This is a genomic window from Bacillus litorisediminis (assembly GCF_022808645.1).
GTDB lineage: Bacteria > Bacillota > Bacilli > Bacillales > JC228 > Bacillus_BF > Bacillus_BF litorisediminis.
Genome location: NZ_JAKZKT010000005.1, coordinates 115,344 through 166,681 on the forward strand (window position 1 = coordinate 115,344; position 51,338 = coordinate 166,681).

General features: G+C 38.8%; 50 protein-coding genes and 1 pseudogene (1 of these 51 only partly in view). 12 read left to right on the top strand and 39 right to left on the bottom strand.

All coding sequences use genetic code 11. The annotated features are described in order from the left end of the window. The 5 genes from qoxA to MLE14_RS04210 all read left to right on the top strand — a co-directional run. A protein-coding gene (gene qoxA / locus MLE14_RS04190) for a cytochrome aa3 quinol oxidase subunit II (protein ID WP_243297073.1) crosses the window boundary here: on the top strand, positions 1 to 914 show its 3' portion. The gene continues 16 nt to the left of window position 1, outside the view; only the last 914 of its 930 coding nucleotides appear in the window; the start codon falls outside the window, past its left edge; the stop codon is at positions 912 to 914. 65 nt (positions 915 to 979) lie between these two features. Then, positions 980 to 2,929: a cytochrome aa3 quinol oxidase subunit I gene (gene qoxB, locus MLE14_RS04195; RefSeq protein WP_243297074.1), complete on the top strand. Its 1,950-nt coding sequence runs from the start codon at positions 980 to 982 to the stop codon at positions 2,927 to 2,929. Next, entirely contained in the window at positions 2,926 to 3,522 is a 597-nt protein-coding gene (gene qoxC / locus MLE14_RS04200; RefSeq protein ID WP_243297075.1) for a cytochrome aa3 quinol oxidase subunit III, read from the top strand. Before qoxB ends, qoxC begins: the two co-directional genes overlap by 4 nt. Before the next feature lie 2 nt (positions 3,523 to 3,524). Then, on the top strand, positions 3,525 to 3,809 hold the full coding sequence (gene qoxD, locus MLE14_RS04205) for a cytochrome aa3 quinol oxidase subunit IV (RefSeq protein WP_243297076.1): 285 nt from the start codon (positions 3,525 to 3,527) through the stop codon (positions 3,807 to 3,809). Positions 3,810 to 4,053: 244 nt separating this feature from the next. Beyond that, on the top strand, positions 4,054 to 4,413 hold the full coding sequence (locus MLE14_RS04210; RefSeq protein ID WP_243297077.1) for a hypothetical protein: 360 nt from the start codon (positions 4,054 to 4,056) through the stop codon (positions 4,411 to 4,413). An 837-nt stretch (positions 4,414 to 5,250) separates the two neighbouring features. On the opposite strand, the gene MLE14_RS04215 is transcribed toward MLE14_RS04210, so the two are convergent. The 14 genes and pseudogenes from MLE14_RS04215 to msrA form a co-directional block, all read right to left on the bottom strand. Continuing rightward, entirely contained in the window at positions 5,251 to 6,381 is a 1,131-nt protein-coding gene (locus MLE14_RS04215) for a Ger(x)C family spore germination protein (RefSeq protein WP_243297078.1), read from the bottom strand. A 4-nt stretch (positions 6,382 to 6,385) separates the two neighbouring features. Next, positions 6,386 to 7,480, bottom strand: a complete 1,095-nt coding sequence (locus MLE14_RS04220; protein WP_243297079.1) for a GerAB/ArcD/ProY family transporter — start codon at positions 7,478 to 7,480, stop codon at positions 6,386 to 6,388. Between the two features lie 8 nt (positions 7,481 to 7,488). Continuing rightward, complete coding sequence (locus MLE14_RS04225) at positions 7,489 to 8,970, bottom strand: spore germination protein (RefSeq protein WP_243297080.1); 1,482 nt, start codon at positions 8,968 to 8,970, stop codon at positions 7,489 to 7,491. 295 nt (positions 8,971 to 9,265) lie between these two features. After that, entirely contained in the window at positions 9,266 to 11,206 is a 1,941-nt protein-coding gene (locus MLE14_RS04230; RefSeq protein WP_243297081.1) for an insertion element protein, read from the bottom strand. Positions 11,207 to 11,216: 10 nt separating this feature from the next. Next, the gene (locus MLE14_RS04235) at positions 11,217 to 11,465 is read right to left on the bottom strand and encodes a hypothetical protein (protein WP_243297082.1); all 249 of its coding nucleotides are present in this window, start codon (positions 11,463 to 11,465) and stop codon (positions 11,217 to 11,219) included. Between the two features lie 273 nt (positions 11,466 to 11,738). Continuing rightward, a complete protein-coding gene (locus MLE14_RS04240) occupies positions 11,739 to 11,978 on the bottom strand; it encodes a hypothetical protein (protein ID WP_243297083.1) in 240 nt (79 codons plus the stop codon). Between the two features lie 241 nt (positions 11,979 to 12,219). After that, entirely contained in the window at positions 12,220 to 13,473 is a 1,254-nt protein-coding gene (locus MLE14_RS04245) for an MFS transporter (protein ID WP_243297126.1), read from the bottom strand. Between the two features lie 141 nt (positions 13,474 to 13,614). Further along, positions 13,615 to 14,277 (bottom strand): Dph6-related ATP pyrophosphatase, encoded by a 663-nt coding sequence (locus tag MLE14_RS04250; RefSeq protein ID WP_243297084.1) that lies wholly within the window; start codon positions 14,275 to 14,277, stop codon positions 13,615 to 13,617. A 243-nt stretch (positions 14,278 to 14,520) separates the two neighbouring features. Continuing rightward, the gene (locus MLE14_RS04255) at positions 14,521 to 14,814 is read right to left on the bottom strand and encodes a hypothetical protein (protein ID WP_243297085.1); all 294 of its coding nucleotides are present in this window, start codon (positions 14,812 to 14,814) and stop codon (positions 14,521 to 14,523) included. A gap of 24 nt (positions 14,815 to 14,838) precedes the next feature. Then, positions 14,839 to 16,005, bottom strand: a complete 1,167-nt coding sequence (locus tag MLE14_RS04260) for a TraB/GumN family protein (protein WP_243297086.1) — start codon at positions 16,003 to 16,005, stop codon at positions 14,839 to 14,841. Between the two features lie 146 nt (positions 16,006 to 16,151). Further along, complete coding sequence (locus MLE14_RS04265; RefSeq protein ID WP_243297087.1) at positions 16,152 to 17,546, bottom strand: L-cystine transporter; 1,395 nt, start codon at positions 17,544 to 17,546, stop codon at positions 16,152 to 16,154. Between the two features lie 247 nt (positions 17,547 to 17,793). Next, on the bottom strand, positions 17,794 to 19,158 hold the full coding sequence (locus MLE14_RS04270; protein ID WP_243297127.1) for an RsmF rRNA methyltransferase first C-terminal domain-containing protein: 1,365 nt from the start codon (positions 19,156 to 19,158) through the stop codon (positions 17,794 to 17,796). Positions 19,159 to 19,291: 133 nt separating this feature from the next. Beyond that, a complete protein-coding gene (msrB, locus tag MLE14_RS22685) occupies positions 19,292 to 19,711 on the bottom strand; it encodes a peptide-methionine (R)-S-oxide reductase MsrB (protein WP_390628195.1) in 420 nt (139 codons plus the stop codon). 18 nt (positions 19,712 to 19,729) lie between these two features. Continuing rightward, positions 19,730 to 20,251, bottom strand: a pseudogene (msrA, locus tag MLE14_RS22690) (peptide-methionine (S)-S-oxide reductase MsrA); the annotation flags it as partial. Between the two features lie 214 nt (positions 20,252 to 20,465). Between msrA and MLE14_RS04280 the strand changes: the two are divergent. Continuing rightward, a complete protein-coding gene (locus MLE14_RS04280; RefSeq protein WP_243297089.1) occupies positions 20,466 to 21,635 on the top strand; it encodes an MFS transporter in 1,170 nt (389 codons plus the stop codon). A 111-nt stretch (positions 21,636 to 21,746) separates the two neighbouring features. On the opposite strand, the gene MLE14_RS04285 is transcribed toward MLE14_RS04280, so the two are convergent. The 5 genes from MLE14_RS04285 to dacB form a co-directional block, all read right to left on the bottom strand. Next, a complete protein-coding gene (locus MLE14_RS04285) occupies positions 21,747 to 22,406 on the bottom strand; it encodes a nitroreductase family protein (protein WP_243297090.1) in 660 nt (219 codons plus the stop codon). 206 nt (positions 22,407 to 22,612) lie between these two features. Beyond that, a complete protein-coding gene (locus MLE14_RS04290) occupies positions 22,613 to 23,056 on the bottom strand; it encodes an RrF2 family transcriptional regulator (protein WP_243297091.1) in 444 nt (147 codons plus the stop codon). A gap of 103 nt (positions 23,057 to 23,159) precedes the next feature. Further along, positions 23,160 to 24,149, bottom strand: a complete 990-nt coding sequence (locus tag MLE14_RS04295; protein WP_243297092.1) for an ornithine cyclodeaminase family protein — start codon at positions 24,147 to 24,149, stop codon at positions 23,160 to 23,162. 62 nt (positions 24,150 to 24,211) lie between these two features. Then, a complete protein-coding gene (locus MLE14_RS04300) occupies positions 24,212 to 25,501 on the bottom strand; it encodes an MFS transporter (protein WP_243297093.1) in 1,290 nt (429 codons plus the stop codon). A 190-nt stretch (positions 25,502 to 25,691) separates the two neighbouring features. Continuing rightward, positions 25,692 to 27,221 carry a D-alanyl-D-alanine carboxypeptidase/D-alanyl-D-alanine endopeptidase gene (gene dacB / locus MLE14_RS04305; protein WP_243297094.1) on the bottom strand — a complete coding sequence of 510 codons (1,530 nt, stop codon included), beginning with the start codon at positions 27,219 to 27,221 and terminating at the stop codon, positions 25,692 to 25,694. Positions 27,222 to 27,435: 214 nt separating this feature from the next. On the opposite strand from dacB, the gene MLE14_RS04310 reads away from it, so the two are divergent. Then, positions 27,436 to 27,858, top strand: a complete 423-nt coding sequence (locus tag MLE14_RS04310; RefSeq protein WP_243297095.1) for a DUF1801 domain-containing protein — start codon at positions 27,436 to 27,438, stop codon at positions 27,856 to 27,858. Between the two features lie 94 nt (positions 27,859 to 27,952). Here the strand turns inward: MLE14_RS04310 and MLE14_RS04315 are convergent, their stop codons facing one another. From MLE14_RS04315 to MLE14_RS04390, 16 genes are all read right to left on the bottom strand, one after another. Continuing rightward, on the bottom strand, positions 27,953 to 28,864 hold the full coding sequence (locus tag MLE14_RS04315; RefSeq protein ID WP_243297096.1) for a DMT family transporter: 912 nt from the start codon (positions 28,862 to 28,864) through the stop codon (positions 27,953 to 27,955). Between the two features lie 86 nt (positions 28,865 to 28,950). Beyond that, positions 28,951 to 29,796 carry an ABC transporter permease subunit gene (locus MLE14_RS04320; RefSeq protein ID WP_243297097.1) on the bottom strand — a complete coding sequence of 282 codons (846 nt, stop codon included), beginning with the start codon at positions 29,794 to 29,796 and terminating at the stop codon, positions 28,951 to 28,953. Next, positions 29,796 to 30,581: a phosphonate ABC transporter, permease protein PhnE gene (phnE, locus tag MLE14_RS04325; RefSeq protein WP_243297098.1), complete on the bottom strand. Its 786-nt coding sequence runs from the start codon at positions 30,579 to 30,581 to the stop codon at positions 29,796 to 29,798. Before phnE ends, MLE14_RS04320 begins: the two co-directional genes overlap by 1 nt. 13 nt (positions 30,582 to 30,594) lie before the next feature. Beyond that, on the bottom strand, positions 30,595 to 31,359 hold the full coding sequence (gene phnC, locus MLE14_RS04330) for a phosphonate ABC transporter ATP-binding protein (RefSeq protein ID WP_243297099.1): 765 nt from the start codon (positions 31,357 to 31,359) through the stop codon (positions 30,595 to 30,597). Between the two features lie 101 nt (positions 31,360 to 31,460). Then, positions 31,461 to 32,489, bottom strand: a complete 1,029-nt coding sequence (locus MLE14_RS04335) for a PhnD/SsuA/transferrin family substrate-binding protein (RefSeq protein WP_243297100.1) — start codon at positions 32,487 to 32,489, stop codon at positions 31,461 to 31,463. Between the two features lie 188 nt (positions 32,490 to 32,677). Next, positions 32,678 to 33,484 (bottom strand): PHP domain-containing protein, encoded by an 807-nt coding sequence (locus tag MLE14_RS04340; protein WP_243297101.1) that lies wholly within the window; start codon positions 33,482 to 33,484, stop codon positions 32,678 to 32,680. Then, positions 33,481 to 34,197, bottom strand: a complete 717-nt coding sequence (locus tag MLE14_RS04345) for a phosphonate C-P lyase system protein PhnL (RefSeq protein ID WP_243297102.1) — start codon at positions 34,195 to 34,197, stop codon at positions 33,481 to 33,483. The genes MLE14_RS04340 and MLE14_RS04345 overlap by 4 nt, the downstream gene beginning before the upstream one ends. After that, positions 34,194 to 35,396, bottom strand: coding sequence for a phosphonate metabolism protein PhnM (gene phnM / locus MLE14_RS04350; protein ID WP_243297103.1), 1,203 nt, complete (start codon positions 35,394 to 35,396; stop codon positions 34,194 to 34,196). Before phnM ends, MLE14_RS04345 begins: the two co-directional genes overlap by 4 nt. Before the next feature lie 14 nt (positions 35,397 to 35,410). Further along, positions 35,411 to 36,250 carry an ATP-binding cassette domain-containing protein gene (locus MLE14_RS04355; protein WP_243297104.1) on the bottom strand — a complete coding sequence of 280 codons (840 nt, stop codon included), beginning with the start codon at positions 36,248 to 36,250 and terminating at the stop codon, positions 35,411 to 35,413. Next, the gene (locus MLE14_RS04360; protein WP_243297105.1) at positions 36,243 to 37,109 is read right to left on the bottom strand and encodes an alpha-D-ribose 1-methylphosphonate 5-phosphate C-P-lyase PhnJ; all 867 of its coding nucleotides are present in this window, start codon (positions 37,107 to 37,109) and stop codon (positions 36,243 to 36,245) included. The genes MLE14_RS04355 and MLE14_RS04360 overlap by 8 nt, the downstream gene beginning before the upstream one ends. Continuing rightward, the gene (locus MLE14_RS04365) at positions 37,099 to 38,214 is read right to left on the bottom strand and encodes a carbon-phosphorus lyase complex subunit PhnI (protein WP_243297106.1); all 1,116 of its coding nucleotides are present in this window, start codon (positions 38,212 to 38,214) and stop codon (positions 37,099 to 37,101) included. The genes MLE14_RS04360 and MLE14_RS04365 overlap by 11 nt, the downstream gene beginning before the upstream one ends. Next, complete coding sequence (gene phnH, locus MLE14_RS04370) at positions 38,214 to 38,810, bottom strand: phosphonate C-P lyase system protein PhnH (RefSeq protein ID WP_243297107.1); 597 nt, start codon at positions 38,808 to 38,810, stop codon at positions 38,214 to 38,216. Before phnH ends, MLE14_RS04365 begins: the two co-directional genes overlap by 1 nt. A 23-nt stretch (positions 38,811 to 38,833) precedes the next feature. Further along, the gene (phnG, locus tag MLE14_RS04375; protein WP_243297108.1) at positions 38,834 to 39,256 is read right to left on the bottom strand and encodes a phosphonate C-P lyase system protein PhnG; all 423 of its coding nucleotides are present in this window, start codon (positions 39,254 to 39,256) and stop codon (positions 38,834 to 38,836) included. A gap of 181 nt (positions 39,257 to 39,437) precedes the next feature. Beyond that, positions 39,438 to 40,184, bottom strand: a complete 747-nt coding sequence (locus MLE14_RS04380) for a GntR family transcriptional regulator (RefSeq protein ID WP_243297109.1) — start codon at positions 40,182 to 40,184, stop codon at positions 39,438 to 39,440. Between the two features lie 97 nt (positions 40,185 to 40,281). Continuing rightward, positions 40,282 to 41,199, bottom strand: a complete 918-nt coding sequence (locus MLE14_RS04385) for an SDR family oxidoreductase (RefSeq protein ID WP_243297110.1) — start codon at positions 41,197 to 41,199, stop codon at positions 40,282 to 40,284. Positions 41,200 to 41,614: 415 nt separating this feature from the next. Further along, positions 41,615 to 42,244: a LysE/ArgO family amino acid transporter gene (locus MLE14_RS04390; RefSeq protein ID WP_243297111.1), complete on the bottom strand. Its 630-nt coding sequence runs from the start codon at positions 42,242 to 42,244 to the stop codon at positions 41,615 to 41,617. A gap of 124 nt (positions 42,245 to 42,368) precedes the next feature. Between MLE14_RS04390 and pdxR the strand changes: the two genes are divergently transcribed. The 3 genes from pdxR to MLE14_RS22570 all read left to right on the top strand — a co-directional run bounded on the left by pdxR (position 42,369) and on the right by MLE14_RS22570 (position 45,488). Then, positions 42,369 to 43,817 (top strand): MocR-like pyridoxine biosynthesis transcription factor PdxR, encoded by a 1,449-nt coding sequence (gene pdxR, locus MLE14_RS04395; RefSeq protein WP_243297112.1) that lies wholly within the window; start codon positions 42,369 to 42,371, stop codon positions 43,815 to 43,817. Positions 43,818 to 44,021: 204 nt separating this feature from the next. Beyond that, positions 44,022 to 45,257, top strand: a complete 1,236-nt coding sequence (locus MLE14_RS04400; protein ID WP_313897728.1) for an MFS transporter — start codon at positions 44,022 to 44,024, stop codon at positions 45,255 to 45,257. A 15-nt stretch (positions 45,258 to 45,272) separates the two neighbouring features. After that, the gene (locus MLE14_RS22570) at positions 45,273 to 45,488 is read left to right on the top strand and encodes a hypothetical protein (RefSeq protein ID WP_313897729.1); all 216 of its coding nucleotides are present in this window, start codon (positions 45,273 to 45,275) and stop codon (positions 45,486 to 45,488) included. Positions 45,489 to 45,514: 26 nt separating this feature from the next. Here the strand turns inward: MLE14_RS22570 and MLE14_RS04405 are convergent, their stop codons facing one another. After that, on the bottom strand, positions 45,515 to 46,477 hold the full coding sequence (locus tag MLE14_RS04405; RefSeq protein ID WP_243297113.1) for a helix-turn-helix transcriptional regulator: 963 nt from the start codon (positions 46,475 to 46,477) through the stop codon (positions 45,515 to 45,517). A 99-nt stretch (positions 46,478 to 46,576) separates the two neighbouring features. Here MLE14_RS04405 and MLE14_RS04410 point away from each other — a divergent pair, with 99 nt between their 5' ends. Continuing rightward, positions 46,577 to 47,488: an SDR family oxidoreductase gene (locus MLE14_RS04410; protein ID WP_243297114.1), complete on the top strand. Its 912-nt coding sequence runs from the start codon at positions 46,577 to 46,579 to the stop codon at positions 47,486 to 47,488. 143 nt (positions 47,489 to 47,631) lie between these two features. On the opposite strand, the gene MLE14_RS04415 is transcribed toward MLE14_RS04410, so the two are convergent. From MLE14_RS04415 to MLE14_RS04425, 3 genes are all read right to left on the bottom strand, one after another. Beyond that, complete coding sequence (locus MLE14_RS04415; RefSeq protein ID WP_243297115.1) at positions 47,632 to 48,345, bottom strand: GNAT family N-acetyltransferase; 714 nt, start codon at positions 48,343 to 48,345, stop codon at positions 47,632 to 47,634. A gap of 92 nt (positions 48,346 to 48,437) precedes the next feature. Then, positions 48,438 to 49,043 carry a hypothetical protein gene (locus MLE14_RS04420; RefSeq protein ID WP_243297116.1) on the bottom strand — a complete coding sequence of 202 codons (606 nt, stop codon included), beginning with the start codon at positions 49,041 to 49,043 and terminating at the stop codon, positions 48,438 to 48,440. 12 nt (positions 49,044 to 49,055) lie between these two features. Then, a complete protein-coding gene (locus tag MLE14_RS04425; protein WP_243297117.1) occupies positions 49,056 to 50,228 on the bottom strand; it encodes a ParM/StbA family protein in 1,173 nt (390 codons plus the stop codon). 759 nt (positions 50,229 to 50,987) lie between these two features. Here MLE14_RS04425 and MLE14_RS04430 point away from each other — a divergent pair. Continuing rightward, positions 50,988 to 51,134 carry a hypothetical protein gene (locus tag MLE14_RS04430; RefSeq protein ID WP_243297118.1) on the top strand — a complete coding sequence of 49 codons (147 nt, stop codon included), beginning with the start codon at positions 50,988 to 50,990 and terminating at the stop codon, positions 51,132 to 51,134. Positions 51,135 to 51,338 lie beyond the last annotated feature (204 nt).

The following is a 51,338-nucleotide window of genomic DNA, read 5'->3' on the forward strand; positions in this document are numbered from 1 at the left end:
CTTTAATAAGTCTGGTTGTTGCTTATATGGCGATACTGTCAGGATGTGAGCCTTTAACTGTTTTAGACCCAAAAGGACCACAGGCCGAAGTACAGGCAAATGACATTAAATTATCCATTTTTATTATGTCATTTATTGTGATTGTCGTATTTGCCATGCTTGCCTATATGCTGATTAAATATCGTGCTTCGAAACAAAGAGAAGATTATGAGCCTCCACATATTGAGGGAAATCCGATTGTCGAAATCATTATTGTTGGTATACCGGTTTTAATTGTTGCATTTCTTTCGTTTGTTTCTGTCCAAAGTAACTATAAGGTGGAAGCCACACCAGTTGGGTACGAAGATCAAGAACCTTTAGTTGTTTATGCTTCTACTTCAAACTGGAAATGGCATTTTAGTTACCCGGAAGAAAATATCGAAACCGTAAACTATCTCTATATACCTACAGACCGACCGCTTGAATTTAAACTTTATTCTTATGGGCCGATAACTAGCTTCTGGATTCCGCAGCTGGGCGGCCAAAAATATGCGATGGCTGACATGGTCACTACGTTACACTTGGCGGCTGAAGACCCAGGTGAATATATGGGCAGAAACGCCAACTTTAATGGGAAAGGATTTGCCCAAAACACATTTAACGTAACAGCCATGTCTCAGGAAGAATTCGATGAGTGGGTTGAAGAAGTACACGAAACAGCTGAACCTCTGACTGAAGAAAAATTTAATGAGTTACTTGAACCTGGCCATCTTGGCCAAATGACGTTTACAGGAACACATTTAGAATTTTCTCCAGCTCCAGAAGGGGAGCATGGCGGACATAATCATGGATCAGGAAATTCCGATGAAGATTCAGAGGAACATGATCAGCACCATGATGAGTCTTCCGAAGAAAATGCTGATCATCACCATTAATAGTTTGATAGTTTAATAAAACAACTGTGTTCATACACAGTTACTTATTGAAAGGAGCCATACAAATGGATTTCTTTGATCGATTTGCAATTCCACATCCAAGTCCCGCCATTTATGCATCTATGGTTGCCATTGGCTTGACTGTCATTGCGATCATAGCTGGCTTAACCTATTTTAAAAAATGGGGCTATCTCTGGCGCGAATGGTTAACGACAGTTGACCATAAACGGATTGGGATTATGTATTTAATATCTGCTTTACTGATGCTTTTCCGCGGTGGCGTCGATGCCATCATGATGCGTGCTCAGCTGGCTGTACCTGAGAACACGCTGTTAGATGCACAGCATTATAATGAAATTTTTACCACACACGGGGTTGTCATGATCATGTTCATGGCAATGCCATTCATTATGGCCTTAATGAACTTTGTTGTTCCTCTGCAAATAGGGGCTCGTGACGTCGCATTTCCGCGTCTTAACGCAATCAGCTTCTGGCTATTTTTTGCCGGTGCAATGCTATTTAATATTTCATTTGTTATCGGTGGCTCCCCGGACGCTGGCTGGACGTCTTATTTCCCGCTGGCCGGCACAGAGTTTAGCCAGTCTGTTGGGACCAATTATTACATGATTTCATTGCAAATCGCCGGTCTCGGTACCTTAATGACTGGTATTAACTTTATGACCACCATTCTAAAAATGAGAGCACCTGGCATGACTTTAATGAAAATGCCAATGTTTACGTGGGCTTCTCTCATCACGAACGTCATTATTGTATTTGCCTTCCCGGTTCTGACTGTGGCACTGGCGATGGGAACGATGGATCGTCTGTTTGCGACAAACTTCTTTACAACCGAAAATGGCGGTATGGATATGCTTTGGGCCAACCTGTTCTGGGTATGGGGACATCCTGAAGTGTATATTCTAATCCTGCCTGCATTTGGTATTTACAGTGAGGTTATCTCTACCTTTGCAAGACGTAATCTATATGGTTATAAATCTATGGTTTGGTCGATGGTTATTATCTCCCTGCTTTCCTTCCTAGTATGGGTACACCATTTCTTTACGATGGGGCAAGGAGCCATGGTTAACAGTATTTTCTCAATCACAACAATGGCGATTGCGGTTCCGACAGGGATTAAGATCTTTAACTGGCTGCTGACCTTATGGAAAGGGAAAATTGTCATAACAACACCAATGCTGTATGCACTCCTATTTATTCCTCTCTTCACAATCGGGGGAGTAACAGGGGTTATGCTTGGAATGTCCGCTGCTGATTATCAGTACCATAATACGATGTTCCTGGTCGCTCACTTCCACATGGTCATTATACCTGGTGTCGTATTTGCGATGCTTGCCGGTCTCACATACTACTGGCCAAAAATGTTTGGTTTTATGCTAAATGAAAAATTGGGAAAAGCAGCTGCCTGGACAATTGCTATTAGTACTCTCGTTGCGTTTATGCCAATGTTTATTTCCGGACTTGACGGGCAAGCCCGCCGGATGTACACCTATTCAGAAGCTAGCGGGTTTGGCATCTGGAATATGATTTCATTTGTTGGAGCACTTGGTCTTGCCGCAGGTTTCATCTTGATTGTTTACAATATCTATTACAGCATTCGTTATGCACCAAGAGATATTGGTTCAGATCCATGGGATGCCCGGACACTTGAATGGGCTACACATAGTCCAGTGCCTGAATACAACTTTGCGATTACACCTGAAGTGAATTCAAGTGAAGCATTCTGGGATGCTAAGAAAAACGGACACACACTATTTAAAGGGGAATATAAAGAGATTCATATGCCGAACAAAACCGGCGCGCCGTTTATCATGGGAGCTATTTTCTTCGGATGGGGATTCTTCTTTGTATTCGGCTTATGGATCCCGTTAATTCTTTCAACTATCGCAATCTTTGTTTGCATGGCGATGCGTTCATTTGAACAAGATCACGGCTATCATATCTCTGTCGATGAGATTAAAAAGACAGAAGAAAAATTGGGAGGTGCAAAGAAATGAAAATAGATCACACGCAACCTCTTGAATATGGTACAGAACAAAATAATCTAAATATTTTAGGCTTCTGGATTTTCCTTGGCGCTGAAATTATGCTTTTTGGAACACTCTTTGCGTCTTTCTTTACACTGGAGAACCGAATCGGCAATGGACCAGCTGGAGCTGAAATTTTTGAAATTACACCAGTCCTTATCGAAACCCTTTTGCTTTTAACAAGCAGTTTTACAATTGGCTTGGGGATTCACGCGATGCGACTTGGAAATAAGAAAGCCATGCTTTCATTCTTTGCTGTAACTCTGCTCCTGGGGCTGGGCTTCCTCAGTGTTGAGATATTTGAGTTTATACACTATGTTCATATTGGAGCCGGGCTGCAAACGAGTGCCTTTACAGCAGCTCTGCTCTCAACATTAGGAACACATGGTGCGCACGTTACCTTTGGTCTATTCTGGGGATTATCTATCATCCTGCAGGTTAAAAAACGCGGGCTGACTCCTGCTACGGCCAATAAGTCATTCATTTTCTCTCTTTACTGGCATTTCTTAGATGTAGTCTGGATCTTTATCTTCAGCTTCATCTACTTGAAAGGAATGATGTAGACATGAAAGAATTATTCCCGCTTAAACAGGTAATGGGGTTTGTCTTTTCACTCGTTTTGACATTGGTTGCATTACTTGTTTATTTCTTAGACATGTCCTTTGCAGCAGGAATGACAGTTCTGCTGATCACAGCTTTTCTTCAGGCTGGTCTTCAACTTGTCGTGTTTATGCATGCAGGTGAGACAAAGGATAGAGGAGCTATCTATACAAATATTTATTATGCAGTCATTATTGCATTAGCCACCATCTTCGGAACTTTACTCACATTAATTTGGGGTTATGTATAAAAAAATAAAAGGAGGGCGCTTCTAAAGAGTAAGTAGTTCCGTTTTGGAGTACAAAAGTAGAAAAAGCAGTCCAAAACGGGCTGCTTTTTTACTATGTATTCGTAATTAAAATCTCATATGAAATCGCAAGTGTTTAGTGATTTTCCTCCCATTTATAAGAATATTCCGTAAATGTGATATTATATAGATAGGGTTATTCAACTAACGGACAGGATTGTATAATTAGAAAGGAGGAGAAACTCATTTGAAGAAATTCTTTTGGAGAGGTTTCTTATTATTTTCATTGCTTTCGCTGGTTCTCTATCTTGTATGGTTTCAAGTTTCTCATTTTAGATTTGAACGGATGAATTTCGATTGGGTGCATATCATTCCTGCTGGAATTTTCAACGCCTTTACTGAGATATTTACTAATACAATTCCTGATTATTTATTGATAATACCTATCATTTTAACAGATGGAATAATAGGTGGTATTTTATCCGTTGTTATTTGTTATTTGCTTCTTCGTAAAAAACATACTATAAACACATGGTTGCTCTTGGTTCTTTTCTTTACTATTTATCAAGTGTTCATACATTTTTTAATGCCTCCAATGAAATTTTAACGGTGATTACATTTTGCTTTGAGTAGAATTTCCAGAATATTAAGTTTTTGATTAACAGCTAGCGTTGATCTAATAAAGGGTTGACGCTAATTTAGTAGAAGTTATTGTACTAAAGGGGCAGATTAGTGCAATAGGAATTTGGTAAAATCCATGTTATTGATCTTTGGAAATAAAAAAGCACTCGTAGAAAGAGTGCTTCATGGTCCTCAAATCAGACATTCTAATTGATGCTTATTCTAGAGGTGTTAGATCTGAAAGTTTAACTAACTTAATATGTTCATCGTTTTTAATTTTACAGTACCCACTATCATATACCCAATGAATAATATAAATTTTTGAATCGAATATAACTCTGCTTCCTTCTACCAACTAAAAATGCCCCCCTAGTATCTGAATTTGAACCGTTATCCAACATATCAGAGAAAACGTTTTATAATCAATTGGTATTTTTTAGGATTTTAGTACAGTTGAAATTGAGTTGAAGAATATGTAACAAACGTCTTCTTCGCTTGAAAAATGAATAATGCCTTTTCTAATGGGGATTTTCCTTTTTATTGTACTAAAGGGGTTGCTGAATTAAAATTGCCTGTTTCTAATAATAAATTCTTTTTGTAGTTTAGAAAAAAACCAAGAGGTGATTAAAGATAAAGACTGTTTTCCAAAGCTTTGTGTTTTTTATATCGTAGACTTCCACTCCAGGTTGACGCTCTATTCGGGTGTAGCTTAGTCTCACGCTATTCCCGCTGGAGTCACGCCAAAATGAGAAAAAGACCCAGTGAATAATCAACACTTGGGTCGTGTTAAGTCGGTGTTAGCGCTTTTGTTCCTAAAAATATGTTAATCAATTGATCCAGTTCGCTTAATTTCCACCTTTATATTTGGTTTTATTTTTAGTATAGAGTAATTTTGTCTTAAATCTCCTTCAGTTAAATGGGAATACTTTCTTACACTTCTTATTTTTCTTCCGATGCCAATGGGGTCAGTATTTAAATTTTTTAATTCCTCAAGTATATATCCAAATTCTTTGTTTAGGGCTTCACCAATTAGTTGCTCCGTCTTGTTTAGTGAATCTTTATTTTTCAAAGAAATAGTGGGTTGGGATTCTAATATTGAAACGGATATCGTTGCATTTAAATGCACAAATTCTTCGTTCTTTATTTCAATGTTTCCTTTGTACTTTATCGGATGAAGTGTGATCTTATAAATATCACTTTTAGGAAGGTTGAGTTTTGCCATATCCCTATTCTCTAGTTCACCAGCAGGAATCTCTACAGTTATATCACCTAAAAATGCCTTATTATTTGTGAATAATTTTAGATAAAAGGTGTTTATCAACGAAATAGACCCCACAATTTTATCATCTTTGAATAATGCAACACCACTTATAGAAGGTGCAGCCCCATTTGCATTTTTAATCATGGGTAGTGTAGGATCGATTCCAATTTCATATAGTGTAGTTATAAAATCATGTAAGTTGGAGTTGACTAACATTTCTTTCTTTTCGTGTTTATCCAATAGTTGATAGATATAGGATCCCATTTCGGGATATTCTTCATAGTTTGTATTGTTAATCGTCTCCTCAGCATTATCAGTAATGGCCAAAAAAATTAAAGAACCGATACTACTATCTCGTTGCATAGTATCCAGAAAAGAAGAAATTCCTACTGTTTCTGCCATATTTTTATTAAACAGTATGGTTCTTAATTGACCAGACGTAATGTCATGGCTTGTCTGTTCCTCTAGTTTTTGTCTGATTTGTTTACTAGTCGTTCCCTCAGCAGAAAGAGTTACACTTGTCTTTTCTTCTTTTCGGTCAAATTGTAACAAACTGATAGTGCCTTTGTATGTATTGTCATCAAGCAAGTCAAAACCAATAATCGTTGAAATCCCTTGCATTTCTATTATTTTTTCAGGGGCCATACATGCAGTACAAAGAAGAGAACACAGCAGAATAACAATTTTTTTCATTCTTTCAACTCCGTCTGGAACGAGTATTGATTTTTGATTTTATAATGGTTATTCCATACAAGAAAATCGGATAGATAAACCACAGAAAAAATCCAATTTTGCCAATTTGATCAAAAAAATAATTATTATCTACTCTTTTAGTAATTAAAAAACTGCAGATAAAAGGGATAATGGAGATGAGCCATATTCCATATTTCTGTTTTATATGAAAAATCTGTTTAATACCCATGGAAGAAATATACAGAGTGATACATAGGTTTGGAAAAATAACTAAAATCCATAATGGAACCGCAACAAATTCAAAGCGCTCAATAAATGGAAAATGGACCGTGCTAATCATGCTGACAACAGGCCATACATTCTTCTCTAATTCTTTCGCGCTAAAAAATAGAATAGAAACAACAGTTGTTATTAAAACAAGAATGGTCGTAAACCAGACTGCTATTTGACTAAACAGCTGTAGTTTATTTTTCTCCTTTATAAATGGAAAAATAAAAAATAACGTCTCGAAACCTAACATTGTATAACTGCTCTTGAAAACTCCTTTCATAATTTCTGAAGGAGTTGTCGTCATAATAGGTAAAATCCTAGTTAGGTTTATGGTTTGAAGTGGTTGGTACACAACAAATAGCAGCCATATAGTCAATAAAAAGGATAAGAAGCAAACACCGGTCACTACTCTAAATCCGCCGGATACAGCATAAATGGTTAATATTAATAAAGCCAATACCCCGACCCATTCATAGACACCTTCATATCCCCATGTTAGTGACAACTCGACATAACTAATGGTAATCGAATAATGGACGGCAATAAAGTAAATGACAATAAGGAAGTTAAAAATACTACCAATCAAGCGTCCGAATATATGTTCATGAATTTCAAAAAGAGTACCACCTTCATTTTTTTTTAGGATAGAAATCATTAACCATGTAATCAAGCTAACGAATAAACCAGATAGTAAAATGGATATCCAAGCATCTTTTTTTGATTCTAGATACACAATTCTTGGAACTCCAAGAATTCCCATACCAATTTGCGAAGTGTGTATGATATAAAACGCCATAAAGGCGTTAACAAATCGTATATTTGATTTCATTTTGCACCTCAAAATTCATCTAAATCTGTTATATTTCTTAATCGCTCCTTTAGGCGAATGGAGTCTTTTGGTCGATTTACTAACGGTCGCCTCATATAAAAATGGTGGGGGAGACGTATTAAAAAATATTGCAAATCTTTCATTCTTAGCGGATATAGAGGTGCAAGATAAGGTTTATTTAAAGAAGTTAATTTTAACAAGTGAACCATTAGAATACATATACCAAAAATGATTCCATTTAACCCCCAAACACCTGCTAAAATAATGATTGGAAATCTAGCAATTCTGACAGCAGTGCCCATTTCATAAATAGGAGCCGAAAATGCCCCTAATGCACTAAATGCAACAATGATAATTAAAATATTGCTAGTTAATCCTGCCTCAACCGTTGCTTGGCCAATGACAATACCTCCTACAATTCCCATTGTTTGTCCTACTTTTGAAGGAAGGCGGGCACCAGCTTCTCTAAGTAACTCAATTAACAATTCTAGTAAGAGTGCTTCTAATAAGGGCGGAAAAGGAACTTGTGAACGTGATTGTCCAATGATAAATAACAATTTAGATGGTATGAGTTCAAAATGATAAGTCATGGCAGCCACATAAATGGGTGTTAAAAAAAGAGAACCTACCATAGCAAATAATCGGATAAAACGGATAAATGTACTTAAAGACCATCTCAAATAGATATCTTCTGTTGATTCGAAAAATGAGAAAAAATTAGCTGGCCCAATAATGGCTACTGGGCTACCATCTATAAAAACCCCAATTCTGCCGTTTAAAATCGAATAGATGAACCGATCGGGAAGCTCGGTTAAAATAAATTGTGGAAGTAATGAGTAATGATTATCTTCTAGGCATTGAGCCAAAACGGAACTGTCATTTATATTTTCCGTTTTTAATTGATTAATCCTGTCCTTAAGTATCTGAAGAGTGTCATCGTTCGCAATATCTTTTATATATACAATTCTTACTTGCTTTTGAACGCGTTCGCCAATTTTTATTTCATCCGTGCACAAATTATTATCTTTTAGATTTTGTCTTATTATCTTAACGTTAGAAGTTATTGATTCAGTAAACGAAATTTTAGGTCCATATACTAACGATTCTGTTTCTGCTTTCTCGATGGAGCGTTCAATGGGATTTGCGCAGTTCACCATGAATCCCTTTTTCTCTTCTAAGAAATAAATATAAGCAAATCCATTTAATAGGGAAGAGATAACTTCTTGTTCCTCTATATTTACCATTATTTCTTCTATAGGAATGTTTTTCATTAAATAGGTGTAATGTAAGTATTCTACAGAAAGTTGTTCAATGTATTTAATGACATATTCATTTAGAATCTCTGGCTTAATTAAATTCTTCATGAAAATAATATGAATCCCCACTTGTCCAGCTTCAATCTTTCGACAATTCAAGTCGGGTGATTCATTAAGAATCGATTTAATTTTTTCATAACCTGGCAAGCTCTCATTATTATGACGCTCTGTCATTCTTAACATTTCCTTCAACGTTTTTTATAGTGTCTGTTAAAAAAATTAGTTTATACAGAAAATAGTATTTATTTTGGTTAAAAGAAGAATAAAATATGATTTTATCAAGTGAGTGTTTATCCAAAAGTTTGTTAGTTGCTGGTACTTTTATCTATATTATTTTATGTTATGGAAACAATCTTCCTTATTACATCCGTACAATGGGTCAGTGTTTTAGTTTGTGAATAAATGTACTTAAAGTAAAGGGTGCTTTAGTTTAACAAAAAGAGCTTGAGAACAATCCCAAGCTCTTTTTTCATTTAAAATAAATTATATCTTCGAAACTAAATTGCTTGTCCACAATGCCTAATCGTTGAGCAGGGGTTTGTTTCTTACTCCCCATTTTCATCGGTTTGCAGAAGTTGTAATACGTTCTTAAAATCGTCACCATATACTGAGCATACTCTGGGTTGAGGTTAGCGTAGATATAACTTTTCTTATCACCCCGAGCTGTTGTCAGTGGTCTTTCTAAAGAAGAAATTCTTCTTCTAACAAGTTGAATAAAGCTATTTACGGAGTGATCATTTACATTCATAATCATTTTTGCAATATCACTTGGTTCGCAGGAAGATAAGTCAGTCATACAATCTACTGTATGAAAGCCTCTATCCTCTGAAGCAAGTGGGTGTACTAGAGGGTTATCTTTGTGAACTCTATAACGTAAACCGTCCTTAATTTTCTCTTCTGAAAATTCATGTCTATGGAGAACTTCTTCTAGGTAATGACTAGGTAATGTCCGTAAGTTTCTTGTTTTATATCCTTTTGCATCTCCCCATTCATGGAGATGATTTTTTGCATCCTCAAATTCCATCTCACACTGTTCTCTGCCTTTAGTCTTATCAGATCGGGTAATAAAATGGTGAGCATCACTTAACCTGATTTCGTTCGTAAAGACTCGATAGAAGGCATTTCTTATTGATTTATCATCATCAGTGATTAATCTCCATTCTTTCGCATTGACAAGTTTCTTTATTAACCAAAAATGAGCAGTATTTGTATAACCGACATTAACATGCAAGCCGTCAACATATTGGCCACGTTTCTTTATTTTGTTTAGTTCATACTTATAGCCCCCTACATCCTCTGTATCATTATCAGTCGGTTCTTGTGGATAATACGACCATTCTAATCTGTCGTTTTTCCGACAGAATGTATTTAAGTGATCTTCTTTATAAAGGATGGTGTCCCTTTCTAGATCTTCCAATGTAATGTTCGAATCATATGCAATATCTGAACGAAAAACATACCGTGAAGAAGCATCTGCCGTTACCACGAGATAGGTCTGTAATTGCCTCTCAACTAACCCTGAATATTTCTTAGCTTTTTGCCCTTTGTTTATGACGTTATTTAAATAGTAGTTCATCTTGTCCGTATTGAGCCAAACCTCGTTAAATTCCATCCTTTTGAAAGGTTTTGTTTCATATCGTTCTAAAAACTCTAGGCAGCGTCTATAAAGCCATTTTAATTTGTGGTAATAGGTACTATTACCAATTTGTAAAATCTCACAGGTACGTTTAATGCTTCCTTTTCCTACAAGTAATCGGGCAAAGGTAGGGAGTATTTCATTTTTCTTCTGATGATAAGTGGTTGACCTTTCTCTAGTCGGCAAAACATTTGTGTACGTGTTGCATGTTTTGCATTGATATTTGTGTGATCTTGCTTTGTTTTCCCCGCGACTATAAAAATTCTTTGGGTCTTTAAAGGGTGTGGTTGAAGAATCCGCACAACCCTCCTTATGGAACTGATAATCTGGTTCTATATCTAGTACGCTTCCTACCAGAACTAATCTTTTGATTTCCTCTGCAATCGACCAGTTTGAAAAAGGAATAACACTGCAATTATGGCTAGATTCATCAACTAGTGGGTTATCGTTGCAATTTAGTTTTTTGTGGTAATTATTAGATCCAGCTATCTTATATCTGCTAGGTTTTCCTTTAATCGATTCAAATTTCTTTTGCTCTTTACCGAAATTATGACAGAAAGGGTTGATGCAGTAATTGTATTGAATAGAATGTGTTTGCCCATTAAGTGTGAATGTTGTTGGTAAGTACATCATAGGGTTATAACGGAAAGCAAATTTTCTAGGTTCTAACTCTTCATAGTCTTTGTGCCTTTCTTCAATTTCAGAATCAGAAACTGGTGTGCAAACATTTACAATCACATCATCCTTCGTCGCCAATCTTTTCAACTTTGCCATAAGTTAACCCTCATTTCGAGTTGGTTTTTACCTTATCTTCGATACCCATTCTTTGCACAATCCGTTTGTTGTTTCTTTTTTCTTCAATCCATGTAAGAAATTTCTTATCTGTAAGTATGTTAGTTAAGAAGAAATCAACCGTGTCACTTTCGGATTTTTCCGCATACTCGGCGTATTGCTTGACGATTTCTCTTGTCCGCTCTGAGATTTCCCAGCTCACTCTTTTAGCATTTTTGTTTTCTGGTTCTAAGTACCGCATATGTATCCACCAAACTTTCGTTCGTATTTTCGTAACCATAATAGCACTAGAAATCACAACACTACAATATATATTTCAGTATTGTGAAAATAGTAACGAATTATACTATGAATTGAGGTATTATTTTATAAAAAATACTTATTTCACAATAAAAAGAGGCACACGAATTCACTTACGAATTCGTGTGCCTTTTACAGTGTGTTTTTAAGTTTTTGCACTCCAAAACGGAACTACTTATTCTAAAGAGGCGTTCTCCTTTTTTATACAAGTATATTAGATTTGAGGAATTTTTGTATCGTCATCTTTTCCCTTTGTAATCATTTCTTCAGTGACAACAAGAAAGACTCCCATAACAAAGATAAACACAGCGCCCACAATTGTCCCAATTCCAATTGGTGCCAACACACTGTAAGTGCTTACAGAAAACCCGATTATAAAAAGAATGATTCCTAATGTAAGGACTGTTCCACCTACGACCTTTACTGCATTCAAAATCTTTACTTTGTTGTCCATCATTTCCATCCTCCTTATATACTTATATTATTCACCTTGTTCACAAAATCGTCAAACTTTTTTTGAACTTTTTTTGTCTATTTTCCATTTTAATTGACATTTTCAGCAGACGTGTATTGAAACAAAAAACCAGTCATGTGGCTGCTGCAGATTTTTACGCATGTACGGAAACAATACCAATACGTCCGAAACCGGATCCCTCTCTAAGAACCTGCACATTCATACAAAAAAGCCCTCATCATTAAGATGAAGGCACTGCGGTTTTACCTTGATCAGCTGTATAGGTTTCGGCATCCGGTACAAATTTTAGAATAATGGCACCTATAATGAACAATATCGCAAGTGAAAAGACACCTGCTGAAGAACTTCCCGTCATTTGCGCGGTTGCGGCAACCAAAATCGGCCCGAGGATCGAAGCAAATTTTCCGAAAATATTGTAGAAACCGAAAAACTCATTGGATTTTTCTTTTGGAACGAGCTGCGCAAAATAGGAACGGCTTAATGCCTGAATTCCGCCTTGAGAGGTAGCCACCAGCATCGCTAAAATCCAAAAGTCAAGAACTGTATCTAAAAAGAATGCATAAATACAGACAAACGTATAAACGACGATTCCTGCGTACAGCATTTTCTTGGCCGTAAACTTTTTAGCCAGCCTCCCAAAAAGGATGGAAAAGGGGGCTGCTACTACTTGCGTTACGAACAAGGCGAGCAAGAGCGCGGTTGCTCCAAGCCCTAAATCCGTTCCATACGCAGTCGACATCGATATAATCGTTCCCACGCCATCAATATAGAAAAAATACGCCATTAAAAAGATAAAAACTGCACGATACTGAGTAATATTTTTAAAGGTTTGGCCAAGACGCTTAAAGCTGTTCGCGATGATTTTCGGTTCCCGCTCAATCGCATGCATCTGGTGTACATTTTTTATCAATGGAATCGAAAAAACAATCCACCAAATGGCAGTAATCAAAAAGGCAATCCGGCTTGCGGTTAAACTTGACAGCGGCAGAATTTCCATTTGGGATAGAACAATGACAGCAATACTCAAGATAAACGGAATCGTACTTCCGATATAACCTAAGCCATAGCCTCGTGCCGAAACATCATCCATTCTCTCTTTTGGTGAAACATCGACTAAGAAGGCATCATAAAAGACGTTTGCCCCCCGAAAACCTATCGACGTAATCGTATAAACTACTAATAATAAGAGCCAGTTGTCTGCCGGAACCAAAAGTAATCCAACAGTTGAAGCGGTCCCCATGATGAAAAAGAATAAGAAAAACTTTTTCTTCATTCCTCTGTAATCAGCAATCGTACCGAGAATAGGACCAATCATTGCTAAAATAAAGGTCGCTATCGAAATGGTATAGCCTAAATAGGCGGTTGAATTCACTGAGCTTACCCCCGCATTATCCGCAACTGCTTTATAGTACAGCGGGAACACTGCGGTAGTAATAATGATTGAATAGGCTGAATTAGCCCAGTCGTACCACATCCAGCTTCTCTCTTGTTTACTAATCTTTTTCAAATATACTCCCCCTTAATACCCCGGTACTTTTAGTCTACATGGTAAAAGAGTAAGAATATAGTAAAAATTATATTTTTTACAATCTTTATCATTTATTAATAAAAGGCTTTAGTCGACCAGCTCACAAAAATGAAATCTGCCCCTATCCACTTTTTCCCCTAAGGTGAATGAAATCTTTTCTCTAAAGATAGGACCTGTAAAAGTAAATGTATGAAACTCACCATTCTCTCCACAAGGATCGACCGATTTAGGTAATTCCTTAATAAAGGTATGATCAATGAAACGCCCTAAATAATCATCGGTCAATTTGTCCGTATCGATACAAGTTGTAACTGTCTGAAACCCCAGAGCAATAAATTCTTTAACCAGCTCATGAGTTGGTATGTCCCATAGAGGGAAAATAGCCTTCATATCAAATGGCTTCAGAAGATTCTCGCGATAAGACCGGACATCCATGAGGAAAATATCACCAAATAAGACGGTATCAATCCCTTCGGCCTTTATTTGCTTGAATTGTTCATTCATTTTTTCCTGGTATACGGCATTGGAGCTATTTTGCGGGATATACACTTTTCTTAGAGGGAACCCGAGGCTTTTCGCTTGTTGATCCAATAACGTTTCGCGAACACCATGGATGCTGATTCTGTTATACCCTTCTGTAACAGTCGTTAACAATGAATCTACGATATATCGATTCTCACTTAAAACTTTATAGAGCGCCATGGTGCTGTCCTTTCCACCGCTCCAGGAAACAACGATCCTTTCCTTCATGGGTTTTCCTCTCCTTTTTTGTGCAGTCTGTATTTGTTCTATATATCGCGTTTTCCCAAGTATGTCTTTAAATCCTTCCTAATAGCTATTCATATTTCCTCATAGTTTTTCCTGCCTGAAAATGATACTATAGCAGTAAAATCCTTGCCCTTTATAATCGTTTGTTCTAAGAATTTATAAACGAATCACAAATAAAATGAAGGCTACCTTCCTATCTAAATGTAAGGTAGCCTATTTAATAATTCAGTTGAAAAAGTTATTTTTTCTATCTTTAAAGGTATCGATAAAAGACTGGGGAGAGTTCTGCACCGTAAAGGAATATAGGCCCCCGGTTGTATGCAGATAAAGGAGACCCCCTTTTTCGCCATAGGGTTTAAATGTGATATCTAGTACATCTTTCATTAAAAATTCATGATATTTAGAAACAATTTTATCCGGATACATATAAAGGTGACGTTCTTCCTCTAATCTGATTTGCTCCGTCCCGTCTACTTTCCTATGAACCTTAATATACGGCTGAACTGCGATCCATTCCATCAAAGCCCCCCATTAGTTTTCCATTTACAAATTCTCAAAGAATAACCGAATGACATCAGCACCGCCTATAAATGTTCCAATGGAGCTTCCCAAATTACTCAAAACAACAACAAGCAAGATTCTTGTTACCTTATTGCGCCAAAATCCTTTCACACTAAAAACGTCTTCTGAAAGACTTTCAAAATCTTTAACAGTCGGACGGCTGAAAAATGCCTGTACAAATCCGGCAAACCAGCCTGAAGCCGTTATCGGGTCTAATGCAGTAATTGGCGCAGCAACAAAGGCTGTAAGGATAGTGAGAGGATGTCCGAATGCAATCGCCGCTCCTAAAGCCGAAAGAGAACCATGCCAAATAATCCAGCTCATCGTTTGATGGAGGGCTGCATCAGGGTTCGAGAAAAAGGTGTAGGCTATAATTCCAATAATAAAAAGCGGAATCACCCAGGCTATGATTTTAGGAGCTTTTGAATTAGGAGGAAGCTTGGTTAACTGTTTTAAATCGTGCTCTTTTTTAATTTCTTCTGTTATACCAGGGACATGTGCGGCTCCTAAGACTGCTACAACCTTTTTCCCTGGAGCTTCTTTAATTTTCTGAGACAAATATTGATCACGCTCATCAATTAAAGGGACTTTTAAACGCGGAAAGCTAACTGTAAATTCGTGAAGCATCGCATCCAACATATCCTGTGATTTTAGCTTTTCTAATTCCTCTTCTGTTACAGTCTCATTATTAAAAATGCTCATTAAAATTTGAGAGAGAAGCTTCATTTTCCCCCAAAATCCAACATTATGCCAAATTCGAGCAAAAGTGATTTGTATATTTCGGTCAGCTAAGACAAGGTCAGCGCCAACCTCTTTGGCAGATTCTATTCCTTGAATCATTTCTTGTCCTGCTTGAATCCCAAACTGTTTCGCCATTCGTTTTTGAAAGGAGGAAATCGCTAAATTCATTAACAATAGAGATGCTTTTCCTTCCTTTATCACCTTAAAGATATCCATTTCCTTCCATTTGTTGCCTTCTGTAATCGACTTATATCTCTGTTCATCTAGTTCGATACAGACTGAATCTGGTTGTTCAGCCTCAATAACCTCTTTAACCTGTTCTGCGCTTTGCCTTGATACATGTGCCGTTCCAATTAAAATGATTTCTTTTCCATTGACTTCAAGTCTTGTAATGTTTTCTTCTGACATAAAGTACCTTCCTTTTAAGGGGCATTTTAACTTCTTGTTCATCTAGTATTTTCAATATAGCCTTATTATACATGAGGAATGAAAAAGGTGGGAGAGGAACGATGATATGTTCCTCTCCCACCTTTATTACAAATCTTGTTTAGTTTTTATGCTTCTGCCATTTCTTCCGTGATGTCTGGACGTCTGTAGACTTCTTGGTCAAGGTCGCCTGTGACTCTGCTCGTTAACACGCCAGACGTCATCGCTCCGCTTACATTAAGTGCAGTACGCCCCATATCAATCAGAGGTTCAACAGAAATTAATAAACCAACAATAGCAACTGGAAGGTTCATAACGGATAATACCATTAAAGCAGCAAATGTAGCTCCGCCGCCAACTCCAGCTACTCCGAATGAACTAATCATAACCACTACTATTAAAGAAATGATAAATGATGGACTAGTAGGGTCAATTCCTACAGTTGGCGCAACCATCACTGCTAACATCGCCGGGTAAATACCCGCACATCCATTCTGTCCAATAGAAAGACCAAATGAACCGGCAAAGTTAGCAATCCCTTCAGACACACCGAAATCTCTTGTTTGTGTTTTAAGTGTTAATGGTAAGGTTCCGGCACTTGAACGGGAGCTAAAAGCAAATGTTAAAGTTGGCAATCCTTTTTTCACATAATGAATAGGACTTAATTTCGCCAATGTTAACAATAGTAAATGAACAAGGAACATCAAAATCAATGCGACATAAGAAGCTATAACAAAGGTTCCCAGTTTTACAATCGCATCATAGTTACTTGTCGCAGCTACTCTTGTGATAATGGCTAAAATTCCATATGGAGTTAAGCGCAAAATCAGGGTTACGACTCTCATTACAATGGCATATAGGGTATCAATGATTTTTGCAAACATTTCTCCGCGTTCAGGATCCTTCCGTCTTACACCGAGGTAAGCAAACCCGATAAACGCAGCAAAAATAACGACCGCTATTGTTGAAGTTGGCCGTGCCCCCGTTAAATCACTAAATGGATTACTTGGAATCAGCTCAAGAATTTGCCCCGGAATTGTCATCGTTTCAACAGTTGTGACTCTTTCCTGTAATTCGGCATTACGGGCAGCTTCTGCTTCTCCTTCTGTTAGTTCAATTCCATCCAAACCAAAGCCTAATGCAGAACCAATCCCGATGGCTGCAGAAATAGCCGTTGTTCCTAGCAACAAGGCTATTACAAGAAAACTGATTTTTCCGATGTTTTGCGTCAATTTTAGTTTCGTAAATGCCCCTACAATTGAAATAAAGACAAGCGGCATTACAATCATTTGCAGCAGCCTAACATAACCGTTTCCGACAATGTTAAACCAATCAATCGTTCTGACCGTAACTTCGGATGTCATTCCATAAATAAGATGAATTAAAAATCCAAATATAAGACCTAAACCAAGTCCGGTGAATACACGTTTTGAAAACGATACATGCTTTTTTTGCATCATGAATAAACCAGCCATTAACAAAAGTAAGACTGCTATATTCACAGCAATAAGAAAATTAGTCATGGTATCCCCTCCTATATATTGTTTTATTCATACAGAGAGATATTATTCTAACTAATCCAATCCGTCAAGTAAGATTAACTGAGATAAGAAAAATGTGGCTTTCTACTTATTATGTCTTAAATAGGTAAACAATTACTCATTAAATAAATGGGATTTGCAATGAATAAAAAGAAAGCTGTTGAAATGAATCAACAGCTTGTTTCCCTGCCTTTGCAGGCATTGCGATATGAAAATGTTATATGTGATTTTACATCCACCTTAACCCTTTTGGATAATGATTTTTTAAAATTCCATTTGAGAGTTTCCCCCATCCGATCGAGTACCCATCAACTTGGACTAAATACCAGCCTTTGCTTCCTTTTGCCGGGATGGATTCCCCCCGCAAATAAGCAGCAAGATCAGGGGAGTCTGCAGTTAAATTCCACGTGTGTTGGACTTCTTCCCCTTTTAATGACAAGGCCAAGGCATGTGATGGCTCAAATCGGTTTTTTTTGATTGTCCCTAAATGCCAGCCTGGCCGCAGTACTTTTAGATTTTGCAGCGATATCATTTCGTCGGGGACTATGTATAATTGATCTCCGAATAACAAGTATTGCCCCCTCGGCTTAATTTGTAATGTATCTTTTACAAATTGATTGTACTCTTTTAACGATCTTTCATCCTTTAAGGTTTCGGCCAGTTTTAGTTTGGGTGGATTCTCTCCTGCTTTTTTTCGTAAAACCGCGATATAATGCCCTTCACCCTGGATTTTATGGGGCCAGAGGCGGACCGTCTTGTCAATATCTGATCCGCCGTCTTTCGCCCAGTCTTTCCTCCCGCGTGAAAATCCTTCATAAACCTTGATTTCTTCAATTTCGAAAGAAGGGACTTCTTTGATAAATTGACTAATCACTGCTTCATTTTCTTCTGGAGCAAAGGTACAGGTTGAATAAACAAGTCTTCCTCCATACTTAAGCATCGATGCTGCGCATAATAAGATATCCAATTGGCGAATCGAGCACGCTGCGACATTTTCCATACTCCATTCTGAGCATGCATCCGGGTCCTTCCGAAACATCCCTTCTCCCGAACACGGGGCATCGACCATAATCCGGTCAAAAAAGGAAGGAAACCTTTTCGCTAGCCTATCAGGGGATTCATTTGTAACCACCGCATTTTTTATTCCCATACGTTCAATATTTTGCGAGAGAATTTTAGCCCGCGCAGGATGAATTTCATTCGTTACTAAAAGTCCAGCTTGTTTCATTTTGCTCGCCAAATGGGTGGATTTACCGCCGGGGGCCGCACATAAGTCCAACACTTTTTCCCCTGGCTCGGGTTCAACGATTTCACCGACAGCCATCGCGCTCGGTTCTTGGATATAATATAATCCCGCCTCATGGTAGGGATGTTTTCCAGGACGTTCCTCATGCTGATAAAAAAAACCCTCTGGAACCCATGGAATTCGTTCTAATGTAAAAGGACTTAAAGTTAGAAATTCTTCAACTGTAATTTTTAACGTATTGACTCTTAATCCTTGCTTTCTGTCCGCTTCATAGCTTTTAAGAAAATCTTCATATTCATCCTGCAATAATTCTTTCATTTTATTCAAAAAATCTTGCGGAAGATTAATCAATTCCCTTCACCTCTAATGAACCTTAGCTTATTAATTGTCGTTATTCTATCATAAATCAACACTTCAGCTAAATAGCAAGGGTCAGCCCCCTATAAACGGGGACTGACCCTCTAGAGAGAGTTTTATTGCTTTACTTTTGAAACAAGCTTAAAAACTCACCATATCCTTCTTCTTCAAGCTTGTCTTTCGGTATAAAACGAAGAGCGGCAGAGTTTATACAATACCGGGCACGGTCTGGACCAGGGCCATCATCGAAGACATGCCCCAGATGTGAATCTGATTCTTTCGCACGGACCTCAATTCGTCTCATTCCGTAGGAGGTATCCAGCCTTTCCTCGATTTCAGTACGGCGCAATGGTTTTGTAAAGCTTGGCCAGCCGCAGCCAGCATCATATTTGTCTGTTGAACTAAAGAGCGGCTCACCTGAAATAATATCCACATAAATTCCATCTTCCGTATAATCCCAGTATTCATTTTGAAATGGCGGCTCTGTCGCATTATTTTGGGTAACCTCATATTGGAGCGGTGTCAGTTCTTTGCGCAATTCCACATCACTTTTGCGTTTTTTCCAGTTCTCACGAATAAACCGAGCCCGCCCAGACCCTTCCTTATACAGATTATAGTGAAATGGATTCTTTTTATAATAATGCTGATGATATTCTTCAGCTTTGTAAAACGGACCTGCCGGTAAAATTTCAGTTACAATCGGCTTCTTAAAGCGACCGCTTTCGGCAAGCTTTTGCTTAGACTCCTCTGCAAGCTGCTTTTGTTCCTCATCATGATAAAAAATCGCCGTTCTATAAGACAATCCGCGATCATTGAACTGACCTCCCGGATCTGTTGGATCGATTTGCTGCCAATACAGTTCTAATAGCTTCTGATAGGGAAAGACATTCGGATCATACGTAATTTGAACGGCCTCATAGTGTCCTGTTGTGTCAGAACACACTTCCTCATAGGTAGGGTTTTCTTTATGTCCGCCTGTATAACCCGAAATCACCTCTTTTATTCCAGGCTGTTCATCAAATGGAGATACCATGCACCAGAAACAGCCCCCTGCAAAGGTAGCCAGTTTGTACTGTTCAGACATTAGAACCACTCCTTTTTATTGTCTTTTTTTGATAGCCTTCTCATTGATATGCATTATAAAAAAAGACATGTTTTTAATATTGTAACCCATATTGCCGAAAAAGAGAGGATTTAAAGATTGTCTGGACCAATTAGTAAAAACTATACTCGCAATACGATTTCTTTTACACTATGATAGAAAAGAAATACTTCGTTATATTGGAGTGAATATCATTTTGGAATCAAAAAAAGTATTGCCGATTCTATTCGCTATCATGTTTCTTGTGATGGTCGGATTTGGAATTATTATACCAGTTATGCCTTTCTATGCCGAAGAAATGGGGGCATCTCCCACACAGCTTGGACTCTTAATGGCAGTTTATTCATTCATGCAGCTGCTTTTCGCACCAATGTGGGGGCGTATTTCTGATCGGATAGGGCGTAAGCCTGTTATTATGATTGGCATTATTGGATTATCCCTCTCTTTTTTCCTGATGGCCCTATCTACAGAGCTATGGATGCTATTTGCCGCAAGAATCATCGGAGGTTTTCTGTCATCTGCAAACATGCCGACTGTTATGGCTTATGTTGCTGATATAACATCTGAAGAGGACCGAGGAAAAGGAATGGGGATTATCGGTGCTTCTGTAGGAATGGGGTTTATATTTGGTCCCGCTATCGGAGGTATCTTTTCCCAGGAAAGCTTTCATATGCCTTTTTATTTGGCAGGAATTTCTTCTTTATTCACGTTTCTCCTTGTTCTTTTTGTTTTAAAAGAATCCTTACATAAAGAAGATAAAGAACGCTACTCTAAAAAAAGAGTCCCTATACTTAAATCGCTAAATGGCCCATTATCGATATTATTTTTCCTGCAGCTCTTTATCTCGCTATCCTTATCCGGCCTTGAAGCAACTTTCGCTTATTTCGCTGCTCAAAAGGCTGGGTTAGATTCAATCGATTTAGGCTATATTTTTATGATTATGGGGCTTTCCGGAGCCATTGTTCAAGGAGGGCTAGTAGGAAGATTAACAAAGAATTTTGGAGAAGGTTTTGTAATTCAAATGGGGATTGCGGTGTCAGCGATAGGCTTCTTTCTGATTTTATTTGTAGAAAACTTTATTACAGCTGCGATTTTCTTAACGATATTTGGTATTGGCAATGGTGTCATTCGCCCAAGTGTTTCGGCTCTATTGACAAAACGGTCGAAATTGGGACACGGCAGTACAACCGGACTTTTATCTTCATTCGATTCATTCGGCCGAATTATAGGGCCACCTTTAGGCGGCTGGCTCTTTTCGATTACCATTGGTTTGCCTTATATATCCGGCATTATTTTATCGGTCATTGCCTTTCTTTTATATCGAATTTACACGCTACAAGAAAAAAACTTTTCCGCTGGTGTTTAGAAAATGTGTGTCTCATTGAATTTGATTTTGAGACACACATTTAGTTTTGGCTCTCTTACTCAATAACGTTCATTTTCCGTCATTGAACACACGAGCGGATATTTGAATTAATTATTCAGAGAATTTGTTGAAGGACACTATGTCGCCAATCGGCAATCTTGTTGTCGGATGCCCGGGTTTCGCCGCCTTGCCAATGGCAATCAGTATAATCGGAATGTAACGTTCGGGAATACCGAAAGATTCGACGAATTTTGCTTTATTATAGCCGCCCATTGGAACGGTGTCATAGCCTTTTGCCCGGGCGATCAACATCAGCTGCATGGAAACCAATCCTGCATCAGTGGAAACAATTTGGCGGGCCACTTCAGCCGGCAAGCTTGAGTACGTGCTAGTTGTTCTTTCGACAAACGATTTTGCAACCTCCTCAGACATAAAACCCGCTTCAACCGCTTGCCCATAAATCTTCCCTGCCATTCTGTAGCTCTCCGTGTCTCCAAGAACGGCAATGATGGCCGATGCCTCAGCCACCTGCTGTTGATTATTAGCGATCGGAAGCAGCTTCTCCTTCAGTTCAGGCGAGTCGATGACGAGAAACCTCCAGGGCTGAAGGTTCGAAGACGACGGAGCAAGTGTGGCTTGCTGCAGCATATCTGTTAATTCTTCCCTAGATATGCGAAATGAAGGGTCATAACTGCGGACAGAACGACGTTCCCGAATAACGTCAAAGAAGCTTTTCTGCACCAGCTGTTGAACTGCTTGTGAATTAGACATGTTCAATTCCTCCCAGATTCCGAATTCATACTGTGTGAAATTTTGCACAGTTGATGTAATAGAATAATAATCACTGCTGTAAAAACCGTTTATACTGTGCATGTTATTGCACAGTATAAATTAAAAAATGGCGGCGGAAACTGTTACCAATATTGCACAGTATAATGCCGACGTTATCATACTGTCAACTAATTAACTTCATAATCTTACAATGCCTTCTCATGAAGCCTTTCCGCCAAATCTGCGATTGTATACTGTCTTAGAACCTCACGCATGCTTTCTTCCATTTCATTTGTAATATCCGAAAAAACCGCCTTCATCTCAACACCAAACTGATGCGTGCCTGTCGTTTCCTTAATGCTGAAGCAAAGCGGACTGCCAACTTGAAAAGCATTGTAAACATCTGCAAGCGTAATCAGCTGCGGTGCTTTCTTTAGCCGATAGCCGCCGTCACGTCCTTCGCGAGTTTCAAGAAATCCTTCACGAGCTAGAACAGCTAGAACACGCCGCATTAAAGTCGCTTCCGATTGCAAATAACCCGCAATCTCGCCACTAGGACAAGTCTGGATATTTTCCTTAGCCAAAATGATCAGCGCCTGTACCGCTAGTCCAAACCACTTTGGATGAAAGTTGCCTGTGCATTTTTCCATCGTGTCCAATGTCTCCTCCCCCTTCACACCCCCACTAAGCTACTACAAATTATATATATTTGTGATGAACAATGTAAATAAAATGGGTCTAGATAGACAATTTTCATATATCTACAGTATCTCCAATACCGGCACTTTTTGCTTTTTCATAAGCAGCTGCCGCTACAGCCAGATCAAAATAAGCAATTCCGACCGATTTGAAGAAGGTTATTTCCTCATCACTTTCTCTTCCCTTTATTTTTCCTGCGGCAAGTTCACCAATTTCCCCATGAATTTTTGAGAAATCCCAAATTCCCTTATTTGCTGGGATGATGAAGTCACCAGCTTCGTCCTTTACTCCTTCTAGCGTATCTACGACGATTTTTGAACATCTGAACAATGTTTCTTCATCAATCTCCTGCATATGGGGAAGATAGGAGCCAACACCATTAATATGGGTTCCTTTTTTAAGAGCTTTCCCTGAAAAAACAGGGGTCTCCGAACGAGTACTGCATATAACAATTTCAGCTCTGGTTATCGCTTGATCCGCATCATCCATGACAATTATTGAACCGGTGTATGCCGGGTCTAGCTCTTTTATCTTTTGAGCAAAATTCGAAGCCCTTTCTTTCGTACGATTGAAAAGTAATATTGTCTTTATATTCCGCACCTCAAGAACAGCCTGAAGCTGTTCTTCTGCCATCGCACCGCAACCAATCACCGCAACCGATGAAGCAGATTCTTTGGCGAGGTACTTGGTTGCGATCCCACTTACGGCTCCTGTACGCAGCCTGGTTAAGTACGAAGCATTTAAACAAGCAAGATGTTCGCCTGTCTTAGTATCACTTAACACTATTATTCCCTGTGTCGTTTTCCTCCCTATGGATGGATTATTTGGAAAAATCGTAACCACTTTTACTGCCATTTTGCCTGCAGTTTCCATGGCACTTGGCATATATAAGGAGGAGGCGTTTTGGTCAGGAAAATCCAGAACAGTCCGATGGGGGTTTAATATTTTGCCTTCTGTATAATCCAGTATAGCTGATTCAATATCATGAATGGCATCTTTCATCGTATAAATCGAACGGATTTGTTGTTCTGATAAAAGTAGCATGTTGCGTTTCCTCTCTCTTAGAAATAAGGAACCGCACTAGGCGATTCCTCCTTAGTTTATGTTTATGCAGCATCTTCCGCATCTAAATCCTGATTGTTGCGGTCACGCACTGCCGATACAGCAATCAGCGAGATGACTGATGCTAAAATAATGTACAAAGCAACTGGTACATATGAATTGTTAAATTGTTTAAGCAGAGCTGTTGCCACAAGCGGCGCAGTCCCTCCTGCTACAGCAGCACCGATTTGGTAACCTAGGGAAATCCCAGTGTAGCGTACATTTGTTTTAAAGATCTCAGAAAACATGGTCCCAAGTACAGCTGTAATCGGTGCCCAAATGACCCCTAATCCTAATACAGTAGCCAGGATGAGAAAGAAACCTGTACCTTGGTTAAGCATCCAGAAATAAGGGAATGCATATAGAATCATCAGAATCGTTCCGCCTACATAGAGCTTCTTACGGCCAATCTTATCTGACAGGTTCCCCATAATCGGGATTAAAAGGGTTGTAACTACTGTCGCAATCGTAACCGCATTTAACGTAATGGTTTTTGAGAAACCAAGCTGGACAGTTGCGTAGGATACAATAAAGGTTCCAAAAATATAAAATGGTGCCGTCTCTACTACTTTTGCTCCAACAGCAATAAGTACTTCCTTCCAGTGTTTCCGCATTGTTTCCAAGAAAGGAACTTTTGCAATTTCTCCTTTCTCTTGGGACTTTTTGAAGGATGGTGTTTCATCAATGCCCTTCCGAATCCACAAACCGAAAATGACAAGCAGGGCACTTAAAATAAACGGAACCCTCCAGCCCCACGTCATAAAGGCCTCTTCAGCCAAGAGCGTCATAATGGATAATGACAAGGTTCCTAAAAGCATACCGATCGTCACACCCATTTGCGGAATACTGCCGAATAAACCGCGTTTGTTTTTAGGTGCATACTCGACAGCTAATAGAAGCGCGCCTCCCCATTCTCCTCCAAGTCCAATCCCTTGTAAAAGCCGTAAAACAAGCAAAAGAATCGATGCCGCTAAACCGATAGATTCATATGTCGGGAGGACACCCATAAGTACTGTAGCCCCACCCATGAAGGAAAGAGTAAGCACAAGCGTTTTCTTTCTTCCAATCCGATCCCCAATATGACTAAAAATAATTCCACCTAGCGGACGAATAAAAAAAGATAATGCAAATGTAGCATATGCAAGCATCGTACTGATTGCCGAATCATCACTTGGAAAGAATGCCTGATTAAGCACTAGAGATGCCACTGTCCCGTAAAGAAAATAATCAAACCACTCAATCGAACTTCCTACTAAACTAGCGATTAAAACCTTCTTTTCTACTTTGTTCTCCATTTTTCCACCTCCTATTTTTATCTATAATAACTAGTACGCATCTACTATTACAATAGTAAAATACTAACTTTTCTGACTATTCCGGTTACCGTGGGTTTTTACCTATCATCATCCCGGAAAAAGCTTTAACAGCACACCATTTTTCAACAGGTAAAAAGCTGTCCCGAAGCGGAACAGCTTTCCTTATGCATTACTCTTCGAATGTATGATTAGCAAGTGTGACAGCGATTGAATCTTCAATGGATCTAACCGAAGAAGCCAGATAGTTGTTTATCATAATAGAGAATATTAGTTTCTTCCCATCGGCAGAAGTTACATAACCAGAAAGTGTAGAAACGCCTGTTAAAGAGCCCGTTTTTGCTTTTACGTTCCCTTTTGCCGGTTCTGAAGTCATACGTGTACGTAATGTTCCACCGACCAATCGATCAGATTCGCCAGCAACTGGCAGTGAAAATTCGAACGCTGGGTACCAGCTCTCATCCTGGACCGCATATAGCAGTTGTGTGATTTCATTTGCCGGTATCATATTTTTATGAGACATTCCAGATCCATCACGAAGTAAAATCGTATCTCCATTCACTCCAAAATCAGTAACGACCTCTTCTATAACCTGAAGTCCCTTATCCCAGCTGCCTTCCCCATAAACGACTTTCCCCATTTCCTTTGTCAAGGTTTCACCATGTCCATTGTTGCTTAGTTTCATAAATGGAATGAGCAGTTCCTCTAAAGTCATTGATTTTTTAGATGTAAGAAGTGTTGCATTCTCCGGTGTAACACCAATTTTTACATCTGTATTTCCAACCAGCTTAATTCCCTGTTCTTCGAGGGATTTTTTAAATACATCCATCGCATAGCCTGTCGGTTCCCAGACGGCAACCCATGATCTGGATCTTGATCCGTCTAAAGGCATAGCTCCTTCTATTACAATGTTATTGGTTCCATGTTCTCTCTCAATCGAGATGCTTTTTGAGCCGCCAGCGGCAGTCATTTCCGTGTTATTAATAATGGTAACGTAATCTGTTTCAGGGGTCACCTTAACTTGAGCTTTACCTCCGGCCTCGTCTGAAGGCGTAACCTCTACAATAACTGTTCCTGCATCATAGTCTTCGTTTGGTGATAGGGTTAGAGCAGAAACCTGTGCCCCAGTATAGAACTGTTCATCCGACCAGTTTAAATCCTGAGATAAACGGACATCGTCATACCAGCTATCATCACCTATTAAGTCCCCATTGATTTGTTGAATCCCTAATGCCCTTAAATCCTTGGCAAACTGGTCTAAGTCCTTCTCAAGTAAGGTTGGATCTCCCTTTCCTTTTATGTACAGATTTCCTTGAAGAACGTTTCCTGTGATGCTGCCGTCAGTTAAAACTTCTGTTGTAAATTGATAATCTTCTCCAAGAGTCTCCAATGCAGCAATCGTTGTAAGCAGCTTCATATTGGAAGCAGGGTGTAATCGCATGTCGCCATAATAAGAGTATAAAACTTCTCCTGTATCTGCATTTCTGATACTTACTCCCGTTGATGTTCCCAGGAGTCGTTCATCACTTAATATGGCATCGATTTTTGCTTGCAAATCAGGAGATTGACTAATCACTACTTCATTTGTATTTTTGGATGCCTCTACAACTTGTGTTTGTTCCTGTGCTGTAAATGGTACAAACGTAACCATCGCGATAAGAAAAAATAAAAACAGTTTCCTGGCTATTTTATCGGTCGCCATTCACCAATCACACCCCTTGTCATTATAGATTGAATATACAATATTTACATAAAACTTTGAATATTCTGTTATAAATCCATTCTTTTTTCCTATTTAATAGATTGACAGGTAGGAAAAAGGTCATTGATCAAAGTATATGGATAGTTGGAAAAGGAAAAATAAGGTATGTCATCGAATTATAGCTAGAAGGACTTAAATAAAGGAGATGTACAGTATGTATGAATTAAAAACAAAAGAAAACGACCGCAGTGTCATTGAGTTTATTGAAACGGTTGAAAATCCGAAAAAACGTGAAGATGCTTATAGACTTTTAGATATTTTCACTGAAACTAGCGGATATCCGGCTAAAATGTGGGGAACTAATATTATTGGATTTGGCTCCTATCATTATAAATATGCCACGGGACACGAAGGAGATGCCCCGCTTGTAGGCTATTCGCCAAGAAAATCAAATTTCAGTTTGTATTTTGCGCCAGGTGACACGAAGCGTGAAGAATTGCTGCAAAAGTTCGGAAAGCATAAATCAGGAAAGGGATGTGTATATATCAATAAAATAGCGGATATTGATGTAGAGGTTTTAAAGGAGTTAATTGACCAATCTATTACGTTTTTAAAAGAAACATATCCCAACCAATAAAGAACCGATGGAAGAGCCGCTAAGAAGCGGCTCCAAATCATCCTATGTTCTATACAGTTTTCTTCTGTTTATTAAATCGTGCAGAGAATTCCTGTTATCCATTAAAAGAAGCATCGGCTCCCAGTTTGCTTTTAGCTGACACCTTTCCGATTATACTGGCTATAACTGCACCTATAATTGTGATGGTACCGCCGACCCATGACAGGAAGGACATTTCTTCATTTAGCAGGAGTAAGCCAAAGACAACTGTCCAAACTGGAAGCAGGTTTAAATAAGGGGCAGATTTTCCTGCTCCTACTATTTTTACACCTACATTCCATGCTAAAAAGGCCCCTACCGATGCAAACGTACTGACATATAGCAAACAAAGCCAAGCTGTTCCCGTCATATGAATCGATTCAACATCTACGGTACCGATACAGCTTATAGCACTGAATACTGTTCCAAAAAGTGCAGCTCCTGCAGTTAATGTAAGAGAATCTGCCTGTTTGCTATATCGTTTGCCAAGAACTGTATATAATCCCCATGCCAAACAAGCTAAAACCACTTGAATATTCCCTATGAGAGTGTTTGGAGAAGAACCCTCCTCTAACCTTCCCTGAAATAACAGGAAAACTCCTATTATCGAAATAACAGCGCCGACCCAAGCATTTACGCCAATCTTTTCTTTTAAAATTATGGGTGTAAAAAATAGAATAGCTATTGGAATCCCGGCAGAAATCATCCCTGCCTGAGAAGCACTGATATTGGTTAATGCCAGATACGTCAGAGTGGAGAACGCAAATATCCCTGTAAACCCAAGAATGATAAATTCCTTCCATAGATCAAAGACAGGAAGTTTCTTTTTATTCAGAAATAAAATTCCTATTAGGATAACGGTTGAAATCGCCCACCGCATTGTATTTAAAAACGTTGGCGGAAGGGCAGGACCTAAGTAACGCCCACAAATATAATTACCAGCCCAAAGGATAGTGGCGATGACAAGAAGTCCGATTCCTCTGTTCATAAAAGTTCCCCCTCACTGTTACACTCTATTATACATTAGTGCATTAAAGTGTTTAATAGAAGAACGGAGGAATTTTCACCAAAATATTATGAACGAGCAGTTGCAGGAAAGAATCTATTTTTTAATCGAGTAGAGATCACCTCTAAAATGATGGCAATAATTAATATGATGTAAGTAATCATGCCTACTTCTCTCATATCAAAATAGAAGCCTGAAGCCATGAAGAGTTCAAAGCCAATACCGCCTGCTCCTGCGGCAGCTCCCATTGCAACAGCTACTGAAAAATTGATTTCAAATCTTAGGAAGGTCCATGACAAAAGATAAGTAAAAGTAGATGGAATCACGGCGTGTGTTACAATGTGCCACCAATTCGCTCCTGTAGCACGCAGCGCCTCTAGAATTCCCTTATCAACTTCTTCAAAGCTTTCCGAAAATGCCTTTACTAAATAAGCAATTGAATGAAACAGCATACCAAGAACAGCTGCTTCACTTCCCAGTCCTGCTGCAATAGCAAAAATTAAAACCCAAAGTACAGTCGGAACAGCTCGAATAAATGCCATGATAATCCGAATAATTTTAGACACCCATTCATTTGATAGGTTTGAAGCTGAAAATAAAGCTAAAAAAATGGCAATGACTGCACCAATAATAGTTGACAAAAACCCTAGACCGAGAGTAACTCCCGTTTGATAAAAGGCTTCTCCCCAGCTAAAATGGTTCAATGCCGGCTCTAAAAACATAACTCTTACATTATCGGCAGTTTCAATGACCGCTCTACCTAATTCAAGACCCGTATAATTAAAGAAGAAAAAAGCGATGATGGTTAATAGCGTAAGTATAATAATAGTCCAGTTTATCACTTGATTTACACGGTTTCCGGACTTTATGTTAATTCGCCCATTTTTATTCCTCTTGATGTATATCGTTTCCATTATAGAATCACCTTTCGGATTGTGTTAGAAATCATTTCTATAATGATTACAGTAATAACAATTAAAATTGTTATTAATGCAACTGTATGATAATCTAGCATTTTATAATATAAATCAAACGAGTATCCAATCCCTGTTCCTGTTAATATCCCAACCAGTGTAGCACTTCTAATATTGGTTTCGATCATGAACAAGATCCAGCTAATCACTTGCGGTAAACATTGGGGAATCACAGCTTTTCCTACAATATGATAATAGGTGGCCCCTGTAGCCTTGAGGGCTTCCACTGAGTGATGACTCGCCTCGTCAATAGATTCGATAAATGCCCGAGTTAAAAACCCGACTGTTCCGACAAATAGCGCTAAATATCCGGTTATCGAATTTTGTCCGAAAGAGAGCAGTAGAATTAAAGCCCATGCCACAACGGGAATGTTTCTTGAGAATGATGCAATAAAGCGGGCAAGCATGCTGAAAAATCCATTGACTCTAGTAGTTTTAGATCCTAATAGACTTAAAAAAAGAGAAATAACCGCTGCAGTAGTGGTTGCAGCTATCGACATAAATATCGTTTCAGCCAATTTCTCAAGAATTTTCGGCAAGTTTTCAAGGGTTTCCCCTGTAATAAATAAGTTTGAAATCATCCAGACAATAGCATTTGGAATCGCTGCTAACCCATCTATGAGTCTAAATTCTGTTATCACCGCAGAAACATAAGTGATCAAAATGATCATAATGAAAAAGATAGTGGACTGCCATTTTCTTCTTTTAAATTGTGCTTCATTCATTTCCTATTGCCCCTCACGATGTAATTAACTCTCTCGTTTCCATTCCATAGATGTTTTCAATATGTGTAGACTTTAGTCTAATGGTAGGTCCGTCAAAAACGATTTCACCTTTATTTAACCCGATAATCCGATCTGAATAATTTTGCGCTACTTCTACTTGGTGTAAATTAACTAAGCATGTTATTCCTAGTTCTGAGGTAATAGATTTTAAATAATCCATAATAACTTTAGAAGAATTGGGATCTAGCGAGGCAATTGGTTCGTCACATAAGATTAACTTAGGGTCTTGAATAAGAGCACGACATATCCCTACACGCTGCTGCTGGCCGCCGCTTAGCTGATCACATCGTTTATAGGCATGTTCCGCAATCCCTAATTTTTTGAGCAGAAAAAAGGCACGCTCTTTTTCTTCCTCTGTAAATCTGCCGAATAATCCCTGAAACGTTGTTTTATAACCGAATCTCCCATGTAATACATTTTCTATGACTGTAAGACGCGGTACTAAATTATAATGTTGAAAAACCATACCAATGTTTGTGCGTAAACTTCGTAATCCTTTTTTGTTTAACCTTGTTACATTATGGCCATCAAACAAAATTTCTCCTTCATCGATATCAACCAGACGATTAATACAGCGTAACAGGGTTGATTTTCCCGCACCTGATGGACCAATAATGGATACAAATTCACCCGCTTTAACTTGAAACTCGATATCCTTTAAAACTTTTGCAGCTGAGTTATAGGATTTACTAAGTCCTTTCACTTGTAATAATGACATATAAATGAACTCCTTTTTTACAGATTTAAAAATATAGAGTATGCATGGTCCAATGCATACTCTATTACTCCGGCCATTATCCTATCTTTCTTAAGAAATGTTTAATTGGAAAGTTCACGAATTGGGTCAAACCAAGCATCTTCAACCGGAACAAATCGTTCTTTGTCACTTTTAAAGAATAATGCAGTTTTTCCAGAATCTTCAGGAACAAAAATACCCTCATTATTGGCTACATCGTCTGAAGCCAATAACTCTTGAATTTTGTCAAAGTCCTCTTGACCTAATACATCCATATTCGCAACAAAAGGAGCATTCAATACAGGAGTTACACTAATTAAAATAAATTCACTGCCTGCAACTGTATTAAATGGTTCTGCTGCGTCATCCTTAACCCGATAGATCGCACCTGGTCTATTTTCTTCCCCTTCAACAAGCTCCACATAGTTTTCAACACAAGTGTCACAAAATGCTGCAATATCTGCACTGCCATTCAATAAATTAACAGCTGATCCTTGGTGTGAATTTCCAAAAAGAACTTGTGAAAATAAAGGTCCGCCCTCCATTAAATCTTCTTCCGTTAAATCCGCATACTCTTCTTTTTCTGTAAAGTGAGCTAAAATACCAGAGGAAGGTACTTTAAAACCAGAAGTTGAACTATTGGATACAAATGAGAACTTTTTATCAGCAATTGTATCAAGTGAAAATTCGCCATCTACTTTGTAATTTTCTTGATCCTCTACTTTAACCGCCAGCCAGCTATAGTAAACGGCGTCATCTAATGTTCCAGATGGCCCAGAAGGTACTACGATTGGTTCAATTGATTCATTTTGATTTTTAGCTTCAATATAACCCTGTGCTCCCATGAAAGCGACATCTGCGTTATTATTTACAATCGTTTCAATCGCAATCGCATAATCAGTCGTTAAATGGTGTTCTACTTCTTTACCGGTAGCTTCTGATAAAAGTTTTCCAATTTCATCACGTGAAGACTTCAAATCTTCACCTGATTCATTAGGGTACCAAACCACATTAATCACATCATCGACTTCTCCAGCACTACTTTCTGAACAAGCAATTAAGATTACTGAAAACACTGCTAGCATTGCAAGTAGGATCAGATTTTTCTTCATTCCTATTCTCCTTTTTTCTTAATAGAAAACTATGATTATCGTTTTTAAGTAACGATATTTAAGCGTGAATCAGATTCTAGCTGAACACGTCCTTTACAAAGTTACTTACGGCAGTTTCATTAAAGCATATTTCTTGAAAAAATGGATTGAATTTACATACTCTTTAAAATAAATCGACAATTTTCACGTTAACTACACAAAATATTTAGAGGACTTACAATATCTCCAACTTGGATAGGTACTCCATAATGTCCGTGATAATCTGTACCGCCTGTCATCACGAGCTGATATTTATTTGCTAATGCTTCAACCTTTTGATAATCTTCATCTGAATGATCGATATGATTCCGCTCAATCCCGCCCAATCCAATTTCCACTAGCTCAGGAATTACATCATAAGAGTCTAATTGACCTGGATGCGCAACTACAGCAAGTCCGCCATCGAGTACAATAGCACGAACCGCATCAAAAACATCGATGTATTCAATGTCCCCAGAGGCTACACCGTCGTCTTTGAATAACTTCTTATAGAGCTGTTTATAGGCAGAAGATGAATAGGCTTCGTTCGTCAGGTGTTTCATAATATGCTGCTTGTAAATGGTTCCACTTGGATTAGCAGATTTTATAATCTCATCTTCATTTAGCCAATACCCTGCTGCCTTAATTTGAGTGATTTGCCATAAAGAATGTGCCTGACGCCTTTCGGCCACAATCTGACAAATTGATTGAATATGTACGGCATCCGGATTATAGTTATAGCCTAGAATATGAACCTTTCTATTTCTTTTAAAGTCATAGGCTGAAATTTCGATTCCTGGAATCACTTTAATGCCGTATTGTTTTCCAAGCTCAAGAACCTCCGCTAAACCTTTAGTCGTATCGTGATCAACAAAGCTAATATGTGTTACACCATTGTTTTTTGCTGCTTTTAGAACCTCTTCAACCGTGTCAGACCCATCAGAATAGCAGCTATGGACATGTAAATCTGCTTTCACTTTAGACCTCCTATTTTCTCAACGATCTGTTTCGTTCTCATATCCAGCACTTTGTCGCATAGTCCTTCCATAAATTCAAGATCATGAAAAATACCGACTAATGTAGTGCCGCTATCCTTTAATTTTTCAATAATTTGTCTTACCTTTATTTTAGATTGGTGATCTAAACTGGCTGTAGGTTCATCAAGTAATAACAGCCTTGGCTTTTTCACAGTAGCCATTGCTATATTAAGACGCAATTTTTCCCCTCCCGAAAAAGTAAGCGGATAAGTGTCCCATAGCTGATAATCGAGTTCAAAATGAGATAGGATCTGCTCCGCCTCTTGTTTAGCTTTTTCTTTTGATTCACCAATTTCAAGTAAAGATTTTTCCACAAGCTGTCTAGAGGTCATTCTTGGCATCACATTCAGAAATTGAGATACATAGCCAATTTCATATTTACGCAAATACAGCATTTGTCTATCTGTGGCTTCTGCGATATTAATCGTTCCATAGCGCTCAGACTGATAAAAAATACTGCCTTGATCTGGCAAATAAGTACGGTAAATGCTCTTTAAAATCGTTGATTTCCCGCTGCCGCTTTTACCTACAATTCCAATAAATTCTCCTTTTTCTACTGTAAAATCAATGTTTTCAATTGGCTTAATCGATTTATTTAAATGATAAATAGTAAATTCCTTGCCGAACCCTTTTACGTCTAAAATCGTACTCATATGACTTTCACCTCGAACGGGTTTGTCCGATATTGGGTTGTTGTTGTGATCGCGCCATTCACAATCGTTGCTGTCAGCATCGGATACCCGCTTTCCATTTTTTCTATAATCAGAAGATCTGCCTTCTTTCCTGGTGAGATTGAACCTAATTCTTCATCGATTTTTACCGCTTTGGCAGGGTTAAGGGTCGTCATCATAAACATTTTGTGTAAATCATTTCCATACTTCTCATGTAAGGTGAAGATGGCATGCAATAATGCCGATGGATAGTAATCACTGCATAGAATGTCTGCACAGTTATGTCTGATTGCTTCGATCGCAGATAAATTTCCAGAATGAGACCCTCCAAGCAGTACATTCGGTGCTCCTACAATCGTATACAATCCCATCTCTTTTGCTTTCTTGGCAACTTCTAAGGTAATGGGGAATTCGCTTATGCTTGCCCCAAATGACTGCACTAATTCTAATTTTTTTACATCATCATCATCATGCGAAGCTACGGCAATCCCTTTTGAAATCGCTAGATGAGCAACCTCTTGCATCTTTTCAATTGTCATTAACTGACTATTTTGGCGTTCTTCAATAATCGCATTGATCTCGTTATCCGAAAGATCTCGATAGCCCAATAATGTTTCACGATATACTTCTAAATTCCGATATTGCCCCTGTCCAGGAGTGTGGTCCATAAAAGAAAGCAAATGAACTTTTCCTGATTCAATATTGTTTATAAGTCTTCCTACCTCATCAATATTGTCTATTTCAAACCGTGCGTGTAATTTGTGGCGAATAAGATGTGACCCGTTTTGAGTGGCTGCTATTGCATCTACTAACTTTTGCACATTTTTTGGATAGCGCATTGGTTTGTGAGTAAATACATCTTCCCGGTAAAAAGAAAGAGAGTGATACATAGTTGTAATTCCATTTGTAATGAGGATTTTTTCAGCTTCTCGTAAACTGATTTCCACATCCATTAAACTAGTTGGTCTAGGTGATACGATTGTCTCGATAAAGTCAGAATGAATATCGATAAAGCCTGGCGATATATACCCTCCGTTTGCATTTATTAATTCTGCATGGGGATACTTGTGAACATCCCGGGCAGGTATAATCGATTGAATATATTCACCATCGACCACGACAGCATGGTCCTTTAGGATTTCCTCTTCCGTTATAATCAGTCCGTTATAGATAACTAGCAATTTGTCCACTCCCCTTATAGCAATGAATAGACGAGCTGCTGTGTGTAAGCATGCTGCGGGTCCTCTAAAATTTGATCAGTCAAACCTTCCTCAATAATGGAACCGTTCAACATTACGATCGTTCGGTCTGCAAGCATTCGAATCACTGCTAAGTCATGCGATACGATAATCATGCTGATGCCCAATTCCCGTTGAATTTTTTTAATTAAATCCAATACATCTGCTTGGACGGATAAATCCAAACCGGTTGTTACTTCATCTAAGAACAAAATCGGCGGGTTATTGGATAATGCTTTGGCAATTTGAACACGCTGCTGCATTCCTCCCGAAAAATTTCGGGGCTCTTCCTTCATCCGAAAAAGAGGGATGTGTACGGTCTCTAAGAGAGACCTGCTTATTTCCTCCATTTCAGAAACATGGCGATTTCCGGCTGCAATTAATTTCTCTGCAATATTTCCGACTGAGGAGAAATTCATCTTCAATCCGCGAATGGGATTTTGATAGACCATCCCATATTTATAATTTCGAATATAGCGTTTCTGCTGCGAAGACAGTTCAAATACATTTTGATCTTTAAATTCAGGGTCATTGAGATAAGCCTCACCCGATGTTACTTCTGTATCGAAATATAAACATTGCATCATGGTAGATTTGCCGCTGCCGCTTTCTCCGACGATCCCTAATATTTCCCCCGGAAATAAATCGAATGATACCTCCCGGCAGGCATAAACTGTCCCGCAATGCGGGCAATAGTTTTTTTCTAATATTTCTGTTCCTTGCTGCTCACAAAAGCTGCAGCCCGGACCATATTGTTTCTGTAAATTTCGGACGCGCAAAAGGGGTTCCTCATGCATAGATGCTTTCCTCCTCACCTTTCACTTTCCCATTTAACCGCTCCAAACAGTAGCTTGTATCATTACACTGATAAATCGTTTTATTTGTTTCTGAATCAATCAGTTCATCCATAAAAACGCCGGTGGCACCGCACAAATGACATTGCTTGCCTTCAAACGATTCTACTGTAAACGGATAATCTTCAAATGCAAGGGACCTCACATCTGTATATGGCGGGATCGCGTAGATTTTCTTCTCTCTCCCTGCCCCGAATAAAATTAATGCATCCGACTGATGCAATTTCGGATTATCAAACCGGGGAATCGGACTGGGTGCCATCACATAACGTCCGTTTACATATACCGGGTGATCCGCTCCGGTAGCTGTTCTGCCATATTTCATAATTTGTTCAAATAAGAGCAGCCACGCACCGCTATACTCCTCTTCTGAATGGAGAATTTTCGTTACATATTCCCTTGCTTCTATTCCACGAAGCGGTTCTGGTGTTGGAACCTGCAAAACGAGAATTTGATTTTCCGTAAGCGGTACTTCTGGAACCCGATGTCTGGACTGAATAATCGTTGCCTCTTCAGTACGTTCCGTTACCTCTACTCCAGTTGTGGCATTCACTAATTTCTTAATGCTGACCGCGTTGACAGATTCATCAGAGCCCTGATCAATCACTTTCAATACATCTTCTCTGCCGATAATAGAAAGGGTAATTTGCAAACCTCCCGTGCCCCAGCCGCGTGCAATCGGCATTTCTCTTGATGCAAACGGAACCTGGTAGCCAGGAATCGCAACCGCTTTTAGGATGGCACGGCGGATTTCCTTTTTAGAGCCTTCATCAAAAAAGGCAAAATGATACTTAGTCTTCATCTTGCTGGACTCCCTTCTTGACTCGACGAACACTGTCCAACTTAGATTGGAAGGTTACATAATGAGGCAGTTTTAAGTGCGAAATAAAACCTGTTGATTCCACTGAATCAATATGCAATAACACAAATTCTTCATCATGTGTCGGGAAACTCGATTCACTATGCTCTAAACATTGATCTAAGATACTCATAGCAATTGCCTTTGTCTCATTTTGTCCGAAGCATATGCCGTAGCCAATTTCAAATTCGAGCTCATCTTCGTTTTGTTCATTCTTAACATGAACCGGAACAAAGGATTCAACCTCTGTTACCTGAATATCCCCGATGTAATATTCATCTTCTTCACGATGATCGGCTTCATAGGGATGTGCTACATATATCGGCACATATCCGACACGAACTTCTCCAACGGTTGGATGGACTTGTCCATATCCCCGTAAAGAGGCATATCCCAGTGATGTAACAGCACCGGTTTGTCCCCGGGTCAGGGCTTGTAAGCGGGCACTTCTGGGTGCAGGAAATTGCAGGCTTTGTTTCGTAATATCAAAAGGTTCCGTTGCGTCAGGTTCGTATTCTTTTATCAGTCCTTCCTCACGCAGATATGTAACCACTTTAGGGAAGAAGGTCACTTCTTCTGATCTATGAACATCTTCTAATTCTTTTTTGTAATTTTGCAGCCATTCTTCGATATCTGCTATTCTTTCATCTGCTAAATCGAAATCGAGCAATCTGTGAGTGTAGTCATAGGTTGCGCCTAAAATCTGGCCGCCGGGGATATCTTTAAAACTTGCAGAAATCCGGCGCTCTACGAACATCCTCTCAGTTTCAACGGTTTGGCTATAATACAGCCTTGGCAAAGTTGAACGGTGAGCCCGCAACAAGAACACGGCTTCCTCCATACTTCCTTCGGCCTGCTTAATCGCAAGTGCTGCTAAGTGAGGTGAATACAAACTGCTCTCAGACATCACTTGATCAATAAGTGCTCTCATCGCAGACTGAATCGCATGGATTTCGATCATTTGCCTTCCTTTTAGCCGCTCATATTTTAATCGTTTAACTGAAGCATTAATGGCTTTCGTACCGCCCTTTACTGCAACGTAACCCATTATTTCACCTCCAGCATTTCTGTCTTTGTGGTTCTAGGCACACATACGATTTGTGAATCATCATCTGCAAAGATTAAATCAATTCCCAGCGGGAACTCCTTCGTTCTTTTTTCTCTTGCTTGCCACATTGACTTCGTAAAACATGTTTGAAGCTTGCACATCGTCTTAATGCCTGGTCCGGTTAACATCAGTTGACCATCATTCGTTAGCTGGGAGCTCTCGATTATCCAGGTTGATGATTGATCAGGGTTAATAAGATTGCCGTTTTTACAACACTCCATAGCTTCCAAAACGGCCGATTCGTCTGTGTCCTTTAATACAATGACATAGTCCGCTTCATTTATTGGCGCATATCGAGCTTGTGTATGTTCGGAAATTTTTCTAATTAATCCTTGATGATGTTCTGACAGCAGGTGAAAAGTGACTTCTGCATCAAGCAATGTCATAATCGTAAGCCATATAGCCTGATTACAAGGAATCCTGTAATCTGCCTTTTCCATAATGGTTTCAATGGAAGAAATCGTACCCGGCCGTGACATACTATGTAAAATCATGCGAAAGACCTTTTGCAAATCGTGGACTTGATCAATTGCCATGTTATTCCTCCATTCTGACTGTTCTATACATCCATCGTGTCGAAATCAACCTTTGTTTCAAGTAGTTCAGCTTGTCTTTTTACCTTTTTCATCCATATCCGCTGCTCCGCGTCTATTAGACGGGATTCCCATTCTGCTGTTTCCGGAAGCTTTGCTTTGTAAGCAGCATCAATAATCGCCAAATGTTTGGCTAGTTCATCCTTCATGCCAATTACGATTCCGATTCCAATTTCATTGTTTATTTCTACCTTTGCCTCTGTCACAAGAACTTCCCCGATGTAAAATAGAGAATTCTTTGCAGATTCCCGCATTTTTATCATTGTTAATCCATAATGAGGCTCGGTTATTTCGCAACACTCATATTTTTGGGCTATGGACTCCGCTAAATGTTTAGCTAAATTTGATTCTTCCTCTATAAGAATTTCCGTTCTTCTGCGTCTATTCATATGTCGGTTCCAGCCTCCTTTACAAAGCAATCGTAACTTGTTGCCAAGTTGTTGTGTTTTAAGAGTTTTTAAAGAAATCGTAAAGGAACCGTTTCATTCTTTTTTCAAGATTCTTTTAGAAAGCCTTATATATTAAAAAAAGTAAGAGTACCCTAAAGAAACGGGTACTCTTACCTTTCCATTAATCTATCGTTATTTCGTATTTAAATTTATCGCCACGGTATAAAATTTTTGTATGTTCAAGGACTGTCTTGGTTTGATCATCTATACAATTGCTTTCCACCACCATTAAGGGAACCATGCTTTTACAAGCTAATAATTCCTGTTCCGCTGTAGTTGGAAACGTTATACTCAATAATGTTTGGCTGCTCGAAAAATCTGTGTAACCGAGCTTTTGATAATAGGCAAACATTGATTCAATAAAGGGGCCATCATCCTTAATCGAAGGAAATCTTGCCTCGCTGACATATGAATTATGGATGGCGATTGGCTCATTATTTAGATAGCGCATCCGCGATATTTTATAAACAGCTGTGTTTGGCTCAGCCTTTAAATTTTCATAAACAATCGGGTCGTAACTAATTTTTTCACAGTAAAAATTAAGGGTTTTTAAGGGATAGCCGAGCTGCTTCATCTTACTTGTAAAGCTCGTTTTTCCCGATAAATTCAATTGAATTTTCATCGATTCTTCTTTTAGATAGCGGCCCTTCCCTTGTTTGGCATAGATAAACCCGCGTTCTTCCAAGATCATTAACGCTTTTCTCACTGTCATTCTGGGGACCCGGTATTTTTCAGCCAGTTCATTTTCGGAAGGGAGCTTAGTTCCCGGTTTGATCATTTTTGTAATAATGCTGTTCATTATATCATCAACGATTACCTTTTCCTGTGAAATGAGAATCCCTCCATTCCGTTCTTTTTCATCTCTCAACTGGCAAGGAGTTTAGCTTTTTAAATCTCATTGAACCTCTATGTTCTATTATACATTGGAAATGAATTTCGTAATAAATTTAAAGATGTTTTATGCGTCAGGATGACATAATTTGCCCGCCATTTACATGAATAGTCTGACCTGTTACAAATCGAGAATCATCAGATGCAAGAAAAACATAGGCTGGCGCAAGCTCAAAAGGCTGGCCTTGACGATCCATCGGATTCCCTGCTAAAGGAACTTGGTCTGCGGAAAAACTAGACGGAATGAGCGGGGTCCAGATCCTTCCTGGGGCTACCGCATTTACCCGAATTCCCTCTTTCACAAGATTATTAGCTAATGCGCGGGTAAATCCTACGTTGGCTGCCTTTGTTGCCGAGTAATCGATTAATTGATCATTTCCATAATAGGCAACAACTGATGCCGTATTAATAATAGAACTACCCGCTTTTAAATAGGGAAGGGCTGCCCGTGTCGTATAAAAGTGAGAATAAACATTTACCTTAAACGTATCATCAAACTGTTCATCTGTAATATCGAGTAAGCTTAATTGCTGAAATTGAATTCCCACATGATTACATAAAATATCTAGCCTTCCAAAGGTTTTAATTGTGCTTTCTACTATATAGAAACATTGTTGTTTATCCCGCAAATCTCCCGGCAACAATAAACATTTCTGTCCCAATTCTTCAATTCTTTGCTTCGTACGATTCGCATCTTCATGCTCATCTAAATAGGAGACCGCCACATCGGCTCCTTCTTTTGCAAAAGCAATCGCTACCGCTGCTCCAATCCCGCTGTCCCCTCCAGTAATGAGCGCTACCTTTCCTGCTAACTTGGCACTCCCTTTATAATGAGGATTTTCAATGATAGGTTTAGGGACCATTAAGGTTTCCACACCCGGCTGCCGGAACTGCCGCTGTTCTGGCACGGTAGCAGCTATTTCTTCATACTGGGTTATTTTTCCGTAATTAGGATGCATAGGATATTCCTGATTTCGATTTTCTTGGGACATAGAAACCCTCCTTAGGTGTGCTATAGTCAGATTACTTTATGTTTAATGGGCCATAAAGTGCATGGGCAAGTATGGAACAGGAGATAAAAACAACTGTACGGGCTCATATTTGCCGAAGATTGAATATGGTGAAATAATAAGAAATACTCGCAGGAGGTTACCGGGTTTTGCGATATTACTACAATCCAGAAGTAAGGTTTTTACTTGTGAATGAGTCTGTGGAAAAGGATGAAATCTTCTATAATGCTAGTCCTTATCCTTTTAAATTACCTAAAATCGGCCCAAGGCCGCCTTATTATGTTTATCCAAGGTATGAACCGTACTATCCTCTTATCTAGTATTCTCTTAAAAAAAACGGTGTCTTTCCTCTAAGGATGGACACCGTTTTGAATTAATTATACTTCTTGCTAAAATTTTATACTTGTTGAAAGTATACAGAAATCAATTGATAGGCCATATAAACAGCCATTCCCCAAATAATAATCGCTGAAATCTGATTTAAACGTTTTAGCAGCATTCCCCCTGAAGCGAGTTTGCCGACTTTTCTTCCGGCAATTGCTAACGAAAAGAACCAAATCCATGACACCACTATACATGCCATTGTAAACACCCATTTTTGAGCTCCAGCATAAGCAAGTGAACTTGTACCAATGACTCCGATCGTATCCATAATGGCATGAGGATTAAGGAGAGAAACAGACGCGGCAAATGTAATTTGCCGCATTCCCGAAAATCGGTTATCCTGTTGTTCCCCCTTTAGTTCCGGTGATGTTCTCCACATTACCCACCCCATATAAGCTAAAAAGAAGAAACCTGCAACCCATAACAAATTCTGTAAAATCTTGAAACTTAAAACAATTACAGATACTCCAGTTACAGCTAAAGTAATTAAAATGGTATCGCATATACTTGCAGTTATAATCGCAGGCAAGGCATGTGAGAACCTTGTTTGAGTCGCTCCCTGATTAAAAATAAATACATTTTGTACTCCTAAAGGCAAGATAAGACCTAAAGCTAATATGAATCCATGAAGTATAGCTTCCACTACCTGTATCCCTCCCCCATATTTTTAGAATAACGAAGGAGGTCGGTTCTGTCTCCAACCATTTGGATGGTCATAAAACCAACCATTTTGTATAATGAATCATAAAAAGATGGGAGCTTGCAAGATGGTTGATATTAACTGGACACCGCAAAGAGGCTCTTCTATACCTCTTCATCTGCAAATCTATCAATATATGAAGAATAAAATTCTAAACGGGGATTGGTCTATAGGTACTAAATTACCTTCACAAAGGGCCTTGGCTAAACAATTTCATGTAAATCGGAGCACTATTGTAGCTTCGCTTGACGAATTGTCAGCTGATGGATTAATAGAAGCTAGAGTCGGACGGGGTACGGTAGTTGTTAATAACACATGGAGTCTGCTTATATCACCTCCTCCCCCTGACTGGAACAGTTACGTTCAGTCTGGCATTCATGCACCTAATATGTCTTTAGTCCAAGAAATTAATAGAGCGGAAGCAGATCCTGCTATCATTCGTCTTAGTACCGGTGAGCTTTCCCAGGAATTGCTGCCAAATAAGATGATGGAAAAAGTTTTACGGTTAAAAATAAGTGAGACTCTTTCACTAGGTTATTCAGAACCAAAGGGCAGCTTATCATTAAGAAAAACAGTAAGTGAACATCTAAAAACAAAGGGAATCGTCGCATTGCCAGAATCTATACTAATAGTTTCCGGAGCCATTCAAGCTTTGCAATTAATTTCGGTTGGATTACTCAAAACAGGTTCGGTTATTTTTCACGAAACACCATCCTATTTAAATTCAGTTCATGTCTTTCAATCTGCAGGCATGAGATTATTGGGAATTCCGCTTGATGGAGAAGGAATGATGACCCATTCTATCGAGAGACTCAAACGGCAGCATAATGGCGCTTTACTCTATACCATCCCTTCTTACCACAACCCAACTGGTATGGTCATGTCGGAAGACCGAAGAAAACAGCTATTAGAGATTTGTAAAAAGGAAGCCCTCCCCATTATTGAAGATGATGTTTATGGAGATTTATGGTTTGATAGCCCTCCGCCAAAACCATTAAAATCCAGAGATACCCAAGGGACTGTTTTATATATTGGAAGTGTGTCTAAATCGCTTAGTCCTGGTTTAAGAATCGGATGGATTGTTGGACCGGAGCCTGTGATTAACCGCTTAGCGGATATTAAAATGCAAACTGACTATGGGTCAAGCTCCTTATCACAATATGCGGTCGAACAATGGATTAAAAGCGGAATGTATGAGGAATTTCTAAATGAAATAAGAGCCCAGCTCCGTTATCGAAGAGATTTTACCATCCAGTTTCTGGAAAAACACTTTGGTGATTTTGCAACATGGAATATACCCAATGGCGGATTTTATATTTGGCTTCGTTTAGAAACGGCGGTTTCGATGCGTGTATTATTTGAGAGGTGCCTGCGGGAAAATATTTTAATTAACCCAGGGAGTATTTATGATCAAACAGACCAGCACCATCTTCGCTTGTCTTATTCCTATGCCTCATTAGCTGATCTTGAATATGGACTCATGCTATTGTCAGAACTTATTAGGAATCTAAATTAATCGAGGACTGAAAATGAGAGGATACCGATTTTTGGAGGTATCTTTTTTCTTTCTGACATTCGTAAATCATAATAAGAATTTCCCCATTTTAATACTCGTGAATCTCATTCAAAAGTTGTAGAAAAAAGTCCTTCTTTTACACGAAGAACAAATTTGTTTAGACGAATATGATTGAAATAGAAAAATAGGAGGTGGGTAATAGATATGAAAATTGTTAAGAAACAATTATGGCCTGCTGCAGATGTTAAAGCAAGTGAATATGGAGACAGAGGACAGGCGCAAGAACCAGAGACCTTACTGCGAATTTTATTTTTTACCCTTATTATTTCAGTCATGAATGCAACGATTTTTAATGTCGTTCTGCCAGCAATCAGCCAAGAATTTAATCTGTCAGCTTCTCAGGTTAGCTGGATTACGACTGGATATGGAATCATGTATGCGATTGGGTCTGTCACTTATGGAAAATTAGCGGATCAATATCGCTTGAAAGATTTACTGACATTCGGATTGATTTTCATGTCTTTCGGTTCACTCATTGGAATCCTGGCTACTCAATATTGGATGATTGTAATCGGACGGATGTTACAAGCTGCAGGTGCAGCAGTCATTCCGGCAACCGCGATGATTATCCCAATCAAATATTTTACACTTGAAAATAGGGGCCGAGCGCTTGGGACTATTGCAAGTGGTTTAGCTCTTGGAGCCGCTTTAAGCCCAATCGTTTCAAGTTTTATTAGTGGTCTATTTGGCTGGCGAATCCTGTTTTGCTTCTCCTTTTTTGCTTTACTGACCCTTCCGTTTTTTCGGAAGCATCTACATGATCAACCTAAAAAAGGTACATCTTTTGATTTCATTGGCGGTCTCCTGCTAGCATGTACAGTTGTTTTTATCCTTTTAGCCCTTACCAATAACTCGTTTTTAGCGCTAAGTCTTGGTGTCCTTTTTCTGCTTTTGTTTTCCTGGCGAATTCAGACTGCTAAAGAGCCATTTATTCAATTATCACTATTTAAAAATAAACACTATACCTTTAGTGTTGCCATAGCACTGCTGGCGATTAGTTTTGGTACAGCCGTCTATTTTATCACACCGCAATTACTTGCCAATGTAAACAAGGTACCGACGTCTTTTATCGGTTTTATTCTCTTTCCAGGAGCTATTGCAGCAGCTTTACTAGGACGAAAGGGCGGGAAGCTAGCGGATCAGAATGGAAATGTATTTTTGTTCAAGGCAGCTTCGATTCCTCTACTGATTGCCTTTAGTGGCTTATCGTTATTAGCTGGGATGTCACCTGCCTGGATTTGGATTTTTTTAATACTGGCGAATATTGGGCAAACCTTTATGCAGGTTGTGATGCAGAATACTGTTTCACGAACGCTAAGTGATGAACAGGTAGGAATAGGGATGGGATTCTTTACAATGATGAATTTTATCGCTGGCTAAGCGGCCACTACATTAATGGGGAAAGTATTAGATCTTACCTCTTCCGTCCATTTTAATCCATTGCAGGTCTTTGATCATGCAACTGTTTATAGTAATGCATTTTTTGTTTTATTTTTGATTTTAGTTTTAGTTGTGGTTTTGTATACAGCCTTTATTAAATTTTCTTCTGAAGGAGCATCCAAACAACAGTTGACGTTAAAAAATAAAAAGGCGTTAGTAAAGAGGAGCTAATCGATTAATGGATTGGCTCCTCTTTTTTAGTCTTGTTTGTACATTTCTACTGTAGCTTTAGCCATTTGATATACAGTCTTTCGTAAAGTTTTAGGCGACAGAATCCTGATTTGATCACCAAACCCTAATATAAACTCACATGCTTCTTGTTCCGTTTCAAAGCATAAATTTGCAGGAATCCAACCGTTCTTTGTAGGAGATTGAGTATGTAAAATCTGAACAAACCTGCCAGTGAATTTTATTCGGGGTACTATCGAGGCAGACATTTCAACATCCACTTCATATTTTGGCAAAGCTTTAATAAACTGATCCGTTGAGTCTTGCCAGTACTCAGCCAGATTAAATCCTTCCGGACGGGAAAACGTTTCGGCAGTAACACTCGCGGCAATGATTCGTGAGGCTCTATAGTTCCTGATTTCCCCGTTTGCTGATGCAATTAAATACCAGGTGCTGCCTTTTGCTACTAATCCTAGCGGCTCTACGATACGATCTACCGTCTCTCCATCTGCCCGTTCATATCTGATTTGTAATTTCTTTTCATCCCATAACGATTGCTGCAAGATTTGAAAAGATTCTACTTTTACAGGGGACTGTCTCCATGTGCTCGTGTCAACATAAATACGTTCCCATACATTGCCCGCTTCCTTTTGAAAAATACTCGGAACGGATGCCAGCAATTTTTGGCGTGCCTCTTCCCACTCCTTTGTTAATCCCAGATCATTTAGAAGTTGAGCTGAAGGTGTGAGAAATAATGACTTTAGTTCATTTACCTTTAAGCCGGTTAAATTTGTCCGATATTGCTCCATTAACCGCCATCCACCCGTTTTTCCGCGATCTGCTACAACTGGAATGCCAGCTGTAGTTAATGCTTCCATATCCCGATGGATGGTGCGTTCTGTCACTTCTAATTCCTTCGCCAGCTCTCTTGTGGTTAGTTTTCCTTTGTTTTGCAGCAAAAGCAAAATACTAACTAGTCGATCAGCACGCATATTCATTCACCCATTTTTTAAAAATTTTCTTTATATGACAGAGGATGTCATCATTCATAATTATACTAGCTTTATCTTACTAATAGGGAGTGAATGGGAATGAAAACCCTACAAGGAAAAATAGCGTTGGTAGCAGGCGGAACAAGGGGAGCCGGTCGTGGTATTGCCATTGAATTAGGAGCAGCGGGTGCAACGGTTTATGTTACTGGAAGATCCACAAGAACTCAAAAATCTGAATACGATCGCCCTGAAACAATTGAAGAAACGGCAGAACTGGTAACTTTAGCAGGAGGAAGGGGGATTGCCGTTCAGGTGGATCATCTGGAACACGATCAAGTACAAGCTTTAATCGAAAAAATTGAGCAAGAACAGGGCAGATTGGATATCCTTGTTAACGATATATGGGGAGGAGAATATTTAGCTGAGTGGAACAAACCTGTTTGGGAACATTCTCTGATAAAGGGGTTTCGTTTGCTGCGGCTTGCTATTGATACCCATATTATTACTAGCCACTATGCGCTTCCTCTTTTAATTCGAAACAGGAATGGACTAGTTATTGAGGTAACAGATGGGACGGCTGAATATAATCAGAATCACTATCGTCTTTCGCTTTTCTATGATCTTGCAAAGACATCTGTTATTCGAATGGCTCAGTCTTTAGCACACGAACTTACACCATATCAATGTTCAGCTGTAGCCCTGACTCCGGGATGGATGCGTTCTGAAATTATGTTAGAGCACTTTGGCGTTAAAGAGGAAAATTGGCGTGAAGCGATTGAAAAGGAACCTCATTTTGCTATTTCTGAAACACCTCGTTTTATTGGGCGTGCTGTAGCTGCACTTGCCAGCGATCCCAAAGTTGCCCGTTGGAACGGTCAGTCTCTTTCTAGCGGACAGCTTGCAAAAGTATATAATTTTTTTGATATAGATGGTTCTCAGCCAGATTGCTTTAGATATTTGGTTGAAGTTCAGGAAGCAGGGAAGCCAGCCGATACTAGTGGTTATCGTTAATATTCTAAAAATAGTAGGTATGCTGACTTTCAATTACAAATATCAAATACTGGAGGTTAATTAAAGATTTCGACAAAATCATTCAAAATTTCCTAGGAAATATGATATTGAAAATAGTTGTGAGGGTAAACCTATGTTTCCCTCTATTTCTCTTCAATCCGGTAAATCCCTTTCCGGTCCCGCAATTGGCACCCATTCCGTTCGAAGATGCGAATCATGTTTTGGTTATGTATATCTGTACTACCGACATAATATTTGGCGCTAAACTGCTTAAGTAATGCTAAAGCGTTCCTATGAATGATAGTTCCCATCCCTTTTCCTCTTAAGTGAGGAACAACGCCAAAATAAAACAATCTTCCTTCATCTTTTGTTCCCATTTCTATATGGGGAATTGCAATTCCTATTAACGCATCATCTTCGGTAAAGTAATAACAATGGTTTCTCCATGTTGGACCCAATTCATCTTTTATAGAATCCATCACCTGATCGATTGGCTGCTGTTTATTCTTATTAGCAGAACCTTTTCTGCAAAGTTCATACAATTGGCTATAGTCATGCTCATTCATTCCCCCATCTGAAAGAGATTGCCCCTTTATATGTGGGTCTAATTCAGGTAAATCATCTAATTTCCGTGTGTATTCGACTATACTGGAAATTTTATGAAATCCCTGATCAATCAGCCAATTTTCATAAGATTCATCCATCAGCACCGATAAAAAACCGCCTCCATCTCTATACCATTCATTTAGTACTCTTGTGAATTGTTGTTTATATTGGGAAGCAGGAATATCTTTGCGCTTCATTTGATCGACGAGCCAATATTCCTTTTTATTTTTAATCATATTATATAGATTCAAGGCTTTTCCTCTCCTTCAAGGAATGGCGGTTTACTTAAAATATATCATGATGAAGAGATAAGGGGATATTGAATTTCAACATCCCCTTATTTCTACTTATTCATTTTAGAAAGGAAATCTCCTAAAAGCTCTTCAAGATTACTTTCTTCATTTGAATCCTCTTTTTCATCCTGCTGCTGGTTTTGCTTTGCTCTTTCCCAATCGAAGCTTTGCAGATCATCATCCCATTCATCTTGATTTTCAGATGCTGCACTCTCTTTGATTCGATATAAAATATCGTCACGATGTCGATTTTCATCATACGGATCTCCCGCAGATTGATCTTCCTGCAGATACAGGGCCTCATTAATATCCAATGAGTTACTGTTAAGTGAAGCGAGTAAAGAAGTAGCACGAACCGGGTCAGAAAGGAGATGATAGACAATACTTCCAAGCAATGCCTCAGAATGCTCGTGTTTCAGCCAGTCCCGCTGAGATTTGCTTAACCTCTGAGGAAGGGGAACCGTAATCGCTTCCCGCTCCTTACCATAAGATTTTCCAACCCCTTCTAAGACAAATTCGGCAATCCTGCTTGAGAAATTTCTTCTTTCTGTTTCCTTTAATTTTTGTAAATGCTTCAACAGATGATCTGGTGTATCTGAAGGAATGCGGAACGAAATCGTTTGACCCCGTTTTATCTCATTAGAAGATTTTTTCATAAAATCACCCTATTAGTTTTTAACGGGTTCTTTCACAGCTTTTTGCTTTTCGCTTTTCCTTACAAAATCTTTTATTAGTTTATAATAGGCATTAGCCATCATCCAGATACTTTCCTTTTCGTCCTCAAAAAACTCGATATTATATCCATCTAAATTATTGTTTAGCGTTTTTAGATATTCCTTAAGTACAATGGCACCCCCGCCAACGAAATAGCAAATTTCCGTTTGCGAATTTTTCTGCCATACATTACGCAGTAAGCGGTATTGTTTTTTGGCGAGCTCCAGCAAAATTCGGTCTATAATATCGTGAACACTTGTCCTGCTTCCCTTTACCATGATATGATTGCGATCATTTTTTCTGGTGATGATCTCTACCACATCACGTCTTGAGTCCAGTTCAACCCCGTGCTTTGATCTAATTTCTTCTCTAATCGCTTCTAATGATTCGGCGACACCCAGATTAAATCCCTGGGCCTTATCGTCATCGACATTTTGGTCTTTAATTACAGCAATATCAGTTGATAATCCTCCGATATCCTGGATGAGGATTCGTTTATGAATTAAGTCCTTGTTGATTATTTTTAAGTCATTATCCATGACAAGATTAATGTAAGCAGCAAAACCTTCCGGGTATACCTTTACTTCATTAAACTTAATATTCACCTTTATCCCCTGATATCGCGGTGTGACTAAAAATTCTACCTGGTGAACTGAACCCACTAATTTAGAGCGGTATCCGGCGTCTTTTCCTTCTTTTACTTCACGAAGAGGAAGTCCCGTTCCTAAGGTATAGTTGGCATCTATGACATTTTTTGTCCGTGGAAATATTTTTTCATTCTCTTCTTTGACCGCATCTAAAGCCAAGGTTGCAAACAGCATAATCAACGTTTGATCTTCCTCTGATTTGCTTGAGCCCGGGTCTAATTCTGTAGCATTGTCACTTTTTGTCGCTAAATGCCCCACCCGGTAGATTACATTATTTTCTTTTAACGCAGGGGAGTGGACCTTAATATGTATTCCTTCTAAAGGATCCTTATTATCTAATTCCCCAATTCCAATTACAGGCCGATCCTCAGTATCTCTTGCAACGATATTTGGAATATTTAACTCATACTCCAAATCGCCAAAAATCGCCTTAATCGAATCATTACCGACATCTACTGCTGCTATTCTTGATTTCGTCATGAATACCATCCCTCTCCCTTTATACATTTTTTAAAAAGTAATACTAGTTTGTATGATTAAAGGTATAAAAGATTAATAGATTCGGCAATAATTCCAGATGAAAAGAAACAAAAACGTAAACCTGTAAACACCTTGTAAACTCTAGTGTTTTTGTACACTTTTTCGTAAACAACGATGACAAAACCGTACACTTCTTGATACAGCCCAATGCATACAACTTTGTGTACATGCAAACAAAAATGCACACAAAAGTCTACGTATAGTAAACTTGCAAACGAATTTGTATACATTGATCTTATGAAAAGGATTGGGTATAACATTTTCAAAAAAATTCAACAATAGAGTTTTTATCTTATTAATAAAGGGTAATCCAAAGGTATATATCTCTACTATATGCCAGGCTATCCTAGATAAAAAAGAAACTGGTGTCACATAGAAAGTTGATTGCTGCACTATGGCTGATATAAGCGGACTAGGTTCCGTTATTGCGATTAAAACCTCAGTCTTAAGGAAACGTGCCGTCATTCGGTCCGTTATTTACCGAACATCACCACGAAATCGAATTAGTACACTGGACATATATACCTTAATTCCCATCATAGCCCCGTTTTTAAAGATGAGAACGCATACAGTTTTATTAATAGGAAAAAAGTATCAATATTGGGGTTAAATCCTATAATTTACATTTACTTCATATCAAATTAATAATTCCAATTTACAATGGGTAGCGAATCCATAAAGGTAAGAGAGGTGATTATGTTGAAATTTAAGAAATCAACATCAGCTATGCTTGCTGCCATCCTTTCCACTGGTGTATTATTCGGATGCGCAACTGGAGAAGAAGAGGATCAAAATACAGAAGATACGACTGAACAAGAGGAAACAGAAACTGAAACAGAAGAATAATTTTAATAGAAATCGAGTAGGAGGCGCGTCACCGCGCCGACCTCTCACACCACCGTACGTACCGTTCGGTATACGGCGGTTCAATAGCTTAAGTATCGACGCTCATATAAGTGGTTTAAATCTTTTAACCCCCATTTTTTGAGCGTTTTGTTTTTAATTGCTTTCTGAAGCGTTTCACTAGCTGATATTCTCCAATATCCCTTT

Excerpts from the sequence above, each read along its gene's own strand:
- qoxB (WP_243297074.1), top strand. The coding sequence starts at position 980 with ATGGATTTCTTTGATCGATTTGCAATTCCACATCCAAGTCCCGCCATT.
- qoxC (WP_243297075.1), top strand. The coding sequence starts at position 2,926 with ATGAAAATAGATCACACGCAACCTCTTGAATATGGTACAGAACAAAAT.
- qoxD (WP_243297076.1), top strand. The coding sequence starts at position 3,525 with ATGAAAGAATTATTCCCGCTTAAACAGGTAATGGGGTTTGTCTTTTCA.
- MLE14_RS04215 (WP_243297078.1), bottom strand. The coding sequence starts at position 6,381 with ATGAAAAAAATTGTTATTCTGCTGTGTTCTCTTCTTTGTACTGCATGT.
- MLE14_RS04220 (WP_243297079.1), bottom strand. The coding sequence starts at position 7,480 with ATGAAATCAAATATACGATTTGTTAACGCCTTTATGGCGTTTTATATC.
- MLE14_RS04225 (WP_243297080.1), bottom strand. The coding sequence starts at position 8,970 with ATGACAGAGCGTCATAATAATGAGAGCTTGCCAGGTTATGAAAAAATT.
- MLE14_RS04230 (WP_243297081.1), bottom strand. The coding sequence starts at position 11,206 with ATGGCAAAGTTGAAAAGATTGGCGACGAAGGATGATGTGATTGTAAAT.
- MLE14_RS04235 (WP_243297082.1), bottom strand. The coding sequence starts at position 11,465 with ATGCGGTACTTAGAACCAGAAAACAAAAATGCTAAAAGAGTGAGCTGG.
- MLE14_RS04240 (WP_243297083.1), bottom strand. The coding sequence starts at position 11,978 with ATGGACAACAAAGTAAAGATTTTGAATGCAGTAAAGGTCGTAGGTGGA.
- MLE14_RS04245 (WP_243297126.1), bottom strand. The coding sequence starts at position 13,473 with ATGTGGTACGACTGGGCTAATTCAGCCTATTCAATCATTATTACTACC.
- MLE14_RS04250 (WP_243297084.1), bottom strand. The coding sequence starts at position 14,277 with ATGAAGGAAAGGATCGTTGTTTCCTGGAGCGGTGGAAAGGACAGCACC.
- MLE14_RS04255 (WP_243297085.1), bottom strand. The coding sequence starts at position 14,814 with ATGGAATGGATCGCAGTTCAGCCGTATATTAAGGTTCATAGGAAAGTA.
- MLE14_RS04260 (WP_243297086.1), bottom strand. The coding sequence starts at position 16,005 with ATGTCAGAAGAAAACATTACAAGACTTGAAGTCAATGGAAAAGAAATC.
- MLE14_RS04265 (WP_243297087.1), bottom strand. The coding sequence starts at position 17,546 with ATGACTAATTTTCTTATTGCTGTGAATATAGCAGTCTTACTTTTGTTA.
- MLE14_RS04285 (WP_243297090.1), bottom strand. The coding sequence starts at position 22,406 with ATGTCTAATTCACAAGCAGTTCAACAGCTGGTGCAGAAAAGCTTCTTT.
- MLE14_RS04290 (WP_243297091.1), bottom strand. The coding sequence starts at position 23,056 with ATGGAAAAATGCACAGGCAACTTTCATCCAAAGTGGTTTGGACTAGCG.
- MLE14_RS04295 (WP_243297092.1), bottom strand. The coding sequence starts at position 24,149 with ATGCTACTTTTATCAGAACAACAAATCCGTTCGATTTATACGATGAAA.
- MLE14_RS04300 (WP_243297093.1), bottom strand. The coding sequence starts at position 25,501 with ATGGAGAACAAAGTAGAAAAGAAGGTTTTAATCGCTAGTTTAGTAGGA.
- dacB (WP_243297094.1), bottom strand. The coding sequence starts at position 27,221 with ATGGCGACCGATAAAATAGCCAGGAAACTGTTTTTATTTTTTCTTATC.
- MLE14_RS04310 (WP_243297095.1), top strand. The coding sequence starts at position 27,436 with ATGTATGAATTAAAAACAAAAGAAAACGACCGCAGTGTCATTGAGTTT.
- MLE14_RS04315 (WP_243297096.1), bottom strand. The coding sequence starts at position 28,864 with ATGAACAGAGGAATCGGACTTCTTGTCATCGCCACTATCCTTTGGGCT.
- MLE14_RS04320 (WP_243297097.1), bottom strand. The coding sequence starts at position 29,796 with ATGGAAACGATATACATCAAGAGGAATAAAAATGGGCGAATTAACATA.
- phnE (WP_243297098.1), bottom strand. The coding sequence starts at position 30,581 with ATGAATGAAGCACAATTTAAAAGAAGAAAATGGCAGTCCACTATCTTT.
- phnC (WP_243297099.1), bottom strand. The coding sequence starts at position 31,359 with ATGTCATTATTACAAGTGAAAGGACTTAGTAAATCCTATAACTCAGCT.
- MLE14_RS04335 (WP_243297100.1), bottom strand. The coding sequence starts at position 32,489 with ATGAAGAAAAATCTGATCCTACTTGCAATGCTAGCAGTGTTTTCAGTA.
- MLE14_RS04345 (WP_243297102.1), bottom strand. The coding sequence starts at position 34,197 with ATGAGTACGATTTTAGACGTAAAAGGGTTCGGCAAGGAATTTACTATT.
- MLE14_RS04355 (WP_243297104.1), bottom strand. The coding sequence starts at position 36,250 with ATGCATGAGGAACCCCTTTTGCGCGTCCGAAATTTACAGAAACAATAT.
- MLE14_RS04360 (WP_243297105.1), bottom strand. The coding sequence starts at position 37,109 with ATGAAGACTAAGTATCATTTTGCCTTTTTTGATGAAGGCTCTAAAAAG.
- MLE14_RS04365 (WP_243297106.1), bottom strand. The coding sequence starts at position 38,214 with ATGGGTTACGTTGCAGTAAAGGGCGGTACGAAAGCCATTAATGCTTCA.
- phnH (WP_243297107.1), bottom strand. The coding sequence starts at position 38,810 with ATGGCAATTGATCAAGTCCACGATTTGCAAAAGGTCTTTCGCATGATT.
- phnG (WP_243297108.1), bottom strand. The coding sequence starts at position 39,256 with ATGAATAGACGCAGAAGAACGGAAATTCTTATAGAGGAAGAATCAAAT.
- MLE14_RS04385 (WP_243297110.1), bottom strand. The coding sequence starts at position 41,199 with ATGTCCCAAGAAAATCGAAATCAGGAATATCCTATGCATCCTAATTAC.
- pdxR (WP_243297112.1), top strand. The coding sequence starts at position 42,369 with ATGGTTGATATTAACTGGACACCGCAAAGAGGCTCTTCTATACCTCTT.
- MLE14_RS04400 (WP_313897728.1), top strand. The coding sequence starts at position 44,022 with ATGAAAATTGTTAAGAAACAATTATGGCCTGCTGCAGATGTTAAAGCA.
- MLE14_RS22570 (WP_313897729.1), top strand. The coding sequence starts at position 45,273 with ATGGGGAAAGTATTAGATCTTACCTCTTCCGTCCATTTTAATCCATTG.
- MLE14_RS04405 (WP_243297113.1), bottom strand. The coding sequence starts at position 46,477 with ATGCGTGCTGATCGACTAGTTAGTATTTTGCTTTTGCTGCAAAACAAA.
- MLE14_RS04410 (WP_243297114.1), top strand. The coding sequence starts at position 46,577 with ATGAAAACCCTACAAGGAAAAATAGCGTTGGTAGCAGGCGGAACAAGG.
- MLE14_RS04420 (WP_243297116.1), bottom strand. The coding sequence starts at position 49,043 with ATGAAAAAATCTTCTAATGAGATAAAACGGGGTCAAACGATTTCGTTC.
- MLE14_RS04425 (WP_243297117.1), bottom strand. The coding sequence starts at position 50,228 with ATGACGAAATCAAGAATAGCAGCAGTAGATGTCGGTAATGATTCGATT.